Source organism: Bacillus sp. iso_77, from assembly GCF_056173625.1.
This window is the reverse complement of sequence record NZ_CM149683.1, coordinates 2298845-2355348: the sequence shown is the minus strand read 5'-3', so window position 1 is coordinate 2355348 and position 56504 is coordinate 2298845. Positions and strand designations below refer to the sequence as shown.

At 40.5% G+C, this 56504-nt stretch carries 68 protein-coding genes and 2 pseudogenes (1 of these 70 cut by a window edge); 51 read left to right on the top strand and 19 right to left on the bottom strand.

Features of this window, described 5'->3' with window-relative positions; translation table 11 throughout:
• Together AC0VYC_RS12115 and AC0VYC_RS12110 are read left to right on the top strand one after the other, a co-directional pair.
• Window positions 1-666, top strand: partial view of a 2,3-butanediol dehydrogenase gene (locus AC0VYC_RS12115; RefSeq protein ID WP_008342621.1) — the 3' portion only. It extends 375 nt beyond the left edge of the window; 666 of the gene's 1041 nt are visible here — the last part of the coding sequence; its start codon lies beyond the left edge, outside the window; it ends in the stop codon at window positions 664-666.
• Window positions 667-794: 128 nt separating this feature from the next.
• Window positions 795-1625: a manganese catalase gene (locus AC0VYC_RS12110; RefSeq protein WP_007501404.1), complete on the top strand. Its 831-nt coding sequence runs from the start codon at window positions 795-797 to the stop codon at window positions 1623-1625.
• Between the two features lie 35 nt (window positions 1626-1660).
• On the opposite strand, the gene AC0VYC_RS12105 is transcribed toward AC0VYC_RS12110, so the two are convergent.
• The 4 genes from AC0VYC_RS12105 to AC0VYC_RS12090 are packed head-to-tail and all read right to left on the bottom strand — an operon-like array spanning window position 1661 to window position 4703.
• Window positions 1661-2374, bottom strand: coding sequence for an amino acid ABC transporter permease (locus AC0VYC_RS12105; RefSeq protein ID WP_008342619.1), 714 nt, complete (start codon window positions 2372-2374; stop codon window positions 1661-1663).
• A gap of 12 nt (window positions 2375-2386) precedes the next feature.
• Window positions 2387-3085, bottom strand: a complete 699-nt coding sequence (locus AC0VYC_RS12100) for an amino acid ABC transporter permease (protein ID WP_041506838.1) — start codon at window positions 3083-3085, stop codon at window positions 2387-2389.
• Window positions 3082-3942 carry an amino acid ABC transporter substrate-binding protein gene (locus tag AC0VYC_RS12095; RefSeq protein ID WP_475388544.1) on the bottom strand — a complete coding sequence of 287 codons (861 nt, stop codon included), beginning with the start codon at window positions 3940-3942 and terminating at the stop codon, window positions 3082-3084. Before AC0VYC_RS12095 ends, AC0VYC_RS12100 begins: the two co-directional genes overlap by 4 nt.
• Window positions 3939-4703 (bottom strand): amino acid ABC transporter ATP-binding protein, encoded by a 765-nt coding sequence (locus tag AC0VYC_RS12090; RefSeq protein WP_024718348.1) that lies wholly within the window; start codon window positions 4701-4703, stop codon window positions 3939-3941. Before AC0VYC_RS12090 ends, AC0VYC_RS12095 begins: the two co-directional genes overlap by 4 nt.
• A gap of 144 nt (window positions 4704-4847) precedes the next feature.
• Between AC0VYC_RS12090 and AC0VYC_RS12085 the strand changes: the two genes are divergently transcribed.
• The 13 genes from AC0VYC_RS12085 (at window position 4848) to AC0VYC_RS12025 (ending at window position 14960) form a co-directional block, all read left to right on the top strand.
• Window positions 4848-6017 carry an acyl-CoA dehydrogenase family protein gene (locus AC0VYC_RS12085; RefSeq protein WP_342461836.1) on the top strand — a complete coding sequence of 390 codons (1170 nt, stop codon included), beginning with the start codon at window positions 4848-4850 and terminating at the stop codon, window positions 6015-6017.
• 115 nt (window positions 6018-6132) lie between these two features.
• Window positions 6133-6921 (top strand): BPU family class D beta-lactamase, encoded by a 789-nt coding sequence (blaBPU, locus tag AC0VYC_RS12080; RefSeq protein WP_475388541.1) that lies wholly within the window; start codon window positions 6133-6135, stop codon window positions 6919-6921.
• A 226-nt stretch (window positions 6922-7147) separates the two neighbouring features.
• The gene (locus AC0VYC_RS12075) at window positions 7148-7768 is read left to right on the top strand and encodes a hypothetical protein (RefSeq protein ID WP_475388539.1); all 621 of its coding nucleotides are present in this window, start codon (window positions 7148-7150) and stop codon (window positions 7766-7768) included.
• A 2-nt stretch (window positions 7769-7770) separates the two neighbouring features.
• On the top strand, window positions 7771-8364 hold the full coding sequence (locus tag AC0VYC_RS12070) for a hypothetical protein (RefSeq protein ID WP_475388537.1): 594 nt from the start codon (window positions 7771-7773) through the stop codon (window positions 8362-8364).
• 209 nt (window positions 8365-8573) lie between these two features.
• Entirely contained in the window at window positions 8574-8972 is a 399-nt protein-coding gene (locus AC0VYC_RS12065) for a YxiG family protein (protein WP_475388535.1), read from the top strand.
• Window positions 8973-9031: 59 nt separating this feature from the next.
• On the top strand, window positions 9032-9379 hold the full coding sequence (locus tag AC0VYC_RS12060; protein ID WP_286070159.1) for a YxiJ family protein: 348 nt from the start codon (window positions 9032-9034) through the stop codon (window positions 9377-9379).
• Between the two features lie 448 nt (window positions 9380-9827).
• Window positions 9828-10697 carry an alpha/beta hydrolase gene (locus tag AC0VYC_RS12055; RefSeq protein WP_039167159.1) on the top strand — a complete coding sequence of 290 codons (870 nt, stop codon included), beginning with the start codon at window positions 9828-9830 and terminating at the stop codon, window positions 10695-10697.
• 71 nt (window positions 10698-10768) lie between these two features.
• Window positions 10769-11125 carry a transcriptional activator HxlR gene (gene hxlR, locus AC0VYC_RS12050; RefSeq protein WP_029708013.1) on the top strand — a complete coding sequence of 119 codons (357 nt, stop codon included), beginning with the start codon at window positions 10769-10771 and terminating at the stop codon, window positions 11123-11125.
• Between the two features lie 197 nt (window positions 11126-11322).
• Entirely contained in the window at window positions 11323-11955 is a 633-nt protein-coding gene (gene hxlA, locus AC0VYC_RS12045; RefSeq protein ID WP_024718772.1) for a 3-hexulose-6-phosphate synthase, read from the top strand.
• Window positions 11952-12509: a 6-phospho-3-hexuloisomerase gene (gene hxlB / locus AC0VYC_RS12040; protein WP_041506847.1), complete on the top strand. Its 558-nt coding sequence runs from the start codon at window positions 11952-11954 to the stop codon at window positions 12507-12509. Before hxlA ends, hxlB begins: the two co-directional genes overlap by 4 nt.
• A 148-nt stretch (window positions 12510-12657) precedes the next feature.
• Window positions 12658-13383 carry a DsbA family oxidoreductase gene (locus tag AC0VYC_RS12035; RefSeq protein ID WP_019743620.1) on the top strand — a complete coding sequence of 242 codons (726 nt, stop codon included), beginning with the start codon at window positions 12658-12660 and terminating at the stop codon, window positions 13381-13383.
• 94 nt (window positions 13384-13477) lie between these two features.
• A complete protein-coding gene (locus AC0VYC_RS12030; RefSeq protein WP_231101392.1) occupies window positions 13478-13933 on the top strand; it encodes a MarR family winged helix-turn-helix transcriptional regulator in 456 nt (151 codons plus the stop codon).
• Between the two features lie 10 nt (window positions 13934-13943).
• The gene (locus tag AC0VYC_RS12025; RefSeq protein WP_475390051.1) at window positions 13944-14960 is read left to right on the top strand and encodes a serine hydrolase domain-containing protein; all 1017 of its coding nucleotides are present in this window, start codon (window positions 13944-13946) and stop codon (window positions 14958-14960) included.
• A 5-nt stretch (window positions 14961-14965) separates the two neighbouring features.
• Here the strand turns inward: AC0VYC_RS12025 and AC0VYC_RS12020 are convergent, their stop codons facing one another.
• Entirely contained in the window at window positions 14966-16078 is a 1113-nt protein-coding gene (locus AC0VYC_RS12020) for a GntR family transcriptional regulator (RefSeq protein ID WP_039167175.1), read from the bottom strand.
• Window positions 16079-16350: 272 nt separating this feature from the next.
• Here AC0VYC_RS12020 and AC0VYC_RS12015 point away from each other — a divergent pair, with 272 nt between their 5' ends.
• From AC0VYC_RS12015 to AC0VYC_RS12000, 4 genes and pseudogenes are all read left to right on the top strand, one after another.
• Entirely contained in the window at window positions 16351-17976 is a 1626-nt protein-coding gene (locus AC0VYC_RS12015) for a xylulokinase (RefSeq protein ID WP_024718778.1), read from the top strand.
• The gene (locus AC0VYC_RS12010) at window positions 17970-18674 is read left to right on the top strand and encodes an L-ribulose-5-phosphate 4-epimerase (RefSeq protein WP_007501382.1); all 705 of its coding nucleotides are present in this window, start codon (window positions 17970-17972) and stop codon (window positions 18672-18674) included. Before AC0VYC_RS12015 ends, AC0VYC_RS12010 begins: the two co-directional genes overlap by 7 nt.
• Window positions 18675-18691: 17 nt before the next feature.
• A pseudogene (gene araA, locus AC0VYC_RS12005) lies at window positions 18692-20112 on the top strand (L-arabinose isomerase).
• An 84-nt stretch (window positions 20113-20196) separates the two neighbouring features.
• On the top strand, window positions 20197-21537 hold the full coding sequence (locus tag AC0VYC_RS12000; RefSeq protein ID WP_007501378.1) for a sugar porter family MFS transporter: 1341 nt from the start codon (window positions 20197-20199) through the stop codon (window positions 21535-21537).
• Window positions 21538-21778: 241 nt separating this feature from the next.
• Here the strand turns inward: AC0VYC_RS12000 and AC0VYC_RS11995 are convergent, their stop codons facing one another.
• Both AC0VYC_RS11995 and AC0VYC_RS11990 read right to left on the bottom strand, forming a co-directional pair.
• Window positions 21779-22000, bottom strand: a complete 222-nt coding sequence (locus AC0VYC_RS11995) for a hypothetical protein (RefSeq protein ID WP_224558471.1) — start codon at window positions 21998-22000, stop codon at window positions 21779-21781.
• A gap of 27 nt (window positions 22001-22027) precedes the next feature.
• Window positions 22028-22345, bottom strand: coding sequence for a hypothetical protein (locus AC0VYC_RS11990; protein ID WP_335352235.1), 318 nt, complete (start codon window positions 22343-22345; stop codon window positions 22028-22030).
• A gap of 178 nt (window positions 22346-22523) precedes the next feature.
• Between AC0VYC_RS11990 and AC0VYC_RS11985 the strand changes: the two genes are divergently transcribed.
• Window positions 22524-22817, top strand: a complete 294-nt coding sequence (locus tag AC0VYC_RS11985; RefSeq protein ID WP_008342559.1) for a CotD family spore coat protein — start codon at window positions 22524-22526, stop codon at window positions 22815-22817.
• Window positions 22818-22869: 52 nt separating this feature from the next.
• On the opposite strand, the gene AC0VYC_RS11980 is transcribed toward AC0VYC_RS11985, so the two are convergent.
• The 5 genes from AC0VYC_RS11980 to AC0VYC_RS11960 all read right to left on the bottom strand — a co-directional run bounded on the left by AC0VYC_RS11980 (window position 22870) and on the right by AC0VYC_RS11960 (window position 26764).
• A complete protein-coding gene (locus AC0VYC_RS11980; RefSeq protein ID WP_024718783.1) occupies window positions 22870-23538 on the bottom strand; it encodes an ABC transporter ATP-binding protein in 669 nt (222 codons plus the stop codon).
• The gene (locus AC0VYC_RS11975; protein ID WP_475388527.1) at window positions 23531-24076 is read right to left on the bottom strand and encodes a hypothetical protein; all 546 of its coding nucleotides are present in this window, start codon (window positions 24074-24076) and stop codon (window positions 23531-23533) included. Before AC0VYC_RS11975 ends, AC0VYC_RS11980 begins: the two co-directional genes overlap by 8 nt.
• A 21-nt stretch (window positions 24077-24097) precedes the next feature.
• Window positions 24098-24598, bottom strand: a complete 501-nt coding sequence (locus tag AC0VYC_RS11970; RefSeq protein WP_039167181.1) for a stage II sporulation protein M — start codon at window positions 24596-24598, stop codon at window positions 24098-24100.
• A gap of 1 nt (window position 24599) precedes the next feature.
• Window positions 24600-26138, bottom strand: coding sequence for a hypothetical protein (locus AC0VYC_RS11965; RefSeq protein ID WP_475388525.1), 1539 nt, complete (start codon window positions 26136-26138; stop codon window positions 24600-24602).
• Window positions 26139-26437: 299 nt separating this feature from the next.
• Window positions 26438-26764 carry an uberolysin/carnocyclin family circular bacteriocin gene (locus tag AC0VYC_RS11960; protein WP_017358050.1) on the bottom strand — a complete coding sequence of 109 codons (327 nt, stop codon included), beginning with the start codon at window positions 26762-26764 and terminating at the stop codon, window positions 26438-26440.
• A 287-nt stretch (window positions 26765-27051) separates the two neighbouring features.
• Between AC0VYC_RS11960 and AC0VYC_RS11955 the strand changes: the two genes are divergently transcribed.
• From AC0VYC_RS11955 to AC0VYC_RS11900, 12 genes are all read left to right on the top strand, one after another.
• Complete coding sequence (locus AC0VYC_RS11955) at window positions 27052-27654, top strand: GNAT family N-acetyltransferase (RefSeq protein WP_349773989.1); 603 nt, start codon at window positions 27052-27054, stop codon at window positions 27652-27654.
• Window positions 27608-28162 carry a hypothetical protein gene (locus AC0VYC_RS11950; RefSeq protein WP_024718788.1) on the top strand — a complete coding sequence of 185 codons (555 nt, stop codon included), beginning with the start codon at window positions 27608-27610 and terminating at the stop codon, window positions 28160-28162. Before AC0VYC_RS11955 ends, AC0VYC_RS11950 begins: the two co-directional genes overlap by 47 nt.
• A 154-nt stretch (window positions 28163-28316) precedes the next feature.
• Window positions 28317-29729 carry a polysaccharide deacetylase family protein gene (locus AC0VYC_RS11945; protein WP_475388522.1) on the top strand — a complete coding sequence of 471 codons (1413 nt, stop codon included), beginning with the start codon at window positions 28317-28319 and terminating at the stop codon, window positions 29727-29729.
• Between the two features lie 102 nt (window positions 29730-29831).
• Window positions 29832-30059 (top strand): hypothetical protein, encoded by a 228-nt coding sequence (locus AC0VYC_RS11940; protein ID WP_144668572.1) that lies wholly within the window; start codon window positions 29832-29834, stop codon window positions 30057-30059.
• A 228-nt stretch (window positions 30060-30287) separates the two neighbouring features.
• Window positions 30288-30716, top strand: a complete 429-nt coding sequence (locus tag AC0VYC_RS11935; RefSeq protein WP_274660617.1) for an NUDIX hydrolase — start codon at window positions 30288-30290, stop codon at window positions 30714-30716.
• 20 nt (window positions 30717-30736) lie between these two features.
• Window positions 30737-31147: an Imm1 family immunity protein gene (locus tag AC0VYC_RS11930; RefSeq protein ID WP_135009319.1), complete on the top strand. Its 411-nt coding sequence runs from the start codon at window positions 30737-30739 to the stop codon at window positions 31145-31147.
• 30 nt (window positions 31148-31177) lie between these two features.
• Window positions 31178-31450 (top strand): DUF3986 family protein, encoded by a 273-nt coding sequence (locus tag AC0VYC_RS11925; protein WP_017358042.1) that lies wholly within the window; start codon window positions 31178-31180, stop codon window positions 31448-31450.
• A 258-nt stretch (window positions 31451-31708) separates the two neighbouring features.
• Entirely contained in the window at window positions 31709-32545 is an 837-nt protein-coding gene (locus tag AC0VYC_RS11920; RefSeq protein ID WP_017358041.1) for a transketolase, read from the top strand.
• Window positions 32542-33501 carry a transketolase family protein gene (locus tag AC0VYC_RS11915; RefSeq protein ID WP_327855299.1) on the top strand — a complete coding sequence of 320 codons (960 nt, stop codon included), beginning with the start codon at window positions 32542-32544 and terminating at the stop codon, window positions 33499-33501. The genes AC0VYC_RS11920 and AC0VYC_RS11915 overlap by 4 nt, the downstream gene beginning before the upstream one ends.
• Window positions 33502-33517: 16 nt before the next feature.
• Entirely contained in the window at window positions 33518-34276 is a 759-nt protein-coding gene (locus tag AC0VYC_RS11910) for an SDR family NAD(P)-dependent oxidoreductase (protein WP_008342528.1), read from the top strand.
• A gap of 177 nt (window positions 34277-34453) precedes the next feature.
• A complete protein-coding gene (locus AC0VYC_RS11905; protein WP_024718794.1) occupies window positions 34454-35794 on the top strand; it encodes an MFS transporter in 1341 nt (446 codons plus the stop codon).
• 127 nt (window positions 35795-35921) lie between these two features.
• Entirely contained in the window at window positions 35922-36062 is a 141-nt protein-coding gene (locus AC0VYC_RS11900) for a GapA-binding peptide SR1P (protein WP_017358037.1), read from the top strand.
• Window positions 36063-36172: 110 nt separating this feature from the next.
• On the opposite strand, the gene AC0VYC_RS11895 is transcribed toward AC0VYC_RS11900, so the two are convergent.
• From AC0VYC_RS11895 to sigK, 3 genes and pseudogenes are all read right to left on the bottom strand, one after another.
• The gene (locus tag AC0VYC_RS11895) at window positions 36173-36874 is read right to left on the bottom strand and encodes a FadR/GntR family transcriptional regulator (protein WP_178930350.1); all 702 of its coding nucleotides are present in this window, start codon (window positions 36872-36874) and stop codon (window positions 36173-36175) included.
• A gap of 224 nt (window positions 36875-37098) precedes the next feature.
• Window positions 37099-37200, bottom strand: a pseudogene (locus AC0VYC_RS11890) (RNA polymerase subunit sigma-70); the annotation flags it as partial.
• Between the two features lie 207 nt (window positions 37201-37407).
• A complete protein-coding gene (sigK, locus tag AC0VYC_RS11885) occupies window positions 37408-38136 on the bottom strand; it encodes an RNA polymerase sporulation sigma factor SigK (RefSeq protein WP_058014952.1) in 729 nt (242 codons plus the stop codon).
• 229 nt (window positions 38137-38365) lie between these two features.
• Between sigK and AC0VYC_RS11880 the strand changes: the two genes are divergently transcribed.
• The 4 genes from AC0VYC_RS11880 to AC0VYC_RS11865 all read left to right on the top strand — a co-directional run bounded on the left by AC0VYC_RS11880 (window position 38366) and on the right by AC0VYC_RS11865 (window position 41422).
• Window positions 38366-39487 carry a response regulator aspartate phosphatase gene (locus tag AC0VYC_RS11880; RefSeq protein ID WP_007501361.1) on the top strand — a complete coding sequence of 374 codons (1122 nt, stop codon included), beginning with the start codon at window positions 38366-38368 and terminating at the stop codon, window positions 39485-39487.
• A 165-nt stretch (window positions 39488-39652) separates the two neighbouring features.
• Window positions 39653-40393, top strand: a complete 741-nt coding sequence (locus AC0VYC_RS11875; RefSeq protein WP_100325283.1) for a polysaccharide deacetylase family protein — start codon at window positions 39653-39655, stop codon at window positions 40391-40393.
• Window positions 40394-40465: 72 nt separating this feature from the next.
• Window positions 40466-41194 carry an SGNH/GDSL hydrolase family protein gene (locus AC0VYC_RS11870; protein ID WP_169476094.1) on the top strand — a complete coding sequence of 243 codons (729 nt, stop codon included), beginning with the start codon at window positions 40466-40468 and terminating at the stop codon, window positions 41192-41194.
• Between the two features lie 78 nt (window positions 41195-41272).
• Window positions 41273-41422 carry a hypothetical protein gene (locus AC0VYC_RS11865; RefSeq protein WP_003217499.1) on the top strand — a complete coding sequence of 50 codons (150 nt, stop codon included), beginning with the start codon at window positions 41273-41275 and terminating at the stop codon, window positions 41420-41422.
• A 136-nt stretch (window positions 41423-41558) separates the two neighbouring features.
• Here AC0VYC_RS11865 and AC0VYC_RS11860 read toward each other — a convergent pair whose 3' ends face one another.
• Entirely contained in the window at window positions 41559-41699 is a 141-nt protein-coding gene (locus AC0VYC_RS11860; RefSeq protein WP_003217327.1) for a sporulation histidine kinase inhibitor Sda, read from the bottom strand.
• A 362-nt stretch (window positions 41700-42061) separates the two neighbouring features.
• Here AC0VYC_RS11860 and AC0VYC_RS11855 point away from each other — a divergent pair, with 362 nt between their 5' ends.
• The 8 genes from AC0VYC_RS11855 to AC0VYC_RS11820 are packed head-to-tail and all read left to right on the top strand — an operon-like array spanning window position 42062 to window position 47079.
• Window positions 42062-42583 carry a YqeG family HAD IIIA-type phosphatase gene (locus AC0VYC_RS11855; protein WP_008356191.1) on the top strand — a complete coding sequence of 174 codons (522 nt, stop codon included), beginning with the start codon at window positions 42062-42064 and terminating at the stop codon, window positions 42581-42583.
• Between the two features lie 2 nt (window positions 42584-42585).
• Window positions 42586-43686: a ribosome biogenesis GTPase YqeH gene (gene yqeH / locus AC0VYC_RS11850; RefSeq protein ID WP_007501357.1), complete on the top strand. Its 1101-nt coding sequence runs from the start codon at window positions 42586-42588 to the stop codon at window positions 43684-43686.
• 21 nt (window positions 43687-43707) lie between these two features.
• On the top strand, window positions 43708-44550 hold the full coding sequence (gene aroE / locus AC0VYC_RS11845; protein WP_096881642.1) for a shikimate dehydrogenase: 843 nt from the start codon (window positions 43708-43710) through the stop codon (window positions 44548-44550).
• The gene (gene yhbY / locus AC0VYC_RS11840) at window positions 44544-44834 is read left to right on the top strand and encodes a ribosome assembly RNA-binding protein YhbY (protein ID WP_008342507.1); all 291 of its coding nucleotides are present in this window, start codon (window positions 44544-44546) and stop codon (window positions 44832-44834) included. Before aroE ends, yhbY begins: the two co-directional genes overlap by 7 nt.
• Window positions 44835-44847: 13 nt before the next feature.
• Complete coding sequence (locus AC0VYC_RS11835; protein ID WP_039167215.1) at window positions 44848-45417, top strand: nicotinate-nucleotide adenylyltransferase; 570 nt, start codon at window positions 44848-44850, stop codon at window positions 45415-45417.
• Window positions 45407-45970 carry a bis(5'-nucleosyl)-tetraphosphatase (symmetrical) YqeK gene (gene yqeK / locus AC0VYC_RS11830; protein ID WP_017358029.1) on the top strand — a complete coding sequence of 188 codons (564 nt, stop codon included), beginning with the start codon at window positions 45407-45409 and terminating at the stop codon, window positions 45968-45970. The genes AC0VYC_RS11835 and yqeK overlap by 11 nt, the downstream gene beginning before the upstream one ends.
• A 12-nt stretch (window positions 45971-45982) precedes the next feature.
• Complete coding sequence (gene rsfS / locus AC0VYC_RS11825) at window positions 45983-46339, top strand: ribosome silencing factor (protein WP_008342502.1); 357 nt, start codon at window positions 45983-45985, stop codon at window positions 46337-46339.
• Window positions 46336-47079, top strand: coding sequence for a class I SAM-dependent DNA methyltransferase (locus tag AC0VYC_RS11820; protein ID WP_135009260.1), 744 nt, complete (start codon window positions 46336-46338; stop codon window positions 47077-47079). Before rsfS ends, AC0VYC_RS11820 begins: the two co-directional genes overlap by 4 nt.
• Window positions 47080-47127: 48 nt before the next feature.
• Here the strand turns inward: AC0VYC_RS11820 and comER are convergent, their stop codons facing one another.
• Window positions 47128-47976 (bottom strand): late competence protein ComER, encoded by an 849-nt coding sequence (comER, locus tag AC0VYC_RS11815; protein ID WP_008342498.1) that lies wholly within the window; start codon window positions 47974-47976, stop codon window positions 47128-47130.
• A gap of 90 nt (window positions 47977-48066) precedes the next feature.
• Here comER and AC0VYC_RS11810 point away from each other — a divergent pair, with 90 nt between their 5' ends.
• The 3 genes from AC0VYC_RS11810 to AC0VYC_RS11800 all read left to right on the top strand — a co-directional run bounded on the left by AC0VYC_RS11810 (window position 48067) and on the right by AC0VYC_RS11800 (window position 51651).
• On the top strand, window positions 48067-48696 hold the full coding sequence (locus AC0VYC_RS11810; protein WP_475388513.1) for a helix-hairpin-helix domain-containing protein: 630 nt from the start codon (window positions 48067-48069) through the stop codon (window positions 48694-48696).
• A gap of 65 nt (window positions 48697-48761) precedes the next feature.
• Entirely contained in the window at window positions 48762-49331 is a 570-nt protein-coding gene (locus AC0VYC_RS11805; protein ID WP_008342495.1) for a ComE operon protein 2, read from the top strand.
• Complete coding sequence (locus AC0VYC_RS11800; protein ID WP_475390049.1) at window positions 49324-51651, top strand: DNA internalization-related competence protein ComEC/Rec2; 2328 nt, start codon at window positions 49324-49326, stop codon at window positions 51649-51651. The genes AC0VYC_RS11805 and AC0VYC_RS11800 overlap by 8 nt, the downstream gene beginning before the upstream one ends.
• 39 nt (window positions 51652-51690) lie before the next feature.
• Here AC0VYC_RS11800 and AC0VYC_RS11795 read toward each other — a convergent pair whose 3' ends face one another.
• Window positions 51691-51825 carry a YqzM family protein gene (locus AC0VYC_RS11795; protein ID WP_008342491.1) on the bottom strand — a complete coding sequence of 45 codons (135 nt, stop codon included), beginning with the start codon at window positions 51823-51825 and terminating at the stop codon, window positions 51691-51693.
• Window positions 51826-52063: 238 nt separating this feature from the next.
• Here AC0VYC_RS11795 and holA point away from each other — a divergent pair, with 238 nt between their 5' ends.
• Window positions 52064-53083, top strand: a complete 1020-nt coding sequence (gene holA / locus AC0VYC_RS11790; protein ID WP_017358025.1) for a DNA polymerase III subunit delta — start codon at window positions 52064-52066, stop codon at window positions 53081-53083.
• A 134-nt stretch (window positions 53084-53217) separates the two neighbouring features.
• Here holA and rpsT read toward each other — a convergent pair whose 3' ends face one another.
• On the bottom strand, window positions 53218-53484 hold the full coding sequence (rpsT, locus tag AC0VYC_RS11785; protein WP_008342485.1) for a 30S ribosomal protein S20: 267 nt from the start codon (window positions 53482-53484) through the stop codon (window positions 53218-53220).
• A 198-nt stretch (window positions 53485-53682) separates the two neighbouring features.
• Here rpsT and gpr point away from each other — a divergent pair, with 198 nt between their 5' ends.
• From gpr to AC0VYC_RS11770, 3 genes are all read left to right on the top strand, one after another.
• Window positions 53683-54798: a GPR endopeptidase gene (gpr, locus tag AC0VYC_RS11780; RefSeq protein ID WP_286067955.1), complete on the top strand. Its 1116-nt coding sequence runs from the start codon at window positions 53683-53685 to the stop codon at window positions 54796-54798.
• A 66-nt stretch (window positions 54799-54864) separates the two neighbouring features.
• Window positions 54865-56073 carry a stage II sporulation protein P gene (locus AC0VYC_RS11775; protein WP_007501337.1) on the top strand — a complete coding sequence of 403 codons (1209 nt, stop codon included), beginning with the start codon at window positions 54865-54867 and terminating at the stop codon, window positions 56071-56073.
• A gap of 13 nt (window positions 56074-56086) precedes the next feature.
• A complete protein-coding gene (locus AC0VYC_RS11770; protein WP_017358024.1) occupies window positions 56087-56419 on the top strand; it encodes a YqxA family protein in 333 nt (110 codons plus the stop codon).
• Window positions 56420-56504 lie beyond the last annotated feature (85 nt).

Here is a 56504-nt window from a genome sequence, read left to right as displayed (position 1 = left end):
TCTGAATATGTATCTGTCGATGAAGAATTACTTCATTTGTTACCAGACGAAATTTCATATGAGCAAGGTGCACTTGTTGAACCTTCTGCAGTTGCTTTATATGCCGTTCGTTCTAGTAAAGTACAAGCTGGGGATACAGCAGCTGTGTTTGGCTGTGGACCAATCGGTTTACTTGTCATTGAAGCATTAAAAGCAGCTGGTGCTACTGACATTTATGCAGTGGAATTATCAAAAGAGCGCCAAGAAAAAGCAAAAGAACTTGGAGCGATCATTGTTGATCCTTCTCAGTATGAAGATGTTGTTCAAGAAATCGCACGTCGTACAAATGGTGGAGTCGATGTTTCTTTTGAAGTGACAGGTGTACCAGTTGTATTGAAGCAAGCAATCCAATCAACTAGAATTTCAGGTGAGACAGTCATTGTAAGCATTTGGGAAAAAGGCGCAGAAATTATGCCGAATGACATTGTCATTAAAGAACGTACAGTCAAAGGAATCATCGGCTACAGAGATGTTTTCCCATCTGTATTAAACTTAATGAGAAAAGGCTATTTCTCTGCAGATACACTCGTCACGAAGAAAATCAAGCTGGACGATGTGATCGAAGATGGCTTCCATGCATTAATCAATGAAAAAGATCAAGTGAAAATTTTAGTCAGTGCTGAATAAGTAGGACGATAAAGAGAATGGCAGATGCCGTTCTCTTTTTTTTATAAGAGCATGCGATTTTTCATAAAGAGGGAATCGGCTGAATAGTGATAAGTGCAAAGGTGTTTGTAAATAAAGGAGATGACATCATGTTTTATCACATTAAAGAACTGCAATATGAAGCAAAGCCCTCTAAGCCGGACCCTCTTTATGCGAAAAAATTGCAAGAGGTGTTAGGCGGTCAATATGGAGAAATCAGCGTGATGATGCAATATTTATTTCAAGGGTTTAACTGCCGAGCGGATCAAAAATATAAAGATTTGCTCCATGACATTGGAACGGAGGAAATCGGTCATGTCGAAATGCTGGCAACGATGATTGCTCGATTACTTGATAATGCCCCAGTTAAAGAACAAGAAGAAGCGTATCAAAGTGATCCAGCACTTGCAGCCGTCATGGGCGGAATGAATCCTCAACATGCAATTGTTGCAGGCTTAGGGGCAATGGCAGCAGATAGTCAAGGGTATCCGTGGAATGCAAAATATATCATTGCAAGTGGAAATTTAATGGCTGACTTCCGGGCAAATTTGAACGCGGAGTCACAAGGCAGACTTCAGGTTACACGGCTTTATGAGATGACCGATGACCGCGGAGTGAAGGATATGCTCTCCTTTCTCATTGCTCGTGATACATATCATCAAAATATGTGGCTGGCTGCAATTAAGGAATTGGAAGAACGAGAAGGGGATGTTGTTGTCCCAACCACCTTCCCGCGCTCACTGGAAAAACAGCAAGTATCCTATGATTTGTTTAACTTCTCAAGAGGAGAAGAAAGCAAAGAAGGCAGATGGGCACATGGCCGAAGTATGGATGGAAAGGGAGAATTCAGATATATTTCTGCTCCTGTCGTGTTCGGCTCTGCGCCTAAACTCAAACCAGCACCGAAAGAACTATATAACACACCGAAAAAAGGAGAATAAAAAAGTCGATCAGGGTTTGTACCTGATCGGCTTTTTTAACGTCCAAGAGATTTTCCGTACACGCTGACTCGTTTCTCTAACAAAGCAAAAGCGAGTTCAAAGAAAATACTAAGCATCCAATAGATCAAAGCAGAGACAAGATACGTTTCTAAAAATTTGTAGCCGTCATTTGCAATGATTCGAGAGATCCCCATGATTTCCAGTACACCAATTGTAAACGAAAGGGATGTGGCTTTTAACAGCTGAATGAGCTGATTCCCTAGGTTTGGCAGGGCAACCACAAACGCTTGCGGTAAAATAATGCGAATCATCGCCTGTCTGGTGGTCATGCCAACGATTTTCGCCGCTTCAAGCTGCCCTCTGTCTACCGCAAGGAGTGCGCTGCGGACCACTTCTGTTAAATGTGCGGCTGAATGCAGGCTGAAGGTGATAAGGGCAACGGTAAGCGGGGAGACCATATCCGGGTGAAAGGTCAACCCAAAAGTGCTATTCATTTTGGTCAGAACAAATGGAATGCCATAAAAGAAAGCAAACAACTGAACAATGAGAGGTGTTCCTCTAAAAAATGAGACATAGAGCGTGACCAGCTGGCGGAGCACAGGGATACGAAAGAGGCGAATGAAAGCAAAAACAGATCCAATCAAAAGGCTCACAGCCATAGAAACAAGTGCAATCAATAAGGTAAAGGGAACGCCTTTTAGAATATGTGGTATTTGGTCAATCGCAAATGATATATCAATGGTTTGCATCAAATCGCCTCCTTAGCGTGACAGGCTGGTGCGGCCTTTCACAAATTTTCTTTCCAGTAGCATCGTGATCAGTTCAATACTGATGCAAATCAGCCAATACACAATTGCAATGATGACGTACACTTCAAACATCCCTATCCCGTAGTTATTACCTAGGATGATTTTGACCTGTCCCATCATATCAATGAGTCCGATTGTAAATGCAATGGCGGTATCTTTCACGAGATCAATGGTGTAATTTCCGAGGTTCGGAAGTGCAATGAGAAAGGCTTGCGGAATAATGATCCTCATTAATGCCTGCGAATCTGTCATCCCAACAATGTAAGCTGCTTCAAGCTGATCTTTCCCAACAGAGGAATATGCACTGCGAAAGACTTCAGATAAATAAGCGCCCGTATGTAACGAGAATGTGATCATCACAAATAACACACGATCCCAATGATTGATTTGGATTCCGGCCATGAGTAAAAGCTGAGGCAGGCCAAAATAAATCAGAAATAACTGAACAATGAGCGGCGTACTTCGTGTAAATGACAAATAAATGACCGCCAATTGTTTCAGCACTGGAATTTGTTTGATTCGAATGCAAGCAAACAGCAATCCGATGATGATGGCAAAAAACAATGACACCACAATCATCAGAAATGTGAGTGGCAGACGATCCACCACTTGTAAAAAGATTCTTAGCCAATCTCCAGCTGTAAACGTCATGGCGTTTCCTTCCTTTCTTCATATTGATAGCCTTGCTCTGATATATAGTCAATATCTTGAAAGAAATCAACACCAAACCATTTCTTCGCAAGGTCAGGTAATGTTCCGTCTTCTATCATCTCTTGTGTCACTCGGTCCAATTGTGATGCTAGTTTCTTTTGACTAGGCTGTAAGACAAGATAAATAGGTTCCTTTGAGACAATGCCGCCCACTTTGACTTTCAGGTGAAGATGTTTTTGAATCGTATCAAAGGTCGAAATATTCATAAAAGCCGCATCGGACCGTCCACTTTCGACTCGTTTTAAATTGAGTTCGTTTGAAGGGCTTTCAATGGTCGTGAGCGGAATTTTCCGATCATTTTCTTCATTATATTGATTTAATATGGAACGAAGGCCGCCGCTAGGACTGACGGGAGCGAGCTTTTTTGATGTCATATCGTCTAGAGATTCAATATCTTGCTCTGATTCATTCACAATTAAACCTGTCATCGAATAGCCGTATGGAACCTTAGGATAAAGAAAGCGTTTTTCACGTTCAGGATTACTAAAAAACCAATTAGCCGCCATTTCAAATTTCCCAGCGCCGATCCCAATTAAATTGGATTCTTCCTCGCCAAAGATATAATCAAAATGAATGTGTGACAAACGTTTCTCGACTTCATTTAAATAATCGATGTTATAGCCAATCGGTTCGTTGCGGTCATTTGTGGCTAAAAAAGGCGGATTGACTTCTGCGCTTAGTGCAACTTTGACAATTTGTCTGCCATCATCTGTTGTCGTTTTCACACTGCTGCAGCCAATGAGAGAGAGGAGAAACAGAAGGATACTAGCGGCGGTGAATAAAGTCTTGCGCTTCATCTGTCTTCCTCCAATCCTTGCCACATCCCGCGATGAATTCTTGATAAAAATTGTTTCGTCCGTTCATGCTGAGGCTTCATCAGGACGTCTTCTGGTGAGCCTTTTTCAACGATTTCCCCATCTGCCATAAAGATCACTGTATCCGCTACATCTTTTGCAAACGAGATTTCATGCGTCACAATGACCATCGTCATGCCTTGGCTCGCAATATCTTTCATCATTTCAAGGATTTCTCCGACCATCTCTGGGTCTAGTGCGGACGTTGGTTCATCAAACAAAAGCACCGCAGGATTCATGGCAAGAGCACGGGCAATCCCAATCCGCTGCTGTTGACCGCCGGATAATTCACTTGGAAACGCATCTTTTTTATGAAGCAGCCCAATTCGCGTTAACAATTGCTCTCCGATTTTTTCCGCCTCTTTTTTAGACATGTTTTGAGACACAATCAATCCTTCTGTGATGTTTTCAAGTGCTCGTTTATTTTGAAACAAGTGATAATGCTGAAACACCATAGACGATTGCTGTCTGAGTTTTAGAAGATCTTTTTTTCGATATTGTTCAAATTGAATCGTGGCTTCTCCAACTGTCAGCGTTCCTTTGTCTGGGATATCAAGGCTGTTTAAACTGCGGAGAAGGGTTGTTTTTCCTGATCCGCTCGGTCCAATAATGGCGACCACTTCACCTTCTTGTACGGTGAAATCAATTCCTTTTAACACATGAGTTGACCCATAGGATTTATGTAGATTAGTAGCAGAAATCATAAAAGCATCACGTTCCTTTGACATATGTACTTAATATTGATAAAATTTAACACATTAAATCCTATAAGTAAAGTGTGTTTTAATAATACCTATTGGATAAATCGGATATGATAGATTGCGAGAAACAGAGGAGTTGGATACGTTTTGTCTAAAGCATTATTTGTCGATACAGATTTTCAAAAAAATTGGCTAAATCAACTAGAATCCCTTCGTGAAACGATCGAACAATCTGCAAAAGAACATGATGAGGGTGCCTATTTTCCTAAACAGAATATCGAATCATTAGTAGAACTGGGCTATACAACGTTGTCTCTGCCTGTTGAGTACGGGGGCGGGGGTCAATCTGTAAAGGATATGGTCCTTTTTCAAGAAACACTAGGAAGTATGGATGGAGCAACTGCCTTATCGATCGGCTGGCACCAAGGAGTTGTTGGTGAAATTTATGAAAAGAAACTATGGAATGAGAAGCAGCTGCAATTTTTTGCTGAAGAAATCAAAAATGGGGCTCTTGTGAACCGGGCCGTCAGTGAAGCGCAAACAGGGAGTCCAACAAGAGGAGGCAAACCTGGAACAACTGCAACGAGATCAGGAGATCAATGGGTGATCAGTGGCAGGAAAACATTCACAACGATGTCACCAGCACTCACATATTTTCTCGTCGGTGTATGGATCGAAGAAAAAGAAGCGATGGGCTTCTTCTTAATTCACCGTAATACAAAAGGTGTTTCTATAGAAGAAACGTGGGATGTTGTTGGCATGAGAGGAACAGAGAGCCATGATTTAATTCTAGATCATGTGGAAGTTCCAGATGACATGTTGGTTGAAGTGCAAAAAGGACCTCGGGGCGGTACGTTAAACCCTTGGATCGCACATATTCCTTCCTGCTATTTAGGGATTGCACAAGCGGCAAGAGACTATGCTGTTCAGTATGCCATCACCCATTCACCGAACAGTATTAGCGGAACGATTAGCGAACTGCCAAATATCCAAACACTGATTGGCGAAATTGATTTACTACTAAAGCAAGCACGCCATGTCATCTATTCAACGACAACATTATATGAGCAGCCAGAGAAAAGAGAGCTGTTAATCAATGAATTCGGTGCTGTGAAGCATACAGTCGTTAATGATAGTCTGCAAGTGGTCGATAAAGCCATGCGTTTAGTCGGTGCAAAAAGCTTAAGCCTTAGCTGCCCGCTTCAACGTTACTATCGAGACATTCGTGCTGGGCTTCATAACCCACCAATGGACGATATGACGATTTCGAAAATTGCAAAGCAAGCGATTGAAGAGAAAAAATTGAACGTACAATAAACAGAAAGCCGGATAAAACCGGCTTTTTTTATTGAAAAAGAGGACGAGCGGCTCTTATTTCTGATCAGTCAGCATGCTACAATCGATTGCAATCATGAGCAAAGAGGGTGATTGTTTGCAAAAAAAGAAGATGAAATGGCTGATTGCTGGCGTGATGCTTGCAGCACTTTGTATGAGCAAGCCTGCATCAAGTGAAGGAACATCTCCAAAATGGTCCGTCGATGAATTCATGAAAGAGCGGGAAGGCACATTTGTGATTCAAGAAGTAAAAGAAAAATCACCATGGGTGTATAACAAAAAAAGAGCGAACAAGCGCTTTGCACCTCAATCAACGTTTAAAATAGCAAATGCCTTAATCGGACTTCAAACTGGCGCAGTTAAAGATGAATACGACATCAAATATTGGGACGGAGTAAAAAGAGAGATTGATAACTGGAATAAGGACCATACACTGGGCTCAGGCATGAGAGATTCAGTCGTCTGGTATTATCAAGCCATGGCACGTGACATCGGGGAAGAACGCATGGGCCATTGGATAAAAGCCATTCAGTATGGGAATCAAGACATATCTGGCGGAATTGATCAGTTTTGGCTAAGCAGTACGCTACGCATTTCTCCAGTAGAACAAGTCCATTTCCTTAAACAGCTATATGAAGAAAGTCTCCCATTTGACCTATCTGTTATGAGAATCGTCAAACGAATGATGATACAAGAAGAAGAGAAACACGCCACGCTATACGGAAAAACAGGCTCCGGATCAGGAATCGGCTGGTACGCAGGCTTCATTAAATATGAAAACAAAACCTACATCTTCACCACAAATATCGAAGGCACCGGAATAGAAGCAAAAGAAATTACCTATCGTATTTTGAAAAAATATCATTTGGTAGAAGCATCCGTTTAGGGTGCTTTTTTTATGAGTAGAAATGGAGACTTTTTGATAAAATGATGATATATGGATTCGTTTGGATATGTCATATAAACGACATAATTAGTATAATTGTCTAAATATCTTAAATGGGATAATGACGAGAAAAGAAGTTTCTATTATTGGAAAACTGTAAGAAACAGAGAAAGAATTAAATAAACTACTAGATCGTCTTAAAAGGTGAAAAGAGAGGAGCAAAGATTTGAAACGGCTTGAACACTTATTTATGCATTCAGAAAAAGAATTCAAATCCTATCAGTCTTTAGTCGAGAATGTGTTTTATCAAAATGAACATCTGCCACAACAAGTATTCCAAAAGAATTTTGATTGTTTTTTGTTTCAAGAGTTTGATTGGGCATTGAGTGATGAGGTTTTAACAACAATAAAAAAGCTATCAGTTTTAACACAAGATAAGGACTTTTTAACGGCGGTCCTTAAGCCAGATCCAGTAGAATACTATATGAAGGAATTTGGTTATTATAATTGGCTGAGGACGAGTGTTGACATTTCTGGTGAGGACTATGCAAATGCCTTATGGACCAGTCCAGAAAGCTCCATAGCTGATGCTATTATCACTAACTCAAATATCGTTGTTTGGTTATCTCATTCTTTGGAGTGGGCAATTTGGGGAGATAGAGAGCTGGAAATTTGTATATTAGGTTTGGCATCTAAAAAAGCACCAAAGACATTCTTAGAAGAAGGATGGAAACCATTAGATCATCCTAGCTTAACAGCTTGGTTAGAGCTATTATTAAATGACAAAAAGAAAGTCAATGATTATGTCACTCAATTTGCAACTCATTATTCTTCAAAAGGGGCATAAAATTGTTTATCACTAATCCGAAAGAATTTGAACATTATTTATCATTTATTCATTCGCTAGTTCATTGTAAAAAAACATTCCCTGAACAAGTGTTTAAAACAGGACAGCATGATTATTTATTTGAAGAATTTCATTGGTTATTATCTGATGACAGCTGGGTTATGTTAAAGCATGTGGCTTTGATTCATGGTGACGACAATATATTTATGGCTGTATTAGAAGATCAGAAAAGTATGGATCATTTTTATCAGGATTTTGGTTATTATCCTTGGGTGAAAATATCGTTACATATCTCATCTAGTGATTACCTTGATATTTTAGCGGATTACCCGCAGCAGAGTTTGAATGACAGCATCATGAATACTGCATCTCGCATCTTATGGGTGTCTCCTTCTGCGAAATGGATGATTTATGGAGAAAGAAATTATGAAATCGGGGTATTAGCAACTCATAAAATTGAAATCAAGGACAATCATATGTTGAAAACGTGGAGACCTTTAGATGAGGTTGTATTAGGTTGGGTTTCAGTTGTATTTCCGAATCAAAAACTTCCTGATGATTTTAAAAATAAACTCTTTAGAAACTATAAAATTTAGATCGTAAATTTCACGATCTACATTGTTCTGTGTATTCAAATATTAGGTTCCTTTCATTTAAACAGAGGTTACTATTACAGGAAAGTAGAAAATTTTAAATGAATTTGTAAAAAGGTGGACTTTATTTCATTTGAAGAATATTTACAAACCCTGTGACAGAATAGGATTCATTATCAAAAAACAAGAGAATACGTTAGAGAGTGAATGAGTTGTTTAGTAGTGTAGAAAAATGGATCGATTATCTAGATGGGGGTTTTAATGTACTCGGAGTCACATTTGATTTGTTTCAAAAAGAATTAGTACTGAGCTTAAAAGTATCAGAATTAAATAAAGTTACTCAACATGAAATACGATTTATGAATGTGGCGAGTCTTTATTATAATGGGGGTGAAGGTAATGATAGATTTGAAGAATTGATACAAGAAGAGATGAATTGGAAAATTTTTGAATGCAGTTACCATCCTAATGGGATAGGGAACCTTAAAAATGTACTTCTTGAAGAATTTGATTCAAATACAAATTTTCTATTTAACATCAATGGGATGTTACTCGCAATAGAATCGAAAAACGTATGTTTCGATTCACAAGAATTTATTTGCAGTGTATAGGAAGATCTCATTAGCGTCTAAATAAGAATTAAAAACAATGAGAGATTGGGGAAAAATCCATGAAAATCAGCCGTGATAAACAAGGTTTATTCGATGATGTAAAACAACGTTATCAATACTTATTAGATTCTGCTTATCCAGATGAAATCATCTCTTTTGAAGAAGAAACCGGTATGTACTCAGATGATTTTTATATGTTTTTTTCACTTGTTGCAGGCAGCTTAAGTTATGTGGTCGATCATAAACGAATACCGAAAAAACAGTTAAACGTGCTGCGTCAGTCATTTGAAGAGCAATATCCTCAGATCAAAACGTATCAACATATCCTCGAGTCATATCCTTTATTGCATTACTATGTTCTATACCATGAAGAAACAAGAAAAAGAATCATTGCACTGATACAATAACCTTTTGGAGGACAAACGATGACATAGTTTTTAGATGAAAAAATCCAGAAACAAATCCCGATTTCAATATCAAGCATCTAAAGCAAATCAATGAATTTCACTACTTTAAAGAGTATAATGAACATTACGACTTGATCAACTGTATTGTAATGTACATCCCATATGATTCCCCGAATCTGCAAGCAGACATTCATCTGAAATTTACCAACGTCTCTTCTGTTCAAATCAAAGATTTGGAGTTAACAAACGATTCCTATCTTTTTTTGAACATTCAACTTTTGGATAGAGGCTGGGAATATTTGAATTACTTTGTCGAAGATTATGAAGAACAGTATTTTTCTTTTTACTGTCAAACGGTTCAAGTCATACAAGTCGTATAAAAGGAATCAGGGTAGTCTCTCTACATATATGCGAATCATGCTTCCCCATCCCAACACAGAAAGGTGCAATGACATTGAATCGAATCATGAAATGGCTCTTATTTGCGGCGGTCATCGCTGGATTATTGGTATGCGCATTCTTTGTGTTCCGTTTCAACCAGCCTAAGCCGACGACGAACATCCATTATGCAGACACACAAAATAAACAGCAAACACTGGATATATATATGCCAAAGGGAAAAGATGAAGACAAAAAGAAGAAGCATCCAGTCATGATCTATCTCCATGGCGGCGGCTGGACAGGCGGCGATAAGAATAGAGTCGCTTCAAAGGCTGATTATTTTACGGGTCAAGGGTATGTGTTTGTTTCAATGAATTACAGGCTTCACCCCGATGCCAACTTCGAGCAGATGGCAGATGATACGGCGAATGCTATTAAGTGGGTCAAGGATCATGCAGATGAATATCAAATCGATTCGTCAAAAATCAATGTCATGGGACACTCAGCGGGCGGTCATTTGACAGCATTGGTTGCTACAGATTCGACTTACTTAAAACGTGTGGGGCTGTCGCCAAAAACGATCAATTCTATCGTGATTTTAGATGGGCCGTTAAACATCAATCAATTTATACAAGCCATTCCATCGTATAAAAAAGTGTTTGGCAAACACGAGAAGAACTGGACAAAGGCATCACCTGTCACTTATATGAATCAAACGAATGTACCGCCTGTTTATTTGGTCACAGGCTGGGAAAACCCTGAGGTGTACCGATTTGCAGAAAAACTGAACCATGATCAAGGCTCACGGTTTGTTTTTCGGGTTCATTCGCTGAGCCACAGTGATTTAAATAAATGGTTTGGATCTGACAGAGCGCCAAAAGAAGCGCAAGAGATGACAAAGGCTGTGATGGCTTTCGTCAAAAAACAAAATCAATAACAAAGACTGTATGCTAGGGCAATCCATTTTGCCGAAGTATATGATAAAGTGGTTTGAAATTAAAGGAGTGTATGTTGTTGTCATCACGTATGGAAAATAAAGTGTTCAATTGCGAAAAAGAGCTGACGCTGAATATTATCGGCGGTAAGTGGAAAATGTTGATCTTATGGCACCTTGGCAGAGAAGGAACAAAACGGTTTGGTGAGTTAAAGTCGTTAATGCCTGGGATTACGCAAAGAATGCTTGTCAATCAGCTAAGAGAATTAGAGGAAGATCACATTGTGCACCGAGAGGTTTATCCTGTCGTTCCGCCAAAGGTTGAGTATTCTCTCACAGAACTCGGAGAAAGCTTAATGCCAATTTTAGAGGCGATGTATGATTGGGGCAAACAATATCTCGACAGCAATTTCTTAAAGGATGATAAATAGAATTACCTACAATAGATACTGGTCGAAAGACAGTATCTTTTTTGTGCCCATATGCGAAAAAGTATAGTATGTAAAAAAAAAGTGCGTACTAGGATTGCGCCATTCCTGTTGTTATACTCGTTTCATGCAAGAAAGATTCAAGATGCATCATCCGCGGAGCTCTTGAAGATGACATGATGAAACAGGAGTGAATGTAGATGAAATTACAATTAGCGTTAGATTTAGTGAATATACCAGAAGCGATCGAGCTGATCAAAGAAGTAGAAGCGTCTATTGATGTGGTGGAAATTGGGACACCTGTTGTGATCAACGAAGGACTTCGTGCTGTAAAAGAAGTTAAACAGGCGTTTCCGAATTTACGTGTGCTGGCGGATCTCAAAATTATGGATGCTGCCGGTTATGAAGTGCAGCAGGCATCCGAGGCTGGAGCGGATATTGTGACCATTCTTGCGGCGGCAGAAGATATGTCCATTCAAGGAGCGGTGAAGGAAGCAAAAGCAAGAGGGAAACAAATTTTAGTCGATATGATTGGTATCAAAGATATCGCCGGCCGTGCGAAAGAGCTTGATGAGCTTGGGGTAGATTATATTTGTGTGCACACAGGCTATGACCTGCAAGCGGTTGGTCAAAACTCATTTGCTGATCTCATGACCATTAAACAAGTGGTCAAACAGGCGAAAACAGCGATTGCAGGCGGTATTAAGCTTGATACATTGCCTGAAGTCGTCAAATTAAACCCTGATTTGATTATTGTCGGCGGCGGTATTGCGAGCCAAGACAATAAAGCAGAAGTGGCTGCGCAAATGAAGCAGTTGATTGCACAATCATGAAAACAAGTGACTATGTGAGAGCGATTCTAAGCGAGCTTTCTGAGCACTCGCCCGCGATTCAAGACGAACAAGCAGAGCAGCTTGTCAAAAGCATTTTAGCGGCTCGAAAGGTCTTCGTCGCAGGGGCTGGCAGGTCTGGTTTGATGGGGAAATCGTTTGCGATGAGACTCACGCATATTGGTGTCGAAGCTTATGTGATCGGTGAAACGAATACGCCTGCTTTTACATCTGAGGATTTATTGATTGTAGGGAGCGGTTCTGGCCGAACAGAGACGCTGCTTGTGCTCGCGAAAAAGGCAAGGGCGATTGGCGGAAGCGTGGCGTCGTTCACGCTTTCAGCTGAGTCACCTATAGCTGATCTATCGGATGAAGTCATCTTACTGTCAGGTGCGCCAAAGGATCAACATGAAGGAAACCATCATACGATTCAGCCGATGGGCTCATTATTTGAGCAAACTTTGCTTCTTATGTACGATGCGGTCATCTTGAGATTGATGGAAATGAAAGAGCTCGACACCCATAAAATGTACGGTCACCATGCGAATTTAGAATAGCCGTGATGAAAACCTTTCCTTTTTTGAAGGAAAGGTTTTTTTAATACATGGTACTTAAAAAGAAGGATCACTTGACATAAAGGATAAGATGTAACTATAATAGTTACATCTTGAAAGAAAAAACGTAAGCAACGGAAGGAAGATGAAGATGAAAGTGCAAATTTGGTCAGATATCGCCTGTCCTTTTTGTTATATAGGAAAAAAACAGTTGGAAACAGCGCTTGAGCAATTCCCTCATAAAGAACAGGTAGAAGTAGAGTTTAAAAGCTTTGAGCTTGATCCGAATGCACCTGTTGCAGTGGATTATGATGTGCATGATATGCTTGTCAAAAAATATGGCATGAGCCGTAGCCGGGCCATCGCAATGAATGAACAGGTGAAACAGGCGGGCAAGGAGAAAGGAATCGATTTTCAATTCGATCCACTCGTTTTGACAAACACCTTTGATGCCCACCAGCTCGCACAATATGCTGGAAAAATGGGAAAAGGCGATCTTGTCATGGGAGAGCTGTTTCAAGCGTATTTTACAGATGGAAAGCATGTTGGTGATCGTCAAACCCTTTTAGATATCGCAGAAAAAGCAGGTCTTGATCAGAACGAAGTACAAAAGGTTCTAGACGGGCAAGAATTTGCAGACGATGTACGAGAAGATGAAAAAGAAGCAAGACAGCTCGGGATTTCTGCTGTGCCTTTTTTCTTGATCAATGATCAATATTCGGTTGCTGGTGCACAGCCAGCAGATACGTTCCTTCGTGCACTTGAAACGGCTTGGACAGAAGAGGCAGCGCAAACGGAGAAAGCGGCTGATGCTTCATTTGAAGAAGCATGTGCAGATGGCGTATGTGCAGTACCTTCACCTAAAGAAGAAGTATAATCGGCATTTTCCCTATCTTTGATAAAAGATAGGGATTTTTGTTGATTAATAATTAATATACCTTTATACTTAAATTATCTTAATTATGAAGGTGATGACAGTGACATCCAAAACAACGATGATCCAAGAGTTAAACCAAATCGAAGCGCGCATCCATCAAAAGCTCCGATTAGAGTTTGAAGAGTTATTTGTAGATGAGTTAACTGATAAGCAGCATATTGTCCTTGATTTCGTAGAGCGAAAAGGGGGAAGCTCACCTATTCAAATTGCTCAGCAACTAGGCATCACCCAAAGTGCTGTGAGCCAGTTGTTAAACACGCTTGAAAAAAAAGAATGGGTTCGCCGCACCATCAACCCGCAAAATCGTCGGGAATTGCACGTTGAACTTTCTGAAAAGGCAAAGACGTACTTGGAGAATATGAGAAAGATAGAACTTGCGATCATTGAAAAATACTATTCAAAATTAAGCCTCGAAGAGATCAACACATTGACATCCATTTATACAAAGCTTGATCAATTGATTGTAGATCAAAATGAAGGGGAAGGATGATGATCCATTGATGATGCTCAAACAAGAAGTACAGCGAATTGCCTCTTCTTATACGGAGAAAAAGAAACAGGCACTGCTTGTGATCGGACTGATTCATCAAGGAGAAAGACACGTTTTTCATTTCGGAGATCACCCCATACAGCAGCGCGTGCAGCCTGAGGAGGTCATTTTTGAAATCGGCTCTATTTCAAAAGTCTTTACGACAAGTATATTAGCAAGCATGATTCAAAAAGGGCAGATGAAGCTAGACGATTCCATTTCACTGTATTGTCCCGAAATAAGAAAGAATCACCCTATCCAATTGGAACAGCTGGCAACCCATACGTCTGGACTTCCTTCACATCGTTTTCTCAGAGATTTACAACTAAGGTTCCTTCCAAAAGTGAGAAGAGATATGTACTGTCAATACTCCCTTGATGAATTAATGAAACTGTTACACTCGAAAAAATGGAATGAGCGAAAAGAATACCCATCTCGTTACTCCAATGTAGGGATGGGACTCCTCGGGTTGATCATGGGATGGTCTCTTCACAAAACATATGAAGAGCTGCTGACTGAATATATCGTGGATGAGCTGAAACTATCGAACACCTTTATTACGATCAAGGAGGATGTCAAAGAGAAGATGATCCTCGGTCATCAAGAGAATGGAAAAGAGGTTCCTCCGCTTCAGATGCATGACTATCAAGGGGCTGGTGCGATTCGTTCGACGATCACTGATTTGCTTTCATTTCTCTCTGCACATATGAGTGCAGACGTCGCTTCTCCATGGAAAATGACCCACGAGCCAAAGGTGAAGATAGGGAAAAACATGTCAATGGGACTCGGGTGGGTCATAGATGATACGGGATTGATTTGCCATAATGGTGCAACTTCTGGTTTCTCCAGCTTCATGGGTTTCCGCCCGCATTCAAAAACAGGAGTGGTCGTCTTGTCTAACTATCGCAATCGTATCACGCAAGATTCTCCCGACCGAATTGCCTATGACGTGATGAATATGCTTGAACAAGAGCTTAAAGCAAAATGAGCCTCCTATGAAGAGGGCTCATTTTTTCTTGCGTTCAGCGCTTTAATCGTTTCACCAGGAACGAGTTCAGGCTCATAAAAAGTTTGATCAGGGAGATTCTTTTTCCCTTGTACTTTTTTAATCATCCAGTCTGCCGCATCTCGTCCCATTTGCTCTTGAGGGTGTGTCAGCGTTGTCAGTTTCACATGGGCATTTTTTTGGGCAATATACGAGTTATCCTGTCCAATAATGGAAAGATCATCTGGAATAGATAAACCCATTTCACTACATACATTTGCTACTTCTAACCCGACTTCATCGTTATAGCAAACAAGGGCGGTCAGCTCATGCTGGTGTGCTTGTAAAAAGGTTTTGATATGATCCCCTAAATACTGTTTCGATTCTGTATCGAAAAAAAGGACATGCTCTGGTAGGAAATTGAGCTTCGCTTCACCGAGTGCCTGAATATAGCCTTTCATTCGATATTTTCCTTGTAAATCATCTGTTTTTGAAATCAGTCCAATGTGCTGATGTCCAGAGGTGATCAGCTCCTTTGTCGCTAAATAGCTGGACTTCACATCATCCAAACAAAGGAAGGGAACCTCTAACTGCTCATAGTAGGCATTGATCATTATAAGCGGGACATCCTGCTCTTTAAAGGATAGGTAGTACGAAATGTTTGGATTATATAAATTGCTTTTTGTCGGTTCGACAATTAATCCGTCCACACCAAAGGACAGCATCATTTCAAGCGCTTTTTTCTCCTGCTCCACATCGTTATTTGTACTCGCCAGTAACAAAGAATAGTTCTCTTCATTTAATCGGCTTTCGATGCCCCGAATGATCGACGGGAAAATGTAATCGGATATGTATGTGGTGATGACGCCAATCGTTTTCATATGAGCATGTCCAGCAGGTTTTGTTTGATATTGATTGGTGACAAATGTGCCCGAGCCTTTTTCGCTTCGTAAAAAACCTTCACTCGATAATTCTAAGATGGCTTTTCGCACCGTATGCCGGCTTACTTGATACATCTCTTGTAAGCTTGATTCGGTTGGAATACGCTCCCCGATCCGGTAATCCCCTGTCAGTATTTTGCTTTTTATATCATCCATAATGATCTGGTACTTCTTTTTCATCGTTTCACTTCTTTCACAGTTGATCCTCTACTCGGATTGAGAAGAACTTGTATGGACATATTTTAACATGGTTGCTTAATCAAAAACAGGCGCTTGCAGTGTCTACCGTCTAATCCTTAGAGAATATGAAAGTTTTTGTCTGATTTTGTATGCACAACTATATTTATTATTGACATATGTACGTACAAATATTATATTGTTTTTGTGCACAGGTAAAGATGGATCAAACGAAATAGATATTTGAAACCGCTATCATCATGGGGGTGAACAAAATGAATCGTGAAGAGACGGCCAAAGCCATTAGAGAAGGCAGGACATCTTTGGGCATTGAATTTGGTTCGACACGAATTAAAGCCATTTTAATAGATGAAGAGTTTCAGCCAATTGCGCAAGGTGCATTTGAATGGGAAAGTTCTCTTCAAGAAGGAATATGGACGTACAACTTAATTGAGATCATTACAGGTCTTCAAGTGGCGTACCGTCAGATGAAAGAACAGGCTGCACAATTGTATGGGGTGACGATTCAAACCATTGGCTCCATCGGGATATCTGCGATGATGCATGGCTACGTCGCCTGTCATCATACAGGAGAGCTCCTCGTCCCGTTTCGAACGTGGCGGAATGGAACAACGACCGAGGCGAGTCAAAAGCTAACAGATGTATTCCAATTTCATATTCCAGAAAGATGGAGTATCGCTCACTTATACCAAGCGATACTAGGAGAGGAAAAACATCTGTCCCGGTTAGAGTATGTGACCACTTTGTCCGGCTACATTCACTGGCTGTTAACAGGGAAGCAGGCCATCGGAATTGGCGATGCGTCGGGAATGTTCCCCATTGATGAAAAAACGAAGGATTACAACGAAGTGATGCTTCATCAATTTGAAGCATTGATTGCAGAAAAAGGCTACCCGTGGAAGCTTCGTCATCTTTTGCCGCGCATCTATTTAGCAGGAGAAGAAGCTGGTGTGTTAACAGCAGCTGGAGCAGCGATTTTAGACCAAGGCAAACAGTTGCAACCAGGTATCCCTTTTTGCCCGCCAGAGGGTGATGCAGGAACAGGGATGGTCGCAACAAACAGTGTGGAAAAGAGAACTGGGAATATTTCAGTTGGGACATCTGTATTTGCCATGATTGTGTTAGAGCAACATCTAAAAGGTGTGTACCCAGAAGTGGACCTTGTCACGACACCAGATGGCCTGCCAGTCGCGATGGTTCATGCCAACAATTGTACAAGTGACCTCAACGCTTGGATGAATCTATTCAGAGAAGCGTTTGAAGCAATGGGTCAGCCAGTTGAAACAGAAAGATTGTACGAAACCCTATTGAATCAGGCTTTAGAAGCAGATCGTGATGGGGGCGGGCTTTTAAGCTATGGCTATTATTCTGGTGAAAATATTACGAGACTAAAAGAAGGAAGACCCCTTTTTGTTAGATCTCCTCAAAGTCGGTTTACCCTTGCTAATTTCATTCGGACTCATCTCTTCTCTGCATTTGGCGCAATGAAAATCGGAATGGATCGGTTAAAAGCACATGAACAAGTCAAGATTGATCGCTTACTAGGACATGGCGGTTTATTTAAAACACCGATAGTTGGGCAAAAAATGGTCGCTGCTGCACTCGGGACACCTGTATCCGTCGTATCAACGGCGGGAGAAGGCGGTGCGTTTGGGATGGCGGTCCTTGCTTCATATATGATCAATCACCAGCAGCAAACACTGAGCCATTTTCTCAAGCATCAAGTGTTTGCCCATACATTAGAAGAGCTTATTGATCCTGATCCACTGGATGTTAAAGGTTTTGAGGAATTTATAAAGCGCTATCAAGAAGGACTCCCGATAGAAAAAGCGGCAGTAGAACATTTGACGCCACAGAAAGGAGCGGCACCTGTATGTTAGAGCGGTTAAAAGAAGAAGTGTTTCAAGCGAATCTAGATCTACCAAAGTACGGACTTGTGAAATTTACATGGGGCAATGTCAGTGCGTGCGATCGTGACAGTGGACTGTTTGTCATTAAGCCAAGCGGCATAGCGTATGACAAATTATCAGCAAAAGACATGGTCGTGGTCGATTTTGACGGTCAAGTGGTAGAGGGAGAATTCAATCCTTCTTCCGATACTGCCACACATGCTGTTCTTTACAAACATTTTGAGGAAATTGGCGGCATTTCACATAGCCATTCAATGTGGGCAACGGTATGGGCGCAAGCTGGACTTGATTTACCAGCAATGGGCACAACACATGCAGATACATTTTACGGACCTGTTCCGTGCGCTCGATTTCTCACAGAAGAAGAGGTGAATCGCGGGTATGAGGTGGAAACAGGACACTTGATCATTGAAACGTTTGAGAAAAGACAAATAGATGTCATGGCGGTTCCTGGTATTTTGCTACAAGGTCATGGTCCCTTTACGTGGGGAAAAGATGCAAAAAGTGCGGTAACGAACAGTGTCATTTTAGATGAAGTAGCGAAAATGAACCTGTTTGCAAAGCAATTGAACGAATATGCAGAGCCTCTTCCGCAGGTGATTTTAGATAAACATTATTTAAGAAAACATGGAACACATGCGTATTACGGACAAAAACCTTCAAGATAAAGAAAAGAGGGATTTCTATGTTAACAAGTCAGAAGAAAGAATGTTGGTTTGTCGTTGGGTCACAGCACTTATATGGGGACGATGCACTGAAGCAAGTGAAGGCAGATGCGCAAAAGATAACAGATGCCTTAAATGAGAGCGGTTTGCTGCCTTATCCAATTATTCTGCAGGAACTGGCGGTCAGTGCGGATCAAATCACACAGCTGATGAAAGAGGTCAACTATCGTGATGAGGTCATCGGTGTGATGACTTGGATGCATACGTTTTCTCCAGCAAAAATGTGGATACGTGGTACGTCTCTTTTGCAAAAGCCTCTTTTGCATCTCGTCACGCAATACTATGAAAACATTCCATGGGACACGATTGATATGGACTATATGAATCTCCATCAATCGGCACATGGAGACAGAGAGTACGGCTATATCAATGCACGTTTAAATAAGCAAAACCAAATCGTTGCAGGTCATTGGTCGAAGCAGGAGGTGAAGCAGCAAATCGCTGATTGGATGGACGTTGCGGCTGCCTATCATGAGAGCTTCCACATTAAAGTGGCTCGGTTTGGTGACAATATGCGCCACGTTGCTGTGACAGAAGGAGATAAAATTGAAGCGCAATCCAGCTGGGATGGACCGTTGATTACTTTGGAATTGGCGATCTTGTGAACTATGTAAATGCTGTGGAAGAAGCAGAAGTTGATGCTCTGTTTGCTGAGTACTTAACATTATATGACGTGGATTATGGGAGCTATTCGGCGGAAGAATGGGAACAAAGTGTGAAAGTGCAGGCACGATATGAAATTGCCATCAAACGTTTTTTAGATGAAGGCGGCTACAATGCCTTTACGACAAACTTTGAAGATTTACATGGCATGAAGCAGCTTCCGGGTTTAGCCGTTCAGCGGCTGATGGCAAAGGGATATGGCTTTGCGGGTGAAGGGGATTGGAAAACCGCCGCACTGGATCGTTTATTAAAGGTGATGAGCCATCATCAATCGACTGGTTTTATGGAAGATTACACATATGAAATGACTGCTGGTCAGGAAGCGGTGCTGCAATCTCATATGCTAGAAGTAGATCCTGCGCTTGCACATACAAAACCTGTCATTGTCGTATCTCCGCTAGGCATTGGAAACCGGGAAGACCCAGCACGTCTTGTGTTTGATGGAAAAGCAGGCGAGGGCATTGTTGTCTCCATTGCTGATTTTGGAACACATTTCAAATGGCTGATTCAAGAAGTGGAAGCCTTTGAGCCGCAGGAAGCAGCACCTCATTTACCGGTGGCACGAGTCCTCTGGAAAATCAAACCGAACTTTCAAGATGGCATCAAAGCATGGATTAAGCACGGCGGAGGTCATCATACAGTCGTATCTCTCAATTTAACGGTTGATCAAATTGTTCATTTTGCAAAGCTTGTGAATGCAGAATATGTGGTTTTATAAAGAAGGGTGAAATGCATTCTACTGTGAACGGTAGAATGGCAGGGAGAAATGAAAGCGGTTTATTAAGTGAGGGGGGTCATCCACTTGGAGAAAAAAGTATCAAGTAAATTTATCTTCTTTTTCGGGTCCTTTGCAGGTATCTTATTTGGATATGATATTGGTATTATCGCAGGGGCAGAAGGGCACATTCAGGAAGAATTTCAGCTCAGCCCGTTATGGCTTGGCATCGTCGTTTCTTCATTAATGGGCGGGGCGATCATTGGTTCCATTTTAAGCGGTCTGATGGGGGATAAGTTTGGCCGCAGAAAACTCATTTTGGTGTCATCGATTATCTTTTTTGTCGGTGCGCTTGGCTCAGCCATTGCACCAGAAGAAATCTCATTAACCATTGCCCGGATTTTCTTAGGAACAGCTGTAGGGACAGCCTCATCGCTCGTGCCTGCTTACATGTCTGAAATCGCTCCGGCCAAAATTCGTGGGAAATTGTCCGGCCTGAATCAGCTGATGATTGTGAGTGGATTATTGCTTAGCTATATCGTCGCATTTGTGTTTGAACCAATTCCAGACAGCTGGCGCTGGATGCTGGGAAGTGCTGCTTTATTTGCGATCGTGCTTTATATTGGCATGCTGAAACTTCCTGAATCTCCAAGATATTTAATTAAACACGGAATGGCTCATAAGGCACGTGAAGTATTAGGATCACTTCGTTCATCACGTGAAGAGATTGAAGCAGAAATGCAAGAAATTTTAGAAGTGGCAAAAGAAGAACGCTCAGGCATTCGTGAATTATTTCAAAAGAAATTCCGAATGGCTCTCTTTATTGGGGTCGGAATGGCGACACTCCAGCAAATACAGGGGGCAAACTCCATTGTGTATTATGCAACGAGTATCGCAAGAAATGTAGGTCTTGCTCCGCAAGTTGCCGCAGGTTTTACCGTCATTGTTGGTGTCATATTTGTTGTGACGACCGTGATCTTTTTACAATTCGTCGACCGGTTTGACCGCCGAACGATTCTCACAGTTGGGGGAACGGGGATGGCCCTGTCTTTCTTTGCACCAGCGGCATTAGGTGCGCTCGGAGTGAGTGAAGGCATATTAAACTGGGTCACATTGATTTCACTTTGCTGCTTTATTTTGTGCTATGCCTTCTCATGGGCACCGATCACATGGATTATCATTGGTGAAATTTTCCCGCTTTCTGTCAGGGGTATTGGAGCGGGCATTTCCTCTGCCTTTAACTGGACGGGATCATTAGCAGTTGGCCTTGTGTTCCCTATCTTGGCTGACCAATTCAGCTTTGGCGTCATTTTCTCCTCATTTGGTGTCATCTGCTTAATTGGCCTGTTGTTCACGCGCTTTGTATTAGTTGAAACAAAAGGAAGAAGCTTAGAACAAATCGAAACCGATATGGCTGCACGTGTCTAAAGGAAACCATCTATCCTGTGTGGATAGATGGTTTCAGCGTGTAGACAAACCCTCGCATTCGGTGTCAGTCCTGCGTGCCAGTGCTCACGAATGTCAAATTCGCTCCGCGCCGGTACTCGTCCTTCCTAGAATTCAAAGGTTTTCTATCACGCTGAAAAGAAGACAAAGGGCTAAAATCAAGTTCATTTTAGCCCTTTGTCAACAATCTGAACCATCTATCCTGTGCGGATAGATGGCTTTTTTAATCAAGTATTTGTTTCAGTTCATCTGGCAGTAAATCCATTAATTGATCAGATGAGGATACGTCCAGTACTTCAAGAAGCGCATAATATTTCGCATAAATTTCACTCAGCTGATCAGGATGATTTGCTTCATATCGATTCAAATGCAATTGCGTCAGTTCAAGTGCAATGTCCAGTTTGTTTCGTTCGATGGTTTGTGTTGTGTTGATCAAATCGTTCACCTCTAATTTTAAAGTTATTGAAAAATGTTATGGTGCAGTTCCGCAGCTGACCTTATATTCATGGTCTTCTATCTTTTTTGAATAACAGACGGAAGGTGTCATTCCTGTCTCGCTTTTCCAAGCCTGCCAATACACATCATACAGCTGACCATATTGAGGGTCTACATCGTCCTTTTTTTGCAAAATAGCAAAATAGCTTTGGTAAGGGTAGCCTTCTTGATAGATCGCCTGCCGTATCGCTCCTCTTTCAGTCGCATTTGTAAAAACCATAGGCGACAGCAGTGGAAGAGCAATAATGATGACAAGTAATATAATGAATAAAAAAAGCTTATGTTTTGTTTTCATGGATGTCCTTTCTCGCAAGATATCATTTGTATAATATGTTAAAATTGCCCTTTTGTAAAGAAAGAGAAAACGAGATGGATAGTGGATTTTTTAAAAAATAGACAAGCATCTAGTCACGAAGGAGCTTTCTTACATACGATAGAGTGTAAGTGAAAGACAACTTGAAGGGGTGTTGAGAATGAGCCGGAATCGATTAGACAATTTTTTCTTTGGGCCTCGCAGAGGGAATCATGGAGAAGTTGAAACGGTTGTATCCCCTACACGTCAAATTGTCAACACGACAACAAATGAACAAACGATTAGAAAAATTCATCCAACTCATATCACAAACGTCAATAAAAACATCAAAAGAATTGAAAACTACTACCCTGTGACGCAATCTACTCGAAATGAGTATATTGTGGAAGAATATGACTGTGGCAGTGATATCAAGAACCCTTGCTGCCGCCCGGTCAAACGCTGTAAATGGTAAGATAATGGTATAAAGAAGTGAGGCATCCTGTGATGGGATGCCTTTTGTATGTTTAACGCTCTATTTCATTTAGTTGTCCGTGATCAAGCTCGAAAAAACGATTTCCTAATTCTGAATAAAGGTAGCGCTGATGGCTTGTAAATAAAACACATTGATCAGAGAATTCTTCTTTTAATAAAGAAATAGACTGCATTTGAGATGCCTCATCAAGAGATGTAAAAGGTTCATCAAGAATGATTAGCTCTGGTGATCTGGCCGCCATACAATTAAAGAAAAGCTTATATCTCATACCTAGTGAATATTGTTTGACAGGCATCTTGAGTGCATGAGTTAAATCAAATGCATCACAAAGTGAGAGAAAGGTCTTTTTGTATACCTCTTTTTCTGACTGATTCATTTTCCATAGCGACTGTATAAGAGTCATATGCTCGATACCAGTCAGCGCATCATAAACCAAAGGCTTATCTGGGATGTACGCGACCAACCCTTTATAAAGAGCTGACCCAGGATGATGCTGTTCGTTGAGTAATACCGTTTCGGATACTGAAGGAAGCAGACCTGCGATGATCTTTAAAAGTGTCGATTTACCGCTGCCGTTTTTTCCGATAATACAAGCACGATCACCTTCTTTCAGATGAAAGGATACTTGATCAAGGAGGGGAGAGCTTTCTTCAGTTGTTTCATAACGAAAAGATAGCTGAGACACTTGCAAACTAGCCATTGATAAATCCTCCAATAACAAAAACGGTGGTCACCAGCATATACAAGATGACGGTCGCAAGGGCGGCTTTTTTTGATCCTTTAGCATAATAAATGATCCCATCATATAGGATGCGTAATAGGTACAAGTTGATCAAAAACGAAACCGCTTGGATGAAGATAAAATAATGATCTAAATCGAGTACCATCACACAATAGATTGCTGCGCTATTCACTAATAGAAGCAACGCATTATAAAGCAAGATCACAAAATACATTTTGCGCAAAATAAACGTTTTATGAAAAAAGCACATATAAATTGAAGTCACGACAGTACCGAGAAAATTCAATATGAAATAAAGTGGGATTGTCAGCAAAAAGATAAACACAATGCTGGCTAATTGTTTTCCCGCAGATAAAGGCTCCTCTACTAATAAATCAATGATAAAAAAAGTTAAAAAAACAGTCGAAACAAATAAAGATAGTAAGACAAGACCTACAATGGTTTTGATCGATTGATGTTGGTTAAAAAATTGCTTAGGGCGTAGAAGTAGCTCCATAGAACCACATTCTCCTTTCTTCTAAGATAGATGTACATGGCTGACATATTCCTCTAAAAGAGAGGCAATCAACAAGAGCACTACAGCGGCAAAGATTAACTGAATCACAGTCCGAGTCAGCTTTCTTACATCAATGGCCTTACCTTTCATAAACCGGTAAAGATAAATAAATGGAAAAGCACTGACGATTGAAAATAGGATCAAACCAAGAACCTCAACAAAAGCATGTGGCATGAGGCCAGTGAATAACTGCTGCACTTCATGCTGAGCTATCAAAAACTGAATGAGTTTTCCAATGATATAGCCATTATAAAAAAGAATGCCAGCAGACATAATGCCGCCAGTAAAAGCCCCGATACCTAGAATGGCAAGCCCAACCTGTAAATTGTTTGAAAAAATAGAGAGAAAAAACATGTCTTCATCCTTTTTTAAATAAGGAATCTGATCATAAGGAAGGAGACTTCCAATGAGCAAAGCTACAATAAATACACCGGCGTAAAGATAGCCGAGGCGTAGAATCAATCTATTCTCCGATAGAAAATATCTTATTTTTTTCAACATACTCAATTCCTTTATAAATGGTCTTGCGGCATAATATCCAGCAAATCACTGAAACGATCACAAAATATATAGCGAACAGCACGTTTACGAGCCCTGAGGATTGCTGCAATATAGGGAGAAAAGAGGTCAAAATCAAATAGTACATAAAAGGCAGAACAAGAAAGTTTCTTGCAAATGCCTGACCTTTATCGATGATCTCTAGTTCCTCATTTGTTGTCCCTATTTCATGCTCATGAATAAAATTGAATTTCGTTGTGAATGGAAACAAGTAAAGCTGAATCAAAGGAAAAATGAAAAAGCCAACCCCTAATACCACCAGTTGAATGAGCATCTGAACATGAAACAGTTGATACACAGTCATAATAGATAGATTAATGAATAGTAAAAAGAGCGCTGGTATGGAAAATAAACAATAAAATAACTGGATTTTTGATAAGAAAAATTGCAAAAGAGATATTTGAGAAAGCTCGTAAAGCCAAATGTTCTTTTTTTCAGCACTTAAAGCAAAAATAGAAGGTGTCAGCATTCTCATCTCATAAGATTGATTCGCTAGTATCATAATATTGAGTGTGAATAGCAGCTGAATTTGCAAGGCTTGATGATCGATGATCGAGATCAATCCGGTAAAAACACCAATATAAAAGAAGGCTTCATATGACATGAACATATAATTAAAAAATTCTTTAGATAAGAGCCACCTTTTTTCTTCCAGCAGCTTGATGTCTTTTTGGATCAACACATTTTGTCTAAACAGCGAACCCTGAATTTTATGCAGTACTTGAAAGTACCAATAAAATAAATCCCGAAAATGCTTTGAGCTTTGGTCTTGATCTTTTTCCGTTGGAATCCATCGAACAGGACTTCTCATGACAAGCGCACTACCTAGTATCACAACAATCAATGTAATAGGTGAATTAAAAAGGGCTTGAAATTGTAGAAAAACAGAGCCATCTGAAAATAAAGCATGATGCATTTGCTGAAGATCATGTTGATATAAAGAGATCAGCTTGTTGGAAAGAGTGATCCAAAACGAATCCTCTGCAAGCGATGAGATCGATTGAAATAGTTTTTGGAAGGTGTGATAAAAAGGGAAAATGATGTTTAATATGAGAACCCTTCCGAAAAAGAAAAAAAGCAAAGCGATGCTTGCAAAAAAGAGGACACGAATGGCCCCGATTTTTTTCACGACGATGTTATAGATATAAGCACCGAATATCTTATTGCTGATGATAAATAGGAAGATACTTGTCAGCATCACATTGACATGTTTTAACCAGAATGCCAGATCGTGTGTTTGAACAATATCATATTGGAACAAAAAATAGATCAAATAAGTGCTCAAACTCGTAAACACAAGCCAAATCAATTCTGAAAACAGAAGCGTTTGAAAAAGTTGTCTAGAGGAAACAGGTGCTAGCTGTATCAATTCTTTAAAAGGAAGAAGATGAGTTCTTCTATAAGATTCAATTCCTTTGACGATAGAAAATAAAAATAAAAACATCACAAAAGCACTTTCCCATTCTATTTGATAGACGGGGGAGTAAAGAAATGAAGAAATCACGAATACAATCATGCATCCGAATATGATATCAAGAATACAAGAAAAAAATATGTACTGTTTTGAAGAAAACGACTTAAGAAATGGAATTTTTCGTATAACGAACTGAGCGATATTAGAATACTGTTGCTTCAGTCTAATGGATAGAAGTAGTGATAATAATGGATATAACATCTTCTCACCTGCACTAAAATTTAAATAGAAGGAGAACAGAGTCTCCTTCTATTGAGTCGTTAAATAAATTACCAAGCGATAACGGCTTTACGGCCTTTTTTCTTAATTTCGTTTTTAAGGTATTGACGAATTGTCTCTTTACCAGCCGCAGCAATAAGAGAAAGACCGCCTGAACCTACAGCAGTTAAAATGGAGACAATTGTAGTGACAGCTCCACCCGCTTCAACCACATTAAGAACTACAGCGGCAACACTGCCTGGAATACCAAATTCTTTTGCTAGATCAGCAACTGGCAGTACTTGTAGCGAGAAGGAAAAAAGAGCTAGCATAAGGAATCCTACTGCTAAAGCACCAAAAAGAACATGTAGTTTGATTTCATTTCTTGTTTCTGTCATATCAAATTCCTCCCTTTTTTGTCTTTTTATTACTATTCTATCTTATGATATGTTTTTGTTCATATCAATCCTTTTTTTTCTTTTTTTTATGAATTAGTTATAGGTTAATATAAAAAAAGTGAAAAGATAAGTGAGAAAAGAATCGTTTTGGATAGGAAATATCGAGTGAACATGATCAAAATGACCTTGTTTTCACAAAAACGAAAGAGAGCCTAAAAGTCTATAAGAAATGTGCTATATGTAAATGAACCAATATTCTTTGATCAAAAGCGCCTTTCAAGATAAAATTGGAAGTATCAATTCATTCTGATGGAGGCGATTTTCTGAATATTCGATTGTTAACACCAGAAGATGCTCAAGAATATGCGAACTTGAGATTAGAAGCACTCCGATTAAATCCAGAGAGTTTTGCTATGAGTTACGAGGAAGAGAAGCTAGATACGAAGAATAAATATAAGGCTCGTTTTGCCTCTACACAATCTATGTGGACATTCGGCGCCTTTCATCAAGGTCAGCTGGTCGGCTCGGTTACACTCATACAAGAAACCTTGCAGAAATTAAAGCACCGTGCCAATGTGGCAGCGATGTATGTAAAGGCTAATGGCCGTGGAAAAGGAATTGGGAAAGCGCTCCTGACAAAAGTTCTTTCTTTTGCGCGCGAAAGAAAAGATATCGAACAACTGTATTTAACAGTGGTCACAACAAACGACTCAGCCAAACATCTTTACAAGTCTGTTGGATTTAAGTCGTATGTGGTAGAGGAAAAAGCACTAAAAATAAATGGTGCTTATGTAGATGAGGAAAAAATGGTGCTATGTTTATCATCGTTTGGAGGGGATATAAATGAGCCAGCCAGTCATGCGCATCACATTGGCAGCCGGACCAAATAGTGAGCTGGAATCCTTTGCGCTGCGTGCCGCACTTGAAAACTTTGGTGCAAAAGTCGATATGCATTGGATAGGCCGACCGAATGACCTGATTGATGTTTTATCAGGGAAAAATAGAGGCGAGACGGACTTCATTCTTTTATCCTTTCACGGGGAAGAAGGAGCGTTTCTCATACCGGAGTTAGGAGAAGATGTATACGAAGAGGGTGAGCCGAGAGGTGCTGCTTTTGGTGCGGATGACATAAAGCGGTATGCTTCGTTAAATGGAGTCCACATTATATGTACAGGCTGTACATTAGGCGAAAAAAAGGTGGCAGAAGCTTTTTTAGAAACAGGGGCGATATCCTATACAGCGCCCGATGACTACATTGATGGAAATGCGTCATTTATTTTTGTTCTCACCATGCTGTATGAGCTGGTGAACAACTCAAAGACAGTCAGAGCAGCTTTTGACCAGGCACGCTCTATTGATGAAGAAACAAAGTTATTCCAACTGTATATGCAAAAATAAGGGCTGAGTGATCAAGCCCTTTTTATATGTCTCTCGTAAAATATGTCGAAAATGTGACAAATGTGTTTTTTGCAAACTAAAAAGGGGCTGCGAAAAGTCTATCCTACAAACACACGTCATCCAGACAGGACGGCATCACGAGAGGAGAATCATTGTGTCAATCAAAGGGAAAGTCATTCTTGTTCTATGCGGTCTTGCGATTGTCATCGGAATCGCTGGATTTTATCATAATCAGCAAGCAAGCGGGACAGAGAGAAAAAAAGTAGAACAAGATGCGAGCTACAAACAAGTTGAAATAGTTACACTTGTGAATGACGGGAAATTCATGAGATATGCTGTCAACTATCCGCTGTTTCATCAAGAAAAACTAGATCAGGAGATCAAAAGATTTGCAGAGACAGCATTAGAAAGGTTTAAAACATCGTTTAGTCAAGCGAGTGATGTCAATGAAGAGAAACGATACGAACTAAACATCGATTATGAGATCATTCATTATGCCAAGCAAACAGTCGCAATCAAATTCAATACATATGAAGTGAAGGGCGGAAAGCAAGGCGTCAATCAAACGAAGGTGATGAACTTTGATTTCAAGAAACAGACATTTTTATCAATCAACGATATCTTTCTATCAAAGAAGGACAATCTTCAAAAATTATCTCATATGACTTTTGAGGAATTAAAAAAAGATCGAACGCTAGCTGAAAATCAGCCGCTGCTCAAACAGGGAACGTCTCCTGTGGCGAAGAACTATCAGTATTTTGCCATCAAGGATCGCTATATCGAATTCTACTTTCCAAGAGGACAAATCGCTCCAAATCATCAAGGCCCTCAAGTGTTAGCGATTAAGAAAACACTGCTGAAAGGAATATTAAAACCTGAATATATGAAGAAAGAAATGAACAAAAACGAGAAAAAAGAACCGATTCCAACAAGAAAGATTGTGAAACTGCCGAAAACATCCACATTTCATCCGAATCAAAAAGCCATTGCACTCACATTTGATGATGGGCCCAATCCATCAACGACCTCAAAAATTTTAACAGCATTAAAAGAGAACAAAGGACATGCCACATTTTTTGTATTAGGCAGCAGGGTTCAGTATTATCCCGATATGTTAAGTGAAATCAGAAAGGGTGGAAATGAAATTGGAAACCATTCCTATAACCACCCTTTGCTCACAAGACTTCCTTTAAAACAAGCGGTCAAACAAGTAGAAGACACGCAGCAAATCATTGAAAAAGCGAGCGGGTTCACACCGACTCATTTTAGACCACCATATGGCGGGACAAACGGGCAAATCAACGAAGCTCTTCACATGAAAGTGACCCTTTGGGATGTGGATCCTGAAGACTGGAAATATCGAAACAGCCAATACGTCGCGAACTACATTCTAACTCATGCATCTAGCGGTGAAACGATTTTAATGCACGACATCTATGACACCTCAGCCAACGCAGCCGTCACGATTATCAAAGAACTCACCAAACAAGGATATCAATTATTGACGGTGTCTGAGCTTGAGCAGTGGAAGGAAGCGCGTGAGAAGAGAAGTGAGTCGAATAGGTAATACCCCTTTTGGTGTGAATCTTAGCGGATTCGCATCTTTTTTTAGGCAGGTCATGAAAATAAAGGGAAAATCTGTTATGGTGAATATGAAGGGGGACTTCAAGTGGTATTGATAAGATTTTTAAGTCTCGTTATGCTGACAGTGGTTGGTTTGGCTTTTGTCATAAACAATGTACCTAGTTTGATGCTGCCCATCTATATACTTTCAATGATCGGGCTTATGTTCTGTCTCGGTTATATTGCGCTCCATTATCTACAGCGGATCAGATATTTGTTATACGATGAGAAACAATTGAAAGAGAATCAAATAAACAAACCTCCCGCTAAATGAAGGAGGTTTTTTACTTGTCTGTTTTTCAATGATTTTCTCGTTTGACTCCTTGAATTGTCTCAAAAGAGAGACGATGTTCCTCGTAAATCTGATTTGGACAATCAATAAGAGCATAATAATCCACGAGCTAAGCCCTCCAATCTTTCGTAACAAGGATACAGTATAATGAGAAAAGATTGATATGAACAGCTCGTTTTATATTTTCGACAATGGGTGAGGAGGATTCAGTTGAAGAGAGTAGACGTGGTGTCAGCTTTGATTTATGACATGGATGAACATATTCTCATGGTGAAAAATGTGAAAGGTTATTGGGAGTTTCCCGGTGGTGCAGTGGAAAAAGGAGAACATCTGCAGCAAGCTGTGATCCGTGAGGTGAGAGAAGAAACAGGATATGTGATCAAAGTAAATGAACTTCATTCTGTTAGAGAAATACTTTTTCAAGATAACATGCATCATGCACTTATTTTTACGTTTTTTGGGGAAATCATCGGGGGAGAGATGAATATTCTAGATCCTGATCATGATATTGAAGAAGTAAAATGGGTAAGCATCCAGGATGCTGAAAAATTAAATCCACAGTTATTCAGCATGCTAAAATTAAATAAACAGACGTGTGGATTTTACACATTTGAAGGAAAGAGAACAAGGGATCAATAAATGAATAAGGAGAGAATGGAATGTTTTTGTATTATGGACCAACCGGTGCTCCAGTGGAAAATCCAGGAGAAGAATGGATGAAAGAAATCTTCTTCCATAAGGGTGAAGACTATTGGAAACAAGGGAATGGAGAATCTTCTATTGAAGTGGACGAAGAATGGGAAACGGAAAGTCTTGTTTTCTTTTATCATGAACCTTATGGCTTTTTTCTCATGAGATATCCGGATTTTTTGGTTCCTTTTAAAAAAGTAGAGAAGATAGAAACGATCAAGCATGTCGTTGCAGGCGCACCATTGTATGTACCTTCATGCAGCTACGTCGATCGACATCAAGCTTATGAAATCGTTCAACATTTTCTAAAAACAAAATCGATACCTGATAGTGTTGAATGGGTGGAGTTGAGGACGATTGATTTTCAGCAAGATCTATAAATTCTTACGGGGAACAAGAAGGAGAATAAAATGTGTCGTTTAGATGATACCATGCATGTACATGTTGGCTATTACGAACAGGGTCTTGATGTTGAAGGAGTGTTTTTTAAGAGTTTAGAAACAGGAAAGTGGCAATTATTCTTTGATCATACATGGTATGGGATAACGCTTTTAAAGCATTATGAAAAATATGAAGATTTAGGGCTGTTGATTGGCGAGTATTCTATTGAAGATGACAAAATTGAAGGTGAAGGAAATCAGCTGTTTGAGCGTTTTTTAAAAGAAAACGGGGTAGTGAGATAAATACAGAATGTGAAACATCACTCAATGAAAATGACGAGTGATGTTTTTTTATGTTGGATACTGATTTTATAAAATTTTGCTCTATGTAATCTAAAGAACATCTAATACAAATCTGCATTGATTGTTTAAAAATTCAAAAAATAGATAGACAAATGCTTGCAAGAATTGTATAGTGTTCTCATAAATTACTTGTCATACAAGTGAACAAGTAACTAAGAATATAAGATTGGATTTCAAATAATAAAATGAGGTGATCCAGTGAAAGATGTAAGTTTGGCGAATTTAAAAGCAAAAGCGATTGAACTTAGACAAACGGCGATTACGATGATTTATGAAGCGCAATCGGGGCATCCTGGCGGCTCTTTATCAGCTGCTGATATCATCACGGCCCTTTATTTCAAAGAGATGAATATCGATCCTCAAAATCCTAACTGGGAAGATCGAGATCGTTTTGTTTTATCGAAAGGCCATGTTGCACCTATTCAATATGCTGCCTTAGCGCTAAAAGGTTATGTCCCTTTTGAAAACGTATACAAATTGAGACAGTACGGTTCACCGTTCCAAGGTCATCCTGATATGAAGAAATGCCCTGGAATTGATATTTCAACAGGTTCATTAGGCCAAGGACTTTCTTGTGGGGTTGGTATGGCGCTTGCGGGTAAACGGGATGAAAAAGATTATCGGGTATTTGCGATGGTAGGCGATGGCGAATGTCAAGAAGGACAAATTTGGGAAGCGGTTCAAACCGCAGTCAAATACCGTCTTGATAATTTAATTGTTTTTGTTGACAATAACCGTCTGCAAATTGATGGTTTCTGCGAGGAAATCATGCCGCTGCAAGACATAGAAATGAAGTTTGAAGTATTCGGGTTTGAAACAAAGCGAATTGACGGACATTCGATGGAAGAGATAGTCGAAACATTGAATCAAGTGAAAAACATGAAAAATGGAAAGCCGAAATGTATTGTAGCAGACACGATTAAAGGCAAAGGCGTTTCCTACATGGAAAATATCTGCTCATGGCACGGTGTTGCGCCAAATGAGAAAGAGTATGAACAGGCATTAGAAGAATTAGCAGGAGGTTTGAGATCATGAGCCAAACTGAAAAAGCGGTCATTAAGAAAAAAGCGACACGTGAAGCCTTCGGTGATGAAATTGTTAAGTTAGGAAAAGAGAATCAACATATTTACGTGATTGATATTGATATCGGCAAATCATGCAAAACAGGAGAATTCATTAAGCAGCTTCCCAATCAGCATGTGAACGTTGGAATTGCCGAACAAAATGGTGCCGGGCTGGCAGCTGGTCTTGCGACAACTGGAAAAATTCCATTTGTAAGCACTTACGCAGTTTTTGGCTCGCTGCGCATGGCAGAGCAAATCCGTCAAGAAATATGCTATCCGAATTTGAATGTAAAGATTGCCTGCTCGCACGGAGGATTGACACCGGGAAATGACGGTGGAAGTCATCAAGCGATAGAAGATATGGGCGTTTTAAGAACATTTCCCAACATGACAGTCATCATGGGCTCTGATTACTATTCGACGAGAAAATTGATCAAAGAGGCAGCGAATACGTATGGCCCCATGTATTTGCGCTTTACCCGAGATGCTGTGCCGATGATTTATGATGAACATGAGGAGTTTGTGATTGGAAAAGCCAAAAAATTAAGGTCTGGCAAAGATATTGCGATCATTGCAAATGGTGATACAGTATATCTTGCTTTGGAAGCGGTTAAAAAACTAGAAGAACAAGGGATTGAAGCATCACTTTTAGATATGCATACGATCAAACCTCTAGATCGAGAGGCGGTTTTGGAGTGTCTTGATATTGGACGTATGATCACTGTAGAGGATCATAACATTTTGAACGGATTAGGCAGTGCTGTATGTGAAGTAGTAGCAGAAGAAGGTCGAGGAAAAGTCAAACGGATCGGAGTGCAAGACCGTTTTGGAGAATCTGCACCTTACGAAAAGCTTTTAGAAATAAATGGAATAACAATCGAAAACATCATAAATACAGCAAAAGACATGCTGAACAATCACATTTGAAAGTAGGTTATTTACAATGTTTACATTAAACAATCAAGTAGCTATTGTAACAGGGAGCGGTTCTGAAAAAGGAATTGGCCGAACAATCGCTCTAACACTTGCTAAACAGGGTGCTGCTGTCGTGGTAGCAGATATCAATGAAGAAGGGATTCGCTTCACAGTAGAAGCCATTCAAAAAGCCGGAGGAAAAGCGTTAGGCGTAGTAGTAAATGTAACAAATAAGGAATCAATTGATCAAATGGTGGCTGTAACGCTTGAGGCGTTTGGCCGCATTGACATATTGGTGAATAATGCAGGTATTTCTCAAAAAGTAACCGTTCAGAACATGACACTTGAAGATATGACAAGAGTATTTAATGTAAATATGTTTGGTTTGTTCTTGTGTACACAAGCCGTGCTAGAACCAATGATCAAGCAGCAATATGGGCGTATTATCAACCTGTCTTCTGTATCGGCTAAAAGGGGAGGAGGCGTATTTGGAGGAGCACATTACTCAGCTTCCAAAGCAGCAGTATTAGGTTTTTCTAAAAACCTTGCCCGTGAAGTAGGGAAAGATGGTATCACAGTGAATTGTGTGGCACCAGGCCTTGTGAATACGGATATTTGGAAGTCACTTCCTATCGATGAAGCCGAAAAAGTAATTGATAATATACCACTTGGCCGACCAGGTGAAACGAAAGAAATCGCAGCCGCTATTACATTTTTGGCTACTAAAGAAGCATCCTACATTACAGGAGAAGAAATCGATATCAATGGTGGTTCACATATGGACTAGTAGAAAGAAATGGAGCAGGCACATGAACATGCCTGACTCTATTTTAAATAAAAAGGAAGTAGAGTCACAGTCAAAATGATTGATGAAATGATATTTTGTAAGCGCTTAATAAAGATGTGTCATGCCATTTAGACATCTTCACGCAGTTGGCCAAAGCAACTTGAAGGGGGAATCATGTTGAATCAACAAGCATTAGAAAAGTCGACGACTCGTAAAGTTACACTTCGCCTTATCCCATTTTTATCCTTATGTTTTGTTATCGCTATTTTAGATCGTGTGAATATTGGATTTGCTGCTCTTCAAATGAATGAAGATTTAGGGTTTTCAAATGCTGTATTTGGACTTGGGGCTGGAATATTCTTTTTAGGGTATTTTTTATTAGAAGTTCCGGGAAGTGCCATTATGGCAAAGATCGGTGCGAGTAAATGGATCAGCCGAATTATGGTGACATGGGCAATTATTGCGATTTTAATGGCTTTTGTCCAAGAACCATGGCAGTTTTATACAGCACGTTTCTTATTGGGTGCGGCAGAAGCTAGTTTTTATCCATGTATGGTGTTTTATTTGAGCGGTTTTTATCAAACCAAACATCATGCCAAAGCCATTGCTGGATTTATGCTGGCGATTCCGGGAGCGAATGCCCTAGGTGCACCACTTTCTACATTTCTATTAGGTGTTGATTGGCTGGATATGTCTGGGTGGCAGTGGCTGTTTATTTTAGAAGCGATTCCAGCACTCATTCTTGGAGTAATTGCATTCTTTTATTTGGATGACAAACTTGAAGATGTAAAATGGCTGAATCAAGATGAAAAAGAGTGGCTGATTCATGTCACAACAAAAGAAAAGCTTGAAAAAGAACAGGTCAAGCGATATACATTCACTCAAGCTTTAAAAGATCGAGATGTACTCATTTTATCGGCAGGCTATTTCTGCTGGATGGTTGGATTTTACGGCATCAATATGTTTTTGCCGACAATCTCTAAAGGATTATCTGACACCATTTCCTTAAGTACGCAGGGAATGGGCTGGCTGTTAGGTTTCATGTATACCGTCGCTATCATTGTAATGGTGCTGGTCGGGAATCATTCTGACAAGAAAAACGAGAGGCGATGGCATGTATCTGCCTGCTTAACTGTCAGTGCGATGGCCATGATCATTAGCAGTTATATAGCAAATTCCAGTGTGATCTTATCCTTTGTGTTTTTAACCATTGCCTTGTGCGGAGCCTTTGGTGCTTATTCTCCATTTTGGGCCATTCCCCCTTCTTTTCTAACAGGAGCAGCCGCCGGTGGAGCGATCGCACTAATCAACAGTATTGGCAATCTTGGCGGTTTCTTTGGGCCATATATAGTCGGGTACATTAAGGATGTCACAGGTTCTTTTCACATCAGTATGATTTTTTTAGGTATTAGTATGATACTGGCTTCTTTTATTATTGTGTTTTTAGTTAAACAGTCAGGAAAAGCACTAGTTGTAAAAGCAAGTACAGAAAAATCCAGTATAGAAAAGTCTATTTAAACGAGGGTCATAAAAAACTATGATGGAAGTAGTAAGGGGAAATATTGTGGTGATTTAGCTGTCAGGAGAAGTTCTGAAAGAAAACGAGACAATACATGAGAATAAAACGATTGGAGCTGAAATTTTCATGGAAAAAGAGACAAATGTACCACAAAATACGATCGTTTGCCGGGAATGTGGAGAAATCATTGACATCGCTTATGGCTCTGAAGGGGTTAAAGTCTTATACGGAATATGCGAAGGGTGCCGAGCATCGGAAAATAAATGAACTTAAAAAGACAAAGACGCATAACAGCAAGGCTTCTACTTGTTGTATGCGTCTTATTTTTCGATTAAATAAAAAGAAGCTTCTCATATCGTATTTGGAAGTGGAAGATCCTAGCTTTTCCAATATCGATCATATAGGTTTTGCATGTGGGCAGTCATACGTTTCACAGCTTCTGCTGCGTTCCGTTCTTCGAGTGCTTCTATAATCAGTTTATGCTCCTGAAAGTTGACCTCACGATAGTCAGAACGGGTAACGGTTCGATCACGTATAAACCTCCACATTTCCTGCTGCTTCATAGCATTCGTAATGGAAGACATAAAGGTAATGAATAAATCATTATGTGACGCTTTTGCAATTCCCATATGTAGCTGCTCGTCAGTTGCCGGGACGTATACACCTGAATGTGTTTCTTCTTCCATTTTTTTGATGGTTTGTTTCAGTTCTAAAATATCTTCGTCAGTCGCTCTCAAAGCCGCAAAATGAATAATTAAAGGCTCGATATGCATTCTAGCTTCCACGATATCCTCAGGTGATGCCGATGTCATAGAGATGGACCCTTCATTGTGTATGGTCGTACTCTTAACGAAAACACCTTCTCCTTGACGTGAATAAATAATACCATTCATTTCTAGTGCACTGAGGGCTTGTCTAACAGGTGCGCGGCTGACACCAAATTGTTCGCATAATTCCCTTTCTGAAGGAAGTTTATCTCCTATTTGAAAAGAGCCTAACTGTATTTCAGAAAGGATCTGATTATAAATTTGTATGTATAATTTTTTATTGGAAACAGGATTGAATGTAATAGAAATCACCCCTCTTTATTTGTCATACAAGTATATTAATTATATACTTTTCAGATTTGAAGGGCAAAAAAATATACAAAAACCATATTTAAAATTAAAAGATAATCCATAAATGGTAAGAGCCTAAACAAATAAAAACAGACCTTATAAGGCCTGTTCTGTTGCAAAATGTTTTCTATTAAAATTCCCTGCTCAATTCGCCTTCTCTTTCTTTAACTTCAAACCGGACCGGTCATGTAGAGCTGAATGGTATCAGTCACATCTTCATTTTCAGATGTTAAGAAGGCAATTAGTGAAATTTCGTTGCCTTCTTTAGCCTGACTGATGTCATGCAATGGAGATTGTCATAAATGTACAACACAAATATGGCTGATAGTCAGTTCTAGATGCAGTTTCTTATACAGCGTATCAACGAGAAGCTTGAATAGAGGCATAAAAAGCAATGCAGAGAGACAGTAGTATAGAGCTAAAATAAAAAAACAGACCTAATGCGGTCTGTTGTTTCTCACACAAAATGAAGTGGTTCTTTTACATCTTTCAAATCACTTCCCCTTCTCCCGCTTCCGTTTCTCCTTCTCCGCCCGGTAAAATTCATGAAACATTTTCATCAGCGCTCGCTTCTCAATCCGGGACACATAACTCCGCGATATGCCAAGTTCTTTGGCTATTTCCCGCTGCGTTTTCTCTTTCTTTAAGTCCAAACCGAACCGGCCGACGATGACTTCTTTTTCCCGGCCGTCGAGAATGTCGATATATTCTTTTACTTTTTCAAGCTCCATGTTGAGCTGAATGGTATCAATCACGTCTTCATTTTCTGATTTTAAGACGTCAATTAATGAAATTTCGTTGCCTTCTTTATCCTGACCGATGGGGTCATGCAGAGAGACGTCCTTTTTTGTTTTTTTGAGTGCGCGTAAATGCATGAGGATTTCGTTCTCAATACACCGCGCCGCATATGTTGCCAGCTTTGTTCCTTTTCCAGAGGAATAGCTTTCGATGGCTTTAATGAGTCCGATCGTCCCGATGGAGATGAGGTCTTCAGCGTCTTCCCCGGTATTTTCAAATTTCTTGACAATATGGGCGACGAGCCGAAGGTTATGTTCAATCAGCATGTTTCTTGCGTGTTCATCGCCCTCTGCCATAAGGGCTAAGTATTTTTTCTCATCATCTCCCGAAAGGGGTTGTGGAAAGGCATTGTTTTTGACATAGGACACTAAAAACACCAATTCTTTGACCATCAATCCCATCGCTGTAAATACTCCTGCCACGATTTTCACCTCCACCATGTTTAGGCCGTTGCCTATATCCTCAAATGTATGTGAAGGAAGGATTGTCTGTGTCTGTACGATGAAAAAATCATCTTTTTCGAAAGAAACGTGCTTATGCGTATGTTTTTGCTGCCCCTCTCATATGTTTGCGGTTTCTTTGCGGTGCTTGGCGGTCTAGAAGCGTGCTAAAATATGTAATATTAGACCGAAAAGGAAGGGGTTTTTTCGGAACATGGGGAAGGTTCTTTCTTCACATGTCGGTATGAAAATTAATGAATGGTATCGAATGATACGGCAGTTCAGTGTTCCAGATGCGGAAATCTTGAAAGCGGAAGTAGAAGCGGAAATTGAACGTATGGAAGAGGACCAGCATTTACTGATTTATTATCAGCTCATGTGTTTTCGGCACCAAATTATGCTCGACTATATACACCCTTCAAAATATCAACCTTTCTCAGTATCTAACCTTGTCGATAAAATCGAAAATTCCAATCATGAGTTATCTGATATGCTGCATTATTACCATGCATTTTTTCGTGGCATGCATGAGTTTAGTCAAAAAGAATATTTGGAGGCCGTCAAATATTATCGCATGGCAGAAAAACAGCTGTCTATGGTATTTGATGATATTGAGCAGGCCGAGTTTCATTTTAAAGTAGCAGAAGCCTACTATATAATGAAACAAACGCATGTCTCCATGCACCATATTTTAAAAGCGCTTGAAATATACGATCAACATGATGCATATTCCATTCGCATTATTCAGTGCCTCTTTGTCATCTCGGGAAATTATCAAGATTTAAAACGTAAAGATCGAGCACTGCCTCACTTGAAAAAGGCGAAACAACTCGCATCCGAAATTGACCACCCGCGCATTTATAGCTCAGCACTCTATAATTTAGGGAAATGTTACGGGGAGTTAGGTTATCGAGAAGAAGCAGAACGATATTTAACCGAATCGGCTGACCTCGCCAAAAAAGAACTGCTTCCCACGCTGCCTCATACACTTTATACACTGGCCAAGCTGCTTTTTAGACAAAATGAGCAGACTGAAGCAAGGCGCATATTAGAGGATGGGAAATTGGCCGCAAAGAAGCATGAAGACCAGCTGTTCTGTCATATGTTTGAGTATCTGGATGCTTTATATGTTCAGGAAATCAATGAAGAACAACTGCAAAAAACCATTGATTATTTGGAAAAACTTAGCCTATACTCTTATATAGAGGATATCTCACTAGAAATTGCGACAGCCTTAGAAACCTCTCAACAATACCAGAAGTCCAACCAGTATTATCAAAAATTGCTATGGGCTCAAAATCAAATCCAAGAAGGAGAGTGTCTGTATGAATTCTAAGCAACGTTCGACAGTTGAAGAGAGAAACCAAACGTGAGACAAAAAGCGGGCCTGATGGGCCGGCTTTTTTATGTGAAAAAGAAGCGTAGACGTTCACGAAACTTGAATGAATTCATCAGAAAGCGGGCAATTTAATGTGTAATGATGTTCTGTGGAGGCGGTCTGATGAAAGGGTTGCATATCTTGTTATGTATATTGGTAATATGCGCTTTTGTTCCTGGTAACATAGAGGCGCGTACATTAAAAAGAATCGACCTAGAAAAAACGGGACGAGCCTTTTGGGACATGAGAGAGGAACGGAAAAAGATTGCGTTAACCTTTGATGATGGGCCTCATCCGGTATACACAAATCAAATACTAGATGTACTGAGAGAGCATGAAGTGAATGCCAGCTTTTTTGTCATCGGAAGCCGTATTCATGCATATCCCCTGCTCGCAGAGCGGATTGTGAGCGAAGGAAATGAGCTTGGCAATCACACGATGAACCATACGTATTTTGACCTTTTGTCATCGAAAGAAATTAAGCAAGAATTAAAAGAATCAGCGGCTCATATCGCTTCTCTCCAGCCTGGCGGACCCTTATTATTTCGTCCCCCGGGCGGGCGCTTGACGATGAAGTCATTCCGCATTCTTTCAAAGCAAGGATACGATGTCGTGATGTGGTCCTTTACGCAAGATCCGAAGGACTGGTCTAGGCCAGGTGCACACAAAATTGCCAGCCGTATTATTGAGAATATTCAGGGCGGTGATATCATCCTTCTACATGATGGCGGAGGAAATCGTAAGCAGACAGTAGAAGCGCTGAAACAAGTCGTACCTGAACTAAAGAAAAGGGGCTATGAGTTTGTGAAAGTGAGCGAACTGGTGCACCATGACAGAGATTATCTGCCGGTTCAATTACAATAAGAAAACAGTCATTCATTGAAACCAAAAGTCTTGTCGTTTACTATATGAAGAGGGCTTTTGGAGGTGAATGTTGTGAAGAAATTTGTTTTCCTTTTCATCCTGTTATGTGTTGCGGCTGGGTGCTCAAAACCAGTGCAGGAAAGCGTGATTGCATTTGGTGACAGTAACACAAGAGGATCGAACTGGGATTTTCGAGATTATCCCACATCTGAAAAATGGGTGAATCTCATGAAAAACGTCGAGCGTGGCCAAATCAAGGTACAGAATGCCGGGATTGGCGGGCAGACAACAGAAGATGCGAAGCTGCGCTTTGAGCAGGATATTTTAAAACAAAAACCAACTTACGTCCTCATCATGTTCGGTACAAATGATGCGGCGATTCTAGATGGGAAACATCCCCGTGTGACCAAAAAACGATTTAAAGAAAACTTATCCTACTTCATTTCTGAAAGTAGGAAAGAGGGAATTACCCCGATCCTCATGACGTGCGTGCCTGTGGTGGAAGGAGGCAAAAAGGGCTTGTATTATTATTCTAGATATAAGTCATCTTATTTTGCTGAGAGAGGCGGGGCGAGAGCTTGGCAAAACTCATATAATGACATCACAAGACAAGTAGCTGAAAAACAGCAAGTGCCGCTTGTCGACAATTGGAAAGCGTTCATCCGAGAAGCGGGTGAAGATAGTGACAACGCCTTGATTCAGTCTGGCCTCATTGACCCTTCTGGCAATCATATGACACCAAAAGGGGCAAGAATCATTTATAACGAAATCAAAGAGCGTGATGTCATTAAACATTTTTAAATGCAGGCCATCAGCCTAAACAAGACGATCCACCTTGCATATTCTAACAGTATATCTTCCTAGAAGGAGGTAACTGATATGTGGGGATGTCCTTATCCTTACCCTGCGTGTTCGCCTTATCCAGCTCAAGGAGCAGGAATCGGTTACGCTTTTCTTGTTGTGTTCCTTGTCGTCATTTTGGTCGTAGGTGGAGGGTTATGGTTTTGGAATGAACAGCCTTGCAAATAAGACACCTCTTCTTTGATCAGAAGGGGTGTTTTTTACGGAAAATAGTAGTAAGCCTATAGCGCAAGTGATATAATATCAGTCACCTGAGTTTAAAAAAGGAGAGTGCTCGGGAGGCATGGTTCCTGGATATATGGAATTAAGAGGAAACAGAGAGCATATGCCCGAGCGAACGTCTTTTCATTTCTGTCTCAATTAATTCAATGAAGTCGCGATTTAAGTTCATTTCATTTGCTTTATAATACGATTCTATAAGTAAATCATCTGACAGCTTTTTCATACTAGAAACCCATATGATGGGAAAAACACCTCCCCTGAAAAAGTTGGCATAAAACTTGAGGAAAAGACATATCATCATAGGTTGATCGAATGTCTTTGAAGTACCTTTAATCTACCATGAATGGGAAACAAGAACAATCGTTCTGTTATCCACATGGTTAAGTGGATAACTTGTGGGTAGAGTGTTTATAATTGAATGAAAGCGTGATGAAATATAGGTGGATAATGTGTGTAAAATTATCCACACCTGTTGAAGGTCCTCATCATATGTCGAAAACTTTTTCATTGTATTCGATAGACAGACAAATTGTGATTTGATTCGACACAATCGCTGAAAAACCAATGGAAGAAAGGGTGCAAATTGTGCTAAAGAAGTATTTCTTACCGGATGAATTTGTGAAAAGTATTTTCCACATTTCGCCGCAAAAACTAAAAGAACGAAATGTAAAAGGAATTATTACGGATTTAGATAACACACTAGTAGAATGGGATCGTCCAAGTGCGACCCCGCGTTTAATTGAATGGTTTCAAGAGATGAAAGATCACGGGATACAGGTGACGATTGTATCGAACAATAATGAAAAAAGGGTCAAGCTTTTTTCTGAGCCTGTTCATATCCCGTTTATTTATAAAGCGAGAAAACCGATGGGAAGAGCCTTTAATAAGGCCGTCGCTGATATGCAATTGAAGAAAGAAGATGTGGTTGTCATTGGCGATCAGCTTATGACAGATGTGCTTGGCGGAAACAGGCATGGCTTCCATACCATTTTAGTTGTTCCTGTTGCGGCATCGGACGGATTTTTCACGAAGTTTAACAGGCAGATTGAACGCAGAATTTTAGGAGCCTTAAAGCGTAAGGGCCACATTCAGTGGGAGGAAGAGTAATAATGGAAAAGGTTGTTTGTATTGGCTGCGGTGTAGCCATTCAGACGGAAGATAAAGATCAATTAGGATATGCGCCGGCAGCATCTCTATTGAAAGAAGATGTGATCTGTCAGCGCTGTTTTAGGTTAAAGAACTACAATGAAATTCAGGATGTATCTTTAACAGAAGACGACTTTTTAAATATTTTACACAGCATTGGCGAGACTGATTCTCTGATCGTCAAGGTCGTTGATATTTTTGACTTTAACGGAAGCTGGATTAATGGACTGAGCCGTATTGTTGGTGGTAATCCCATTTTACTTGTCGGCAACAAGGTAGATATTTTACCGAAATCCGTGAAAAAAGATCGTCTTGTTCAATGGATGAAGCGGGAAGCAAAAGAAAATGGGCTCAATCCGATTGATGTGTTTTTAATCAGTGCGAGCAGAGGACAAGGTGTGCCTGAGGTTATGGAGGCCATTGATCATTACCGTGAGGGCAGAAATGTCTATGTTGTCGGCTGTACAAATGTTGGGAAATCAACATTTATTAACCGCATTATCAAAGAGGTGTCTGGAGAAGAGAATGTGATCACCACATCCCAATACCCAGGGACAACACTTGATGCGATTGAAATCCCGCTTGATGACGGGTCTGCTTTATTCGATACACCGGGGATCATCAACCGCCATCAAATGGCGCACTATGTCGGCAAAAATGACTTAAAGATTTTAACGCCGAAAAAAGAATTGAAACCGAGAACGTTCCAGTTAAATGAAGCTCAAACGCTTTACTTTGGCGGACTGGCTCGATTTGATTATGTAAAAGGCGGCAGAACATCCTTTGTTTGCTACATGCCAAATGAACTCAACATTCACAGGACAAAGATGGAGAATGCAGATGACTTATATGAAAAGCATGCAGGTGAGCTGCTTTCACCGCCATCAAAAGAGGGAATGGAAGATTTCCCGCCGCTCGTTCCGCACACTTTCACCATCGATCAGCCAAAAATGGACATTGTCTTTTCAGGATTAGGCTGGGTGACGGCAAATGATGCTGGGAAACAAATCAAAGTGTATGCGCCAAAAGGCGTGCACGTGTTTATGAGACGTTCGTTAATTTAAATGTTCAGAGGGGGAGAGACCTTGAAACCTTTATACGGAGTAATCGGTAACCCTGTTGGCCATTCAATGTCTCCAGATATTCATAATGCAGCATTAAAGGATGCTGGAATTGATGGACATTATCATGGCTTTCAAGTAGAAGAAAACGACCTGAAAGATGCCATTAGCGGTATGAAAGCCTTAGGAATCAGCGGCTTTAACGTCACTGTTCCGCACAAGGTAGACATCATGCAGTACCTTGACAAAATTGATGTGACAGCTGAACGTCTGCGTGCCGTCAATACGGTTCGCCTCGAAAATGGTCAACTCGTTGGGTACAATACAGATGGAGAGGGTTTTCTTCATTCATTGCTTGAAGCGTTGGATCAGCCGTTATCAGAGCTGTCATTTCTCCTGCTTGGTGCTGGTGGAGCAGCAAGAGCGATTTACACGACAATTGCTGAGTATGCACCGAAACAATTTGATATCGCCAACCGCACCATTGAAAAAGCTGAGGCTTTAATTGAAAGTGCCGATGGGAAAATTACATCTCGTGCGATAGCATTAAATACAGCAGAAGAGCGGCTTGGGGAATATGATGTCATCATCCATACGACCTCGATTGGTATGTATCCGAATGTTGAAGAAACCCCCATTTCTTTAGCGAACGCAAAAAAAACAGCGGTCGTTTGTGATATTGTGTATAATCCAATAGAAACAAAGCTGCTAAGCGAAGCAGCCGGGTTAGGTTTGAAAACAGTCGATGGCGTCGGCATGTTTGTTGGTCAGGCGGTAAGAGCCTTTGAACTGTGGACTGGCATTACACCTGACGCCCGAAAAATGAAGTCAATTGTCATAGAGAAATTAGGAGGAACACCATGTTAAAAGGTAAGCAAAAACGTTTTTTACGTGCGCAAGCACATCATTTATCACCTATTTTTCAAGTTGGAAAAGGCGGGGTAAATGACAATATGGTCAAGCAAATTTCCGAGGCGCTTGAAGCAAGAGAACTTTTGAAAGTTAGCGTATTGCAAAACTGCGACGAGGACAAAACAGAGGTTGCAAAAGCACTTGTAAAAGGTGCAAAAGCTGAACTCGTTCAAACGATCGGAAATGTGATTGTCCTTTATAAGGAATCAAAGGAAAATAAACAAATTAAGCTGCCGTAAAGGTGGATATGATATGAAAAAAATAGGATTGTTCGGCGGTACGTTTGATCCCCCGCATAATGGGCATTTGCTGATGGCAAGTGAGGTGCGTTTCCAAGTAGGGCTTGATGAAATTTGGTTTATCCCAAATCACCAGCCCCCTCATAAAACGGGCCGAAAACGAGCAGAGAGTCATCACCGCGTAAAAATGGTGGAAAAAGCGATTCAGACAAATCCTCATTTTCGAGTTGAGCTTATTGAAATGGAGCGGGAGGGCCCATCTTATACAGTAGATACGGTTGAGCTGTTAAAGAAGCGCCATCCTGAAGATGAGTTCTTTTTTATGATTGGAGCGGACATGGTCGAGTATTTGCCGAAATGGCATAGAATCGATGATTTGCTTCAGATGATCACCTTTATTGGGATGAAAAGACCAGGTTATGAAGGAAGTACGGCGTATCCTCTTTTGTTTGCAGATGTTCCGGCTTTTGATGTATCATCGACATTGATTAGGCAGCGAATGAAGCAGGGGAAACCTGTTGATTATTTGATTCCGAAAGCTGTTGAGTGTTATATAAAGGAGCATCATTTATATGAATCGTGAAGAAGCTTTAAACTGTGTCAAACAGCAGTTAACAGAGCATAGATATACACATACAATTGGGGTAATGGAGACGGCCATTTCATTAGCTGAACGTTTTGGTGCAGATGTGAAAAAAGCAGAGGTCGCGGCTATTTTCCACGATTATGCTAAATTTAGACCGAAAGAAGAAATGAAGGGCATCATCCAGCAAGAACAGATGAACCCTCTATTGCTTAAATATTCACCTGAGCTTTGGCATGCCCCAGTTGGTGCCTATTTGGTCAAAAAAGAAGTTGGAATTGACGACCAAGATATTTTAACAGCCATTGAATTCCATACATCCGGCAGACCGAATATGACATTGCTTGAAAAAGTCATTTATGTCGCTGACTATATAGAGCCAGGACGCCATTTTCCTGGTGTAGAGGAAGTAAGAGAGTTAGCAGAGCAGGATTTGGACCTTGCCTTGATTCAATCTTTAAAAAACACCGTCAGCTTTTTAATGAAAAAGAATCAGCCAGTTTTCCCAGATACACTTGCTACTTATAACTCACTTGTGCAAAAGAACAACTAAGGAGGAATTTTGATGGATGCATCATCAATTTTAAACATCGCAGCAGGAGCGTGCGATGATAAACGGGCAGAGGACATTATTGCCCTGAATATGCAAGGGATCTCACTTGTTGCAGATTATTTTCTTATTTGTCACGGGAATTCTGACAAACAAGTACAGGCCATTGCAAGAGAAGTGAAACACCTTGCAGAAGAAGGCGGCATCGAAGTTAAAAAGATGGAGGGCTTTGACGAAGCAAGATGGGTCTTGATTGATTTAGGAGATGTCATTGCTCATGTGTTCCACAAAGAGGAAAGAGGATACTATAACTTAGAGAAGCTTTGGGGAGATGCGCCGAGAGAAACGCTTTCACTTGGCATTAACTCATGATTTATCAAGGGTTTGCAGGTGTGTATGATGAGCTCATGACACATGCCCCTTATGATGAATGGGTTCAGTGGATACAGCGGTATATCAAGCCGAATAGTGCGATTATCGATGTAGGTTGTGGAACTGGAGAGATCTCTCTTCGGTTAGCTGCAAAAGGCCACATGGTCACAGGAATTGACCTAAGTGAAGAGATGCTGGCATTTGCGCAGCAAAAAGCACAGGCTCATAAGCAGTCTATTCAATTTTTACATCAAGATATGAGAGAGCTTGAGGGGTTTGAACAAACTTTTCAAGCAGCGGTTATTTGCTGTGATTCTTTGAATTATCTAAAAAACGAAAATGACGTCAAAAAAACCTTTAAAAACATGTTTCAGCTTTTAGAGACAGGTGGGGTTTTATTGTTTGATGTTCATACCCCTTATAAAATGGAAGAGGTATTTCCTGGCTCTACTTATGCCGATCAAGATGAAGAAATCAGCTACATTTGGCAGAGTGATAAAGGAGATCATCCATATTCGATCATTCATGATTTAAGCTTCTTTGTAAAAGACGGAGACGTGTATGAACGTTATGATGAAACGCACGAACAACGTACATTTCCTTTTGAGACATATGCAGCGTTCCTTGAGTCCGCTGGCTTTGAACAGATTGAAGTGACCGCTGATTTTACAAATGAAGCACCTCAAGAATGTGCAGAAAGATATTTTATTTCAGCGAAGAAACCAAAAACCATCGTTTAATGGACGATGGTTTTTTTAAAACCCTTTTTTCGCTTGTTGCGAACATGTTTAATTTCTGAGATCATCAGTAAACACACTCGGTGGGTATTGATGCGCAACCGCTTCTACATCCTCATCGAACTTGTCATGAGTGTTCTGGAAAAGCTGATGGAACATATCTTGAACACCTGCTTCAAGTGCTTTAATGCCCTCGCCGGTGACGCCGCCTTTTACACACACCTTCTCTTGCAGTGTAGGCAGGGTATACACCCTTTTTTCAATCAAACGGCCAAGTCCTACAAGCATATCTTCTGATAATGTGGTGGCTTCTTCTTTTGAAATATCCGTTTCTTCAACAGCGGCTTCAATCATTTTCTGAACAAGAAAGCTAATAAAGGCAGGACCGCAGCTGACAATATCTGAGGCTGCCCGTGTGATTGAATGATGAATTTCTATTGGTGTTGAAATGCGGGAAGCGAGTTGTCTGAGCGCTGCTTTTGTCGTGACATTGCATGATGAACCAAATGTTAAAAGTGATGCGCCTGATAATGCGCGGTTGGTGATGCTTGGGATCAGTCTGGCTGTTTGACAAGGAACAATGTCTTGAAGCTGTTCAGGATGAACCGGACTTGTAATGATGACAATGGTTTGCTGTTCTTTTAAAAGTGGGCTCAGCTCTTTTAAAAGCGGATAAATATCAAGTGGTTTGACACAAACAAAGATGAAATCTTTATCTGTTACAGCTCCTGAAAGCTGTTTCGTCACTTCGACCTCTGGGTGATTCTTTTTTATATTGAACGCTTTTTCGATGGTCCGATTTGTAATGGTGATGGATGAGGGATTGACTGCTTTTGATTCAATAAATGCCTCAGTAAGTATGGTACCCATGTTTCCTGTACCGATTAACCCTATATTCAAACGTTCTCCCTCCTTAGACGCATAGGATCTGTTATCTTCTAAACAGTATGTGAAGCAGCGTGAAAATATGATTGAAAGAAGCGTGAACAAGTGAAGCAGCTCAATTCGTTGAAAAAATACAGTCTTTATCTGATAGCGGGAATTATCATCCTTATCATCATCTGTTTCTGCTTTTTAGTAGGAAAAGAGAAAGGCAGCGCCGAGCCAAGTGTATTGAAAGAACAACATGAAACGCGGGTCACATTAGAAGAAAAACAAGAGAGTGCAGAAAAAGAGCCAACATCCATCGTAGTAGAGGTCAAAGGAGCTGTACGGAAGCCGGGCGTGTATGCATTTATGGCTGAGGACAGAGTTGAAGAAGCGATTAAAAGAGCAGGTGGTTTTACGAGTAAGGCAGATACAGTTGACATCAATCAAGCAGCAAAATTAGAGGACAGTATGATGATTTATGTACGAAAGAAGGGGGAAGGTGACAAGCAGGGACAAACAGCAGCGGTTGATACGCCGCCCGGAAATGAACAGAGTCAAGGGGTGAATGTCAATCAAGCTGATGCAGCGGAATTGCAGACCATTAACGGAATAGGCCCAGCCAAAGCGGAAGCCATCATTGCGTATAGAGAAGAACATGGAGAATTTCAGCAAATTGAAGATTTGCGGAATATTTCGGGTTTTGGAGAGAAGACCATTGAACGACTAAAAAATCAACTGACGGTTAAGTAGAATTGACGGTATAGAAGAAAGGCATGTACACTTAATACCATACATCATTCTGGAGGGATCAGCTCGTGGAGAGAATTTCATGGAATCAATATTTTATGGCTCAAAGCCATTTGCTTGCTTTGCGAAGCACCTGTGAGCGGCTAGCTGTTGGGGCAACGATCGTAAGAGACAAGCGCATTATCGCAGGTGGATATAATGGATCCATTGCCGGCGACGTACATTGTGCAGATGTAGGATGCTATGTGATAGATCATCACTGCGTTCGTACAATCCATGCGGAGATGAACGCTATTTTACAATGTGCCAAATTTGGTGCACCAACGGCTGATGCTGAAATATATGTGACGCACTTTCCTTGCTTGCAGTGCTGTAAAGCGATTATTCAAGCAGGTATTCGAACAGTGTATTATGCGAAGGATTATAAAAATCATCCATATGCTGTTGATTTATTTGAACAGGCCGGAGTTCAAACAGAACAGGTTGAACTAGATGAGATGATTATTGACTTAAAAAACCAAGAAAAATTAGCCTTTGTTGCGGATTTAATAGGCAAACTAAGTGAATCAGGACGTAGCGAAACAGAAATTCGTCAAATGCATGAAAAGGCGAATCAATTATTTACTTCCTATGTTTAAGTATTTGCCGTTCGGGGCGATTTCAGCAGCTGTTGGAATTGCTCTGGCCGCATATCATCTTCATTTGTATTTTCTCCTTTTTCTTCTTGTATGTCTTCTTTTCAGTTTGCTGAAAAAAACACCCCAGCTCTTTCTGATGGTCAGTTTTTGTGGAACGATCTATATGCTCATTTTTATGGTGCATCAGTCTTTTGAAACGGATCATCCCGTACAAGAAAAATCATTTTCTCATTCGGTTGTGATTGAAACGATTCCGAAAATAGATGGCAATCGCTTTTCAGCGACTGTTTCATCAGAGAATCGTCGACTAGCGGCTTTTTATACGATTCAAACGGAGCGTGAAAAAGAAGCGCTAAAAGATGTTGGGCCAGGTATGAGCTGTCATATGACAGGTGAGATGCGGTTGCCTAAACATGCAACCATACCGAATGGCTTTCAATATGATCAATTTCTAAAAACAAAAGGCATTGATGCTATTTTCCTAACGCAGTCTATGAAAAGCTGCACGAAACATGACAGCCCTTCACATTACCTTTCATCTATTAGGCAGAAGGGGTTGAAATTTCTAGAAGATCACGTTCCGAAGAGTTCTGTTGGGATTGTGCAGGCACTTATTTTTGGCGATCGTGATTTAATAGACCCTGATACATTAAGAGATTATCAAATGCTTGGCATCATTCATTTATTAGCCATTTCAGGACTTCATGTTCAAACATTGCTCGCTTGTCTATTTTGGTGTCTACTCCGCGCTGGCGTGACAAGAGAGACAGCGCGTATTCTTTTATTATCCTTTTTGCCGGTTTATGCTTGTTTAACAGGTGCTGCACCGTCTGTGTTAAGAGCCTGTCTCATGGCTGGAATTTATTTAGTCATCACAAGCCTGCCAAAAGAAATGAAACAGCCTTCTGCGGTCGTGTTAAGTGCAGCGTTCTTGCTTTTATTAGCCATTCAACCACTTTATATATTTGATGTCGGTTTTCAACTGTCATTTGTGGTGACCTTATTTATTTTGCTATCCACTAGTATTTTATCAAAAGCAAAAAGTTCGGTGATGCAGTTATTCCTCATTTCCTTGATTGCACAGCTTGCTTCGCTTCCTGTTCTTTTATATTATTTTCAACAATTTTCCTTGCTGAGTGTTCCTTTAAATATGATGTTTGTTCCTTTTTATACAATGGTTGTCATGCCTCTGTCCTTATTCTTTTTTCTTTTATCTATCATTTATCTTCCGCTTGGACAAACACTGTTTCAGCTGCTTGATTGGGTGATCCAGTTTAGTCATCAATTGTCTGCACATATGGCTGCTTACGATAGTCTTACTCTCATTTTTATGAAATCGACATGGTGGCATGTTCTCCTAGAGGTCTCCTCCATTGTTTTTCTATTCATTGTGATGGAATGTAAAACTTCTATCAAATCTTATCTTGTTCCGATTTTGATTCTCGTTTGTGTGCTGGCTGTACACTATTTCACGCCGAATTTTCTTCAAAAAGGAGAGGTCACGATGTTAGATGTAGGACAAGGGGATAGTTTGTTTATTCAGCTACCTTATCGAACCGGGCATATATTAGTCGATACAGGAGGCAGACTTTCTTTTGAAGAAGAGCCATGGAAAAAAAGACGTAAAGTATCTACAATTGGGGATCAAACGCTTATTCCATTTCTGCATTCTAAAGGCATAGCAAAACTTGATGTCCTCATCCTTACCCATGCTGATCAAGATCATATGGGAGAAGCGATGCGGTTAATAAAGCGAAATAAAGTCAAGCGCCTTGCAATCCCAAAAGGCTTTGCTCGAAATCCAGAGGATGCGCAGCTTTTAAAGGAAGCGGCTGATCAAAGGATTCCTGTAGATGAGTTGGAAAGAGGGGATCAGCTGAGAATTGGAGGACAAAAATTCGACGTTCTGCATCCCGCACGTGACCAGGTGACGAGTAAAAATAATGATTCACTGGTCCTCACCTTTACGCTTGGCGGCAAGCGTTTTATGCTGACTGGGGATCTTGAACAAGAAGGGGAACGAGACATCATTCAAGCTTACCCCAAGCTACGAGCGGATGTCTTGAAGGTTGGGCATCACGGGAGTAAAGGATCAACAAGTGAAGAATGGCTTCAGCATTTGAACCCGTCATATGCACTGATTTCAGCAGGTGAACGAAATCGGTATCACCATCCTCATCAAGAAGTTTTGAAAAAATTAAATGATCATCAAACAAAGGTGTATCGTACAGATATCGATGGAAGTGTGACCTATGAATTTCTTGAAGAGGATGGAACATTTTACGCTCATCCTCCATATGATATCTTACAAAATCAATAAAAAAACTGCCAAAACGGCAGTCATCTTGCATTCATGTAGTTAAGATCCAACGAGGTGTATCACTGTTGCCAAAATAAACATTGAGGCGAAAAATCCGAATGTGACGATAAAACCAACAGCTGAGTCGGTCACATCATTCCGCTTGCTTTGAACATTCTTTTCAAATTCATTCATTTTCATCCCTCCTGGCTATTTTTAGTATACTTGAACTCATTTGGAATTGCTAGAAGGTAAAGTAACCGTTTTCCATTTTCATGATCATTTTGTGAATATCGTCTGACTGTAAGCTGACCCGGGAGCTTACGTGAGACGTTTACTATAAATGAGGAGGCGGCACTTTCAGCTTCCTCTTTACTAATGTCTCTACACGCTTTAGGATAGAGGAGGAAGTGAAAGAGAGGGATTTAAGCGAATGGTCTTTGAAGTATGGAACAATTTAAAAAAAGGGGATATCCATCCCGTTTATTGCTTATATGGAAAAGAAACGTATTTACTTCAAGAGACAGCTGCAAAATTGAGACAAGCTGTCGTCGACGAAGAAACAAAGGATTTTAATTACTCTGTCTTCGATATGGAAGAGGTGCCGCTTGAGCAGGCTGTGACGGACGCAGAAACATTTCCGTTTATGGGAGAGCGGCGTCTCGTTGTGATCAAAAACCCTTATTTCCTCACTGCAGAAAAGAAAAAAGAAAAGATCGAGCATCAGCTTTCTGTGTTAGAAGCTTATTTAGAAAAGCCAGCACCCTACACGATTCTCGTGTTATTAGCACCATATGAAAAACTGGACGAACGTAAGAAAATCACCAAATTGTTAAAAAAGAAAGCGGCTGTGGTTGAGGCGAAAGAGTTAAATCCGAAAGAAACAACAGATTTCACCATTACATTAGTGAAAACAGAAGGAAAAACAATCTCGGCTGAAGCGGCAGAACAGCTTGTCATGTTATGTGGCGGGAGCCTGTCCTCACTTTTTCAAGAGGTTCGAAAGCTAAGTACATATATTGGGCAGCGAGAGGAAATTGAGCTGGCGGATGTCAATCAGCTCGTTGCACGAAGTTTGGAGCAGAATATTTTCGAACTGATTAACCAAATCGTGAACAGGCGCCGGTCTGAAGCGATGCAAATGTTTTATGATCTCCTAAAGCAAAATGAGGAGCCCATTAAAATATTGGCACTCATTTCAAATCAATTTCGGTTGATATTGCAGACAAAGTACTTTGCTCAGCAGGGATACGGGCAAAAACAAATTGCGTCAAACTTGAAAGTCCACCCATTTCGGGTCAAACTCGCGATGGATCAGGCAAGACTGTTTTCAGAAGAAGAGCTAAAGTACATCGTCAAAGAGCTCTCCACGATTGATTATGAAATGAAAACGGGTAAAAAGGACAAGCAGCTATTATTAGAATTGTTCCTGCTTCGGTTATTAGGGGCTTGAACATAAAAAAACGACCTTCTCAAAAGAGGGTCGTTTTTGTTTAGATGTATAATTGCCAGTCTGTCCTTATGGCTGAGCCGTTCAGGACGGACGTACAGTTAAACAGGTGCCTCATCACTGAGGCGTTGCAAACATTATGCAGAAAGTCCGTTTACTTGTTTCGCAAGTCTTGATTTGTAACGCGCAGCTGCGTTTTTGTGTACAAGACCAGTTTTAACGGCTTTGTCAATGCGTTTTGCAGCAGAAGAAAGAGCAGCTTTTGCTTGCTCAGCATCGTTGTTAGCTACAGAAACTTCAACTTGTTTAATCGCAGTACGCATCGCAGACTTGATTGTTGCGTTGTGTGCACGGCGTTCGTTATTCGTTTTTGTACGTTTGATCGCTGATTTAATATTTGGCATGTGTTTCACCTCCTAAGATACAACCTAAACACAATTGTCTTAAGGTTAAATCTTCACAATAGAACAAATTGTATTCTATCAAACACACCTTTAGAATGCAATATAAATGTAAAGTATTTTTCGTTGATGAAGCGCTCGAATGTTTCTTGAAAGAGATGGAAAGACTACTGTTAATTACTTGATGGAAGGAGCCTTTTCATGAAGAAACAGAAACTCGATTTAAGCGCTTATCAAATCCGGACCGATTTGGCCGTTGAAACAAAAGAGATACTAGAACAAGAGAACGATCCGAATGTGGTCAAAAAGGACGGTATTCAAGGAATTGTTGAGAAGGAGAAGGAAGAGCACGGCATCCGCATCCGCACTGTGGAGATTACGACAGAAGGAGAAGAGTTGACCGGAAAAAAGGCAGGGACATACTTGACGCTTGAGGCGCAAGGAATTCGGGAGAAAGACTCTGAGATGCAAGAAAAAGTGGTTGAAGTTTTTGCCCATCATTTTGCTCAGTTTTTAAAAGATCACGGCATTCAGCCAGATGCGAGCTGTCTTGTCGTAGGACTCGGAAACTGGAATGTCACGCCGGATGCTTTAGGGCCGCTCACAGTTGAGAATTTGCTGGTGACACGCCATTTATTTGAATTACAGCCTGAGAATGTGCAGGAAGGCTATCGCCCAGTGTCTTCATTATCGCCTGGTGTCATGGGGCTGACTGGTATAGAAACAAGTGACATTATACAAGGTGTCATTGAACGATCTAAACCAGATTTTGTGATCGCCATCGATGCACTAGCTGCACGTGCAGTAGAACGGGTGAATACGACGATTCAAATTTCTGATACAGGTATACATCCAGGATCGGGTGTCGGAAATAAACGAAAAGAATTAAGCAAAGAGACCTTGGGTATTCCAGTCATTGCCATTGGTGTACCGACAGTGGTCGATGCAGTGACGATCGCAAGTGACACGATTGATTACGTGTTAAAGCATTTTGGTAGAGAACTGAAAGATGATAGACCTTCCCGATCTTTAGTACCAGCGGGTCTGACATTTGGGAAGAAAAAAGTGCTGAATGAAGAAGATTTGCCAGATGATGAAACGCGTCAATCCTTTTTAGGAATCGTCGGAACGCTTCCTGAAGAAGAAAAAAGACAGTTGATCCATGAAGTGCTTGCACCGCTTGGACAAAATCTAATGGTCACACCGAAGGAAGTGGATACATTCATTGATGACATGGCGAACGTACTCGCCAATGGGTTAAATACAGCACTTCATCAAAAAATCTCTCAAGACAACATGGGTTCTTATAATCATTAATCAGTTCTACTTTCTCTAGCTCGCTCATAGTGTAATTACTAGAAAGCGTGCTGGAGGGAGTAAATCATGAAAAAAAGACCTCGCCGTCCTCGACAGTTGGTCGTTGCGATTAATGGAACAAAAGTAGTGAAGAGTATTTTTTTGTTTATTGTCTCTCTGGTGGTTGTGTTTGTCATGTCAGGGGCTTTGACGTCTTTAAAACCTGAGCTTAGGCCTCAAGCATCATTATATGGTGTAGCAGATGAGCTGTCAGGGGCATTCTTTGCAACTCTAATGGGGATGGAAAATCAATATTTTGCCTCAGCAGTCCCTGAAGATCAAAAAGGATTTCATTTCTCCGGGCTGTCACTCAAACTTGCCACAAGTATCAATTTAGAAGACCCCCGCAGTTTTCTAGGAAGAGAGCTGCCGGGCTTTGAACATTTTGATACAAAAATCATCCTAGCAGGTGAAGGTACAGACTATACGAATATGCCAATGGAATCGCCGCCTCCAAGTGAAGTCATCAAAGATGAAAAAGAAGCAAATCTAGCTGAGCTGGACAAGCTTGATGAAGATGAACCGAAAACGCCTGCAAAAGAGCCGGACCAGTCGACAGGAAAACGAAAAGCTGTGTACATTTATCACACACATAATACGGAATCATATTTACCATTTTTAAAAGGAGAAACAAACCCAAACAATGCGCGTCACTCAAAAGTGAACGTCACCCTTGTCGGGGAGATGTTTGGTAAAGCGCTCGATCAGCAAGGAATCGGCAACACAGTGGATAAAACAGAAATCGAAAAAAGACTGCTAAAAAAAGGATTGAAGTACCCACAATCGTATAATGAATCCAGATTGGTTGTAAAAGAAGCTCTCGCTAAAAATGATGACCTAGATTACTTAATCGATATTCACCGGGATTCAAGAAGAAAGAAAGATACGACAGTAGAAATCAAAGGCAAGAAATATGCGAGAATCGCGTTTGTTGTAGGGAAGAAGAATCAAAGCTATGAGAAAAACTTAAAGCTGGCGACAGAGTTCCACCATTTGATGGAGAAAAAATATAAAGGACTTAGTGTCGGTGTGTTTGCCAAAGGAGAAATTGGTGATAATGGAATCTATAATCAAGATTTATCTGACAAAGCCCTTCTATTAGAATTTGGCGGTGTGGATAATAATATGGAAGAACTGAAAAACGCATCCAATGCTGCAGCTGATGTGTTCAGTGAAATTTTCTGGGACGCAGAAAAGGTAGACGGCAAAGCAAAGGATGAGAAAAAACGGTCTTAAGGTGGTGGAGGATATGGGCTCATTTATCGGAAAAACCATTATTTTATCGCTCGTATTGCTATTCGGTGTCTTTTTAGGAATGCAGCAAGCCAATAATGGCATGCTGCAAATGAAAGGGTATCATGATCCGCAATTAAAAGGGGCCTTCACTGTCCAAACGAATGATGATCAAGAAAAAGAAGCTTCTATCCTCGGAACAGCTGTCACACAAAAAGACTTAGCAGAAAAACAAAAGCAGCTAGAAGAAATGGAGAGCTTTAATGCCTTCTCTAAGGCTGGAAAAGCATTATCAGATGGTATGACGCATGCAGCCCGTACACTTTATGATTGGGTGAATGGTAAATAAACTGTTGTAAGCATCATGTTGGATGTTATTTCATAAGATATCACACCTTTTCGTGAAAGCCGCTAACCGATGAGCGGCTTTTCTT

Bases quoted from the DNA above. Each gene is read 5' to 3' on its own strand.
- AC0VYC_RS12110 (WP_007501404.1), top strand. From the start codon at position 795: ATGTTTTATCACATTAAAGAACTGCAATATGAAGCAAAGCCCTCTAAG.
- AC0VYC_RS12105 (WP_008342619.1), bottom strand. From the start codon at position 2,374: ATGCAAACCATTGATATATCATTTGCGATTGACCAAATACCACATATT.
- AC0VYC_RS12100 (WP_041506838.1), bottom strand. From the start codon at position 3,085: ATGACGTTTACAGCTGGAGATTGGCTAAGAATCTTTTTACAAGTGGTG.
- AC0VYC_RS12095 (WP_475388544.1), bottom strand. From the start codon at position 3,942: ATGAAGCGCAAGACTTTATTCACCGCCGCTAGTATCCTTCTGTTTCTC.
- AC0VYC_RS12090 (WP_024718348.1), bottom strand. From the start codon at position 4,703: ATGATTTCTGCTACTAATCTACATAAATCCTATGGGTCAACTCATGTG.
- AC0VYC_RS12060 (WP_286070159.1), top strand. From the start codon at position 9,032: ATGAAAATCAGCCGTGATAAACAAGGTTTATTCGATGATGTAAAACAA.
- AC0VYC_RS12055 (WP_039167159.1), top strand. From the start codon at position 9,828: ATGACATTGAATCGAATCATGAAATGGCTCTTATTTGCGGCGGTCATC.
- hxlR (WP_029708013.1), top strand. From the start codon at position 10,769: ATGTTGTTGTCATCACGTATGGAAAATAAAGTGTTCAATTGCGAAAAA.
- hxlA (WP_024718772.1), top strand. From the start codon at position 11,323: ATGAAATTACAATTAGCGTTAGATTTAGTGAATATACCAGAAGCGATC.
- hxlB (WP_041506847.1), top strand. From the start codon at position 11,952: ATGAAAACAAGTGACTATGTGAGAGCGATTCTAAGCGAGCTTTCTGAG.
- AC0VYC_RS12035 (WP_019743620.1), top strand. From the start codon at position 12,658: ATGAAAGTGCAAATTTGGTCAGATATCGCCTGTCCTTTTTGTTATATA.
- AC0VYC_RS12030 (WP_231101392.1), top strand. From the start codon at position 13,478: ATGACAGTGACATCCAAAACAACGATGATCCAAGAGTTAAACCAAATC.
- AC0VYC_RS12025 (WP_475390051.1), top strand. From the start codon at position 13,944: ATGATGCTCAAACAAGAAGTACAGCGAATTGCCTCTTCTTATACGGAG.
- AC0VYC_RS12020 (WP_039167175.1), bottom strand. From the start codon at position 16,078: ATGAAAAAGAAGTACCAGATCATTATGGATGATATAAAAAGCAAAATA.
- AC0VYC_RS12015 (WP_024718778.1), top strand. From the start codon at position 16,351: ATGAATCGTGAAGAGACGGCCAAAGCCATTAGAGAAGGCAGGACATCT.
- AC0VYC_RS12010 (WP_007501382.1), top strand. From the start codon at position 17,970: ATGTTAGAGCGGTTAAAAGAAGAAGTGTTTCAAGCGAATCTAGATCTA.
- AC0VYC_RS11990 (WP_335352235.1), bottom strand. From the start codon at position 22,345: ATGAAAACAAAACATAAGCTTTTTTTATTCATTATATTACTTGTCATC.
- AC0VYC_RS11985 (WP_008342559.1), top strand. From the start codon at position 22,524: ATGAGCCGGAATCGATTAGACAATTTTTTCTTTGGGCCTCGCAGAGGG.
- AC0VYC_RS11980 (WP_024718783.1), bottom strand. From the start codon at position 23,538: ATGGCTAGTTTGCAAGTGTCTCAGCTATCTTTTCGTTATGAAACAACT.
- AC0VYC_RS11975 (WP_475388527.1), bottom strand. From the start codon at position 24,076: ATGGAGCTACTTCTACGCCCTAAGCAATTTTTTAACCAACATCAATCG.
- AC0VYC_RS11965 (WP_475388525.1), bottom strand. From the start codon at position 26,138: ATGTTTTTATTTTTATTTTCTATCGTCAAAGGAATTGAATCTTATAGA.
- AC0VYC_RS11960 (WP_017358050.1), bottom strand. From the start codon at position 26,764: ATGACAGAAACAAGAAATGAAATCAAACTACATGTTCTTTTTGGTGCT.
- AC0VYC_RS11950 (WP_024718788.1), top strand. From the start codon at position 27,608: ATGAGCCAGCCAGTCATGCGCATCACATTGGCAGCCGGACCAAATAGT.
- AC0VYC_RS11930 (WP_135009319.1), top strand. From the start codon at position 30,737: ATGTTTTTGTATTATGGACCAACCGGTGCTCCAGTGGAAAATCCAGGA.
- AC0VYC_RS11925 (WP_017358042.1), top strand. From the start codon at position 31,178: ATGTGTCGTTTAGATGATACCATGCATGTACATGTTGGCTATTACGAA.
- AC0VYC_RS11915 (WP_327855299.1), top strand. From the start codon at position 32,542: ATGAGCCAAACTGAAAAAGCGGTCATTAAGAAAAAAGCGACACGTGAA.
- AC0VYC_RS11910 (WP_008342528.1), top strand. From the start codon at position 33,518: ATGTTTACATTAAACAATCAAGTAGCTATTGTAACAGGGAGCGGTTCT.
- AC0VYC_RS11900 (WP_017358037.1), top strand. From the start codon at position 35,922: ATGGAAAAAGAGACAAATGTACCACAAAATACGATCGTTTGCCGGGAA.
- AC0VYC_RS11880 (WP_007501361.1), top strand. From the start codon at position 38,366: ATGGGGAAGGTTCTTTCTTCACATGTCGGTATGAAAATTAATGAATGG.
- AC0VYC_RS11875 (WP_100325283.1), top strand. From the start codon at position 39,653: ATGAAAGGGTTGCATATCTTGTTATGTATATTGGTAATATGCGCTTTT.
- AC0VYC_RS11865 (WP_003217499.1), top strand. From the start codon at position 41,273: ATGTGGGGATGTCCTTATCCTTACCCTGCGTGTTCGCCTTATCCAGCT.
- AC0VYC_RS11860 (WP_003217327.1), bottom strand. From the start codon at position 41,699: ATGAAAAAGCTGTCAGATGATTTACTTATAGAATCGTATTATAAAGCA.
- yqeH (WP_007501357.1), top strand. From the start codon at position 42,586: ATGGAAAAGGTTGTTTGTATTGGCTGCGGTGTAGCCATTCAGACGGAA.
- yhbY (WP_008342507.1), top strand. From the start codon at position 44,544: ATGTTAAAAGGTAAGCAAAAACGTTTTTTACGTGCGCAAGCACATCAT.
- AC0VYC_RS11835 (WP_039167215.1), top strand. From the start codon at position 44,848: ATGAAAAAAATAGGATTGTTCGGCGGTACGTTTGATCCCCCGCATAAT.
- yqeK (WP_017358029.1), top strand. From the start codon at position 45,407: ATGAATCGTGAAGAAGCTTTAAACTGTGTCAAACAGCAGTTAACAGAG.
- rsfS (WP_008342502.1), top strand. From the start codon at position 45,983: ATGGATGCATCATCAATTTTAAACATCGCAGCAGGAGCGTGCGATGAT.
- AC0VYC_RS11820 (WP_135009260.1), top strand. From the start codon at position 46,336: ATGATTTATCAAGGGTTTGCAGGTGTGTATGATGAGCTCATGACACAT.
- AC0VYC_RS11800 (WP_475390049.1), top strand. From the start codon at position 49,324: ATGTTTAAGTATTTGCCGTTCGGGGCGATTTCAGCAGCTGTTGGAATT.
- AC0VYC_RS11795 (WP_008342491.1), bottom strand. From the start codon at position 51,825: ATGAATGAATTTGAAAAGAATGTTCAAAGCAAGCGGAATGATGTGACC.
- holA (WP_017358025.1), top strand. From the start codon at position 52,064: ATGGTCTTTGAAGTATGGAACAATTTAAAAAAAGGGGATATCCATCCC.
- rpsT (WP_008342485.1), bottom strand. From the start codon at position 53,484: ATGCCAAATATTAAATCAGCGATCAAACGTACAAAAACGAATAACGAA.
- gpr (WP_286067955.1), top strand. From the start codon at position 53,683: ATGAAGAAACAGAAACTCGATTTAAGCGCTTATCAAATCCGGACCGAT.
- AC0VYC_RS11775 (WP_007501337.1), top strand. From the start codon at position 54,865: ATGAAAAAAAGACCTCGCCGTCCTCGACAGTTGGTCGTTGCGATTAAT.
- AC0VYC_RS11770 (WP_017358024.1), top strand. From the start codon at position 56,087: ATGGGCTCATTTATCGGAAAAACCATTATTTTATCGCTCGTATTGCTA.